We start from the raw sequence: 57671 nt of genomic DNA on the forward strand, positions 1-57671 counted from the left end.
ATGCCTGGCGATAACGTGTCGATCACTGTGAAGCTGATCTCCCCCATCGCCATGGAAGAAGGTCTGCGCTTCGCTATCCGCGAAGGTGGTCGTACTGTGGGCGCCGGTGTGGTTGCCACGATCATTGCATAATTGATTTGTAGGGGTATAGCTCAATTGGCAGAGCGTCGGTCTCCAAAACCGAAGGTTGTAGGTTCGATTCCTACTGCCCCTGCCACCTCTTAATGGTGGAATCAACAAGAGCCCGCCTTTGGCGGGCTTTTGTGTCTTGAAATTGCACATTTTTGTGCATTTGAAACAAAATATGGCCACTACTCAGGTTGAAACAGTCAGCTCTGCTGCTGACAAAGCAAAATTAGCCGCTGTTGCGGCTTTAGTTGTTGCTTCTATTGCTGGCTTTTATCTGTTGAGCAAGCAAGGTGCGCTGGTGCAGTGGGCGACTCTGATTGTCGGCCTGGTGCTGGCTGCTGGCGTGTTTCTGATCTCTGAGCCGGGCAAGCGCTTCATTGGCTTTGCTCGTGATGCTTGGCGTGAGGTGAAGAAGGTGGTCTGGCCCACCCGCAAAGAAACCATGCAGATGACACTGTATGTCTTTGCGTTTGTGGTGGTGATGGCCTTGTTCTTGTGGTTCACCGATAAGACGCTTGAATGGGTCTTGTACGACTTGATTTTGGGCTGGAGGAAGTAATGGCTGATGCCGTCGAAACAGATGTGAATGGTGGAGCAGCGGGACCCGCCAATCCCGATCTGCGCTGGTATATCGTCCATGCCTATTCGGGTATGGAGAAGGCTGTCGAGCGCAATATTGCGGAGCGTATCGCTCGCTCGGACATGCAGTCCAAGTTTGGCCGCATCCTGGTGCCTTCCGAAGAAGTTGTGGAAATGCGCAACGGCACTCGCCGCACCACAGAGCGCCGCCTGTTCCCCGGCTATGTGTTCGTCGAAATGGTGATGGATGACGATACCTGGCACCTGGTGAAGCACACCAGCAAGGTGACCGGTTTCGTCGGCGGTGCCAAGAACCGTCCTGCCCCCATTTCTGAAGAAGAAGTTCGCAAGATCGTCGACCAGATGCAGGAGGGCACCGAGAAGCCTCGCCACAAGGTCGAGTTCATGGTGGGCGAATTGGTTCGTGTCAAGGAAGGTCCGTTCGCAGACTTCAACGGCTCCGTCGAGGAAGTCAACTACGAAAAGAACCGCCTGCGTGTCTCGGTCACCATCTTTGGCCGCGCGACTCCTGTGGAATTGGAATTCTCTCAAGTTGAGAAAACTTGAGATTCGCAATAGAATCTAGGGCTTCGCATTTTTTGACTCGATGCGAAGCTTTTTTGTAGAGTCAGCAACCTCGGGGAGCTGTTTGCAGGCATTGCAAATGGCGCTATACCCGTAAGGAGCTCAACATGGCGAAAAAAATCGTCGGCTTCATCAAGCTGCAAGTGCCAGCTGGTAAGGCCAATCCTTCTCCTCCCATTGGTCCTGCGCTGGGTCAGCGCGGCCTCAACATCATGGAATTCTGCAAGGCGTTCAACGCCCAGACCCAAGGTGTCGAGCCCGGCCTGCCTCTGCCCGTGGTGATCACGGCTTTTGCTGACAAGAGCTTCACGTTCGTCATCAAGACTCCTCCCGCAACCGTTCTGATCAAGAAGGCTGTGAAGCTGGACAAGGGCTCTTCCAATCCTCTGAAGAACAAGGTTGGCAAGATCACACGTGCTCAGCTGGAAGAAATCGCCAAGACCAAGCTGAAGGACATGAACGCCGCTGACGTTGACGCTGCTGTGCGTACGCTGGCTGGTTCTGCCCGTTCGATGGGCGTGATCGTGGAGGGTGTGTAAATGGCCAAGTTGACCAAGAAGCAAAAAGCTCTCCAGGGCAAGGTTGATTCCAACAAGCTGTACTCTTTCGCTGACGCCGTGGCGCTGGTGAAGGAAGCTGCAACTGCCAAGTTCGATGAATCCATCGACGTGGCCGTGCAACTGGGCGTGGATGCCAAGAAGTCGGACCAAGTGGTGCGTGGCGCCGTGGTGCTGCCTCACGGTACCGGCAAGACTGCTCGCGTGGCTGTGTTCGCACAAGGCGCCAAGGCTGAAGAAGCCAAGGCCGCCGGCGCTGACGTGGTCGGTATGGACGACCTGGCTGCTCAAGTCAAGGCCGGCGACATGCCCTTCGACGTGGTGATCGCTGCTCCCGACGCTATGCGCGTTGTGGGTCAGCTGGGTCAGATCCTGGGCCCCCGCGGCCTGATGCCCAACCCCAAGGTTGGCACCGTGACTCCTGACGTCGCTACGGCTGTGAAGAATGCCAAGGCTGGTCAAGTGCAGTTCCGCGTGGACAAGGCTGGTATCGTGCACGGCACGATCGGTCGCCGTTCGTTCGATGCCGACAAGCTGCAGGGCAACCTGGCTGCTCTGATCGACGCACTGAACAAGGCCAAGCCTGCTTCCAGCAAGGGTCTGTACCTGCGCAAGGTGGCTGTTTCGTCGACCATGGGTGTGGGCGTTCGCGTCGATACACAATCCATCTCGGCGTAATTGCTAGAAATCGTCAGATGAGCTTTGCTCATCTGGTGTGGTGGGCTGCGGGAGTTGTTGCTCCTGCAGGTCATCCAAGACCGTTGGTGTGATTTGATCACTTAATCACGAAGGCCAACGCAGATGGCGATCCCGCTGCAGATGGAAATTTTTCCTAAACAGTTGGTCGCTGCAACAAGAGCGTGTATGCAGGGCTTGCCTTGTATATGCATTTGAAGGAGTAGACCTTGAGTCTGAATCGCAGTGAGAAAGAAGCGGTCATTTCCGAAGTGACCAGCCTCGCCGCTAAAGCTCAAACGCTTGTGATCGCGGAATACCGTGGCATCACGGTCGCCGACATGACCAAACTGCGTGCCGATGCTCGCAGCAAGGGTGTGAGCCTGAGCGTGTTGAAGAACACCCTGGCCCGCCGTGCTGTTGCCGGTAGCGCGTTTGACGTGGTGGCTGACCAGATGACTGGTCCCCTGATCTATGGCTTCTCTGAAGACGCAGTGGCTGCCGCTAAGGTGGTGGCCGACTTCGCGAAGACCAACGACAAGTTGGTGATTCGCGGTGGCGCGTTCGGAGGCAAGGCCCTGGACATCGACGGCGTTAAGCAACTGGCAAACATCCCCTCCAAGGAAGTACTGCTCGCACAAGTGTGCGGCTTGCTCATGTCGCCTATCTCGCGTACAGCCGTTGTGCTGGGCGCTCTGGCGGCCAAGAAGGGCGAAGGCTCTGCCGAAGCGGCAACAGAAACAGCCGCAGCCTGAGTGCTCGGCAAAACCAACCAATTTTAGGAAATCAAAATGGCATTCGATAAAGACGCATTCCTGACCGCCCTGGACAGCATGACTGTTCTGGAACTGAACGACCTGGTCAAGGCTATTGAAGAGAAGTTTGGCGTGTCCGCCGCTGCTATGGCTGCTCCCGCTGCTGGCGGCGCTGCTGGTGGCGCTGCTGCTGCTGAAGAAAAGACCGAGTTCAACGTGGTGCTGACCGACGCTGGCGCCAACAAGGTGTCCGTGATTAAGGCTGTGCGCGAAATCACCGGCCTGGGTCTGAAGGAAGCCAAGGATCTGGTCGACGGCGCTCCCAAGACCGTGAAGGAAGCCGCTCCCAAGGCTGACGCTGAAGCCGCTGTGAAGAAGCTGGTTGAAGCCGGTGCCAAGGCTGAACTGAAGTAATTCAGTGAAATCAAGGGCTGGAGACTCGTAAAAGGGTCTCCAGCCTTTGGCGCTTGTGGAGTGCGCTTAAAGAACACACCAGAAAGCAGGTTTCCTAGGGAGTCTGCTTTTTAGTGTCTTCTGACAATCCGACAGCAGAAGATGCCTTGGTTCGGGCGATGTGCAACGCATCGCCGTCAGCCATGGTTGGTAGTGGCCAACCGCCAAGCCCGCAGGAGAACCCTGTGGGGCAGTCGTCGCAGACCCAGGACTCATGTCTTTGCCCGGAGATCTCATGGCCTATTCTTATACCGAACGCAAGCGAATCCGCAAAAGCTTCGGGAGCCGCGATAGCGTGCTCGAAGTGCCTTATCTGCTGCAGATGCAAAAAGATGCCTATACAGCATTCCTGCAGGCAGATGTAGCCCCCAAAAAACGTACCATTGATGGCCTGCAAGCGGCCTTCAATTCCGCCTTCCCCATCGTCTCCCACAATGGTTTTGTGGAGATGAAGTTTGTCGAGTACAACCTCGCCAAGCCCGCTTTCGACGTGCGTGAATGCCAGACTCGTGGTCTGACCTTCGCCTCCGCTGTCCGCGCCAAGGTTCAGTTGATCATCTATGACCGCGAGTCCTCCACGGCTCAGTCCAAGGTGGTCAAGGAAGTGAAGGAACAAGAGGTCTACATGGGCGAAGTGCCCCTGATGACCGACAAGGGTTCGTTCATCATCAACGGTACCGAGCGCGTGATCGTGTCTCAGCTGCACCGTTCGCCTGGCGTGTTCTTCGAGCACGACAAGGGCAAGACCCATAGCTCGGGCAAGCTGCTGTTCTCGGCTCGCATCATTCCTTACCGCGGCTCCTGGCTGGACTTCGAGTTCGACCCCAAGGACCTGCTGTACTTCCGCGTCGACCGTCGCCGCAAGATGCCCGTGTCGATCCTGCTGAAGGCCATCGGCATGACGCCCGAGACCATCCTGGCAACGTTCTTCGTGAACGACAACTTCCGCCTGATGGACAGCGGTGCCCAGATGGAATTCGTGGCCGATCGCCTGAAGGGCGAAGTCGCGCGTTTCGACATCACCGACAAGTCCGGCAAGGTCGTGGTCGCCAAGGACAAGCGCATCACCGCTCGCCACACCCGCGAGCTGGAGCAGTCCGGCACCAAGTTCGTCAGCGTGCCTGAAGACTTCCTGCTGGGTCGTGTGCTGGCCAAGAACATCGTTGATCCCGATACCGGCGAAATCATCGCCAAGGCCAACGAAGAACTGACCGAAGCCCTGCTCAAGAAGCTGCGCAGCGCCGGTGTGCAGGACGTTCAGTGCATCTACACCAACGAACTGGACCAGGGCGCCTACATCTCGCAGACCCTGCGCACCGATGAAACCGTGGACGAGTTCGCTGCCCGCGTTGCCATCTACCGCATGATGCGTCCTGGCGAGCCTCCTACCGAGGACGCCGTGCAGGCCCTGTTCCAGCGCCTGTTCTACAACGCCGACACCTATGATCTGTCGCGCGTGGGCCGTATGAAGTTCAACGCCAAGATCGGCCGCGAAGGCGCGACCGGTCCCATGGTGCTGTCCAACGAAGACATCCTGGCCGTGGTCAAGATCCTGGTGGACCTGCGCAATGGCCGTGGCGAAGTCGACGATATCGACCACCTGGGCAACCGCCGTGTGCGTTGCGTGGGCGAACTGGCCGAAAACCAGTACCGCACCGGTCTGGCTCGTATCGAAAAGGCTGTGAAGGAACGTCTGGGTCAGGCCGAGCAAGAGCCTCTGATGCCCCACGACCTGATCAACTCCAAGCCCATCTCTGCGGCCCTGAAGGAGTTCTTCGGTGCCTCGCAGCTGTCGCAGTTCATGGACCAGACCAACCCTCTGGCAGAAATCACGCACAAGCGTCGTGTTTCCGCCCTGGGCCCAGGCGGTCTGACCCGCGAGCGTGCCGGCTTTGAAGTGCGTGACGTGCACGTGACCCACTACGGTCGCGTCTGCCCTATCGAAACGCCTGAAGGTCCCAACATCGGTCTGATCAACTCGCTGGCTCTGTACGCCCGCCTGAACGAGTACGGTTTCATCGAAACCCCGTACCGTCGCGTGGTGGACGGCAAGGTGACGATGGACATCGACTACCTGTCGGCCATCGAAGAAGGCAAGTACGTGATCGCCCAGGCCAACGCCGATCTGGATGCCGCAGGCAATCTGGTGGGCGAGCTGGTGTCGGCCCGTGAAGCCGGTGAATCGACCCTGGTGTCGGCCGAGCGCGTGCAGTACATGGACGTGTCGCCTGCGCAGATCGTGTCCGTGGCCGCTTCGCTGATTCCCTTCCTGGAACACGACGACGCGAACCGTGCCTTGATGGGCGCCAACATGTCGCGTCAGGCCGTGCCTGTGCTGCGTCCTGAAAAGCCCATGGTCGGTACCGGCATCGAGCGCGTTGCCGCCGTGGACTCCGGCACCGTGGTCACCGCCAAGCGCGGCGGTATCGTGGACTATGTCGACGCCACCCGCATCGTGATCCGTGTGAACGACGACGAAGCCGTGGCCGGTGAAGTCGGCGTGGACATCTACAACCTGATCAAGTATCAGCGTTCCAACCAGAACACCAACATCCACCAGCGCCCCATCGTCAGCCGTGGCGACAAGCTGGCCAAGGGTGATGTGCTGGCGGACGGCGCTTCGACCGACCTGGGCGAAATCGCCATCGGCCAGAACATGCTGATCGCCTTCATGCCCTGGAACGGCTACAACTACGAAGACTCGGTGATGATCAACGAGCGCATCGTGGCTGACGATCGCTACACCTCGATCCACATCGAAGAGCTGGTGGTGATGGCTCGCGACACCAAGCTGGGTGCCGAAGAAATCACACGCGACATCCCCAACCTGTCCGAGCAGCAACTGAACCGCCTGGACGAGTCCGGCATCATCTACGTGGGCGCCGAAGTGCAACCCGGCGACGTGCTGGTGGGCAAGGTCACGCCCAAGGGCGAGACCACGCTGACGCCTGAAGAGAAGCTGCTGCGCGCCATCTTCGGCGAGAAGGCTTCCGACGTGAAGGACACTTCTTTGCGTGTGGATCAGGGCTCGCAAGGCACCGTGATCGACGTGCAGGTGTTCACGCGTGAAGGCATCCAGCGCGACAAGCGCGCCCAGCAGATCATCGACGATGAACTCAAGCGCTTCCGCCTGGACCTGAACGACCAGCTGCGCATTGTGGAAGCCGACGCTTTCGACCGTATCGAGAAGCTGCTGACCGGCCGCGTGGCCAACGGTGGTCCTCAGAAGCTGTCCAAGGGCGCCAAGATCGACAAGGCCTATCTGGACGGTGTGGAGAAGTTCCACTGGTTCGACATTCGTCCTGCCGAAGACGATGTGGCCGCTCAGCTGGAGTCCATCAAGAACTCCATCGAGCAGCAGCGTCACACCTTCGACCTGGCGTTCGAAGAAAAGCGCAAGAAGCTCACCCAGGGCGACGAGCTGCCTGCCGGCGTGCTGAAGATGGTCAAGGTCTACCTGGCCGTCAAGCGTCGTCTGCAGCCCGGTGACAAGATGGCCGGCCGTCACGGTAACAAGGGCGTGGTCTCGAAGATCACTCCTGTGGAAGACATGCCTTTCCTGGCTGATGGCTCCACCGCCGACATCGTGCTGAACCCGCTGGGCGTGCCTTCGCGTATGAACATCGGTCAGGTGCTGGAAGTGCACTTGGGCTGGGCCGGCAAGGGTCTGGGCCAGCGCATCGGCGACATGCTGCAAAAGGAAGCCCGTGCTGCTGAAGTGCGTGCCTTCCTGGAAGAGATCTACAACCGCAGCGGTCGCAAGGAAGAGCTGTCTCAGCTGGACGACGGCGAAGTCATGTCCATGGCCAAGGAACTGACCACGGGCGTGCCATTCGCAACGCCGGTGTTCGACGGTGCTTCCGAAGCCGAAATCAAGGACATGCTGAAGCTGGCCTACCCTGACGACATCGCTGCGGCCAAGGGTCTGACCGAGACACGCACTCAGGCTTATCTGTATGACGGCCGCACCGGCGAGCGCTTCGAGCGTCCGACCACCGTGGGCTATATGCACTACCTGAAGCTGCACCACTTGGTCGACGACAAGATGCACGCCCGCTCCACCGGTCCTTACTCGCTGGTGACGCAACAGCCTCTGGGCGGTAAGGCCCAGTTCGGTGGTCAGCGTTTCGGTGAAATGGAAGTGTGGGCGCTGGAAGCTTACGGCGCCGCCTATGTGCTGCAGGAAATGCTGACTGTGAAGTCCGACGACGTGGTCGGTCGTACCAAGGTGTACGAGTCCATCGTCAAGGGCGAGCACTCGATCGAAGCGGGCATGCCCGAATCGTTCAACGTGCTGGTCAAGGAAATCCGCTCTCTGGGCTTGGACATCGAGCTCGAACGTTCTTAAGCACTATTAAACAGAGAGCTGCAACCGCTTTAAAACAAAGGATTTGCGCTTGGTTCGTTGCTGAAACCAAGGCAAATCCAGCGGTGGCTGCAATGATTTTTGACGAAAAGGAAAGAGTTACATGAAATCGCTACTCGACCTGTTCAAGCAATTTACGCCTGATGAGCATTTCGATGCCATCAAGATCGGCCTGGCCTCGCCCGAGAAGATCCGTTCCTGGTCTTTCGGTGAAGTGAAGAAGCCTGAAACGATCAACTACCGTACTTTCAAGCCCGAGCGTGATGGTCTGTTCTGCGCCAAGATCTTTGGCCCGATCAAGGACTACGAATGCCTGTGCGGCAAGTACAAGCGCCTCAAGCACCGCGGTGTGATCTGCGAGAAGTGCGGCGTTGAAGTCACACAGACCAAGGTGCGTCGCGAACGCATGGGTCACATCGATCTGGCCGCTCCCTGCGCTCACATCTGGTTCCTGAAGTCCCTGCCTTCGCGCCTGGGCCTGGTGCTGGACATGACGCTGCGCGACATCGAGCGCGTGCTGTACTTCGAAGCCTATGTGGTGACCGACCCCGGCATGACTCCGCTGAAGAAGTTCAGCATCATGACCGAGGACGACTACGACGCCAAGCAACTCGAGTACGGCTACGACGAATTCACCGCCAAGATGGGCGCTGAAGGCATCAAGGACCTGCTCGAAGGCATCGACATCGACGTCGAGATCGAGCGCCTGCGCAACGATCTGACCGGCTCCGAAGTCAAGGTCAAGAAGAATGCCAAGCGCCTGAAGCTGCTCGAAGCGTTCAAGAAGTCCGGCATCAAGCCCGAGTGGATGGTGATGGAAGTGCTGCCCGTGCTGCCTCCCGATCTGCGTCCTCTGGTGCCTCTGGACGGTGGCCGTTTCGCCACTTCCGACCTGAACGACCTGTACCGCCGCGTTATTAACCGTAACTCGCGTCTGCGCCGCCTGCTGGAGCTGAAGGCTCCCGAAATCATTGCTCGCAATGAAAAGCGCATGCTGCAGGAAGCGGTTGACTCGCTGCTGGACAACGGCCGTCGCGGCAAGGCCATGACGGGCGCCAACAAGCGTGCCCTGAAGTCCCTGGCCGACATGATCAAGGGTAAGAGCGGTCGTTTCCGTCAGAACTTGCTGGGCAAGCGCGTGGACTACTCCGGTCGTTCCGTGATTACCGTGGGTCCTTACCTCAAGCTGCACCAGTGCGGTCTGCCCAAGCTGATGGCGCTGGAGCTGTTCAAGCCCTTCATCTTCGCGCAGCTCGAGCAGCGCGGCATCGCCACGACCATCAAGGCTGCCAAGAAGGAAGTGGAAGCCGGTACGCCCGTGGTGTGGGACATCCTTGAAGAAGTCATCAAGGAACACCCCATCATGCTCAACCGTGCGCCTACGCTGCACCGTCTGGGTATCCAGGCTTTCGAGCCCATCCTGATCGAAGGCAAGGCCCTGCAACTGCACCCGCTGGTCTGCGCGGCCTTCAACGCCGACTTCGACGGTGACCAGATGGCTGTTCACGTGCCCCTGTCTGTGGAAGCGCAGATGGAAGCCCGCGTGCTGATGCTGGCCTCGAACAACGTGCTGTTCCCCGCTTCGGGCGAACCCTCCATCGTTCCTTCCCAGGACGTGGTGCTGGGTCTGTATCACGCCACGCGTGAAAAGATCAACGGCAAGGGCGAAGGCATGGTGTTTGCCGACCTGATGGAGCTGCAACGCGCTCTGGATGCTGGCGAGACCGAACTGCACGCCAAGATCAGCGTGCGCCTGACCGAGTGGAACAAGAACAAGGAAACTGGCGAATTCGAGCCCGTGACCTCGCTCGTGGAAACCACCGTGGGCCGTGCCCTGTTGTCTGAAATCCTGCCCAAGGGCCTGGCTTTCAGCAACATGAACAAGGCGCTGAAGAAGAAGGAAATCTCCAAGCTGATCAACGCCTCCTTCCGCAAGTGCGGTCTGAAGGCCACGGTCGTGTTTGCCGACAAGCTGCTGCAAAACGGTTTCCGTCTGTCCACGCACGCCGGTATCTCGATCTCCATCGACGACATGCTGGTGCCTCCGCAAAAGGCCGACATCCTGGCCCGCGCAGAGTCCGAAGTGAAGGAGATCGAGCAGCAGTACGTCTCGGGTCTGGTGACCTCGGGCGAGCGCTACAACAAGGTGGTGGACATCTGGGGCAAGGCCGGCGACGACGTGTCCAAGGTGATGATGGACCAGCTCAAGGTCCAGAAGACCACCGACCGTCACGGCAACGAAGTCGATCAGGAATCGTTCAATGCGATTTACATGATGGCCGACTCCGGCGCCCGTGGCTCCGCAGCGCAGATTCGTCAGCTGGCCGGTATGCGTGGTCTGATGGCCAAGCCTGACGGCTCCATCATTGAGACGCCTATCACCGCGAACTTCCGCGAAGGCCTCAACGTGCTGCAGTACTTCATCTCGACCCACGGTGCTCGTAAGGGTCTGGCCGACACGGCGCTGAAGACGGCTAACTCCGGTTACCTGACTCGTCGTCTGGTGGACGTGACGCAGGATCTGGTCGTGAACGAACAGGATTGCGGTACCTCCAACGGCTATCTGATGCGCGCCATCGTCGAAGGTGGTGAAGTGATCGAATCCCTGCGCGACCGTGTGCTGGGCCGTTCGACCGCCGAAGAAGTGCTGCACCCCGAAACCCGTGCCGTGCTGGTGCCTGCCGGTACCTTGCTCAACGAAGACACCATCGAAGAGCTGGAAGCCCAGGGCGTGGACGAAATCAAGGTGCGTACGGCTCTGACCTGCGAAACCCGTTTCGGTCTGTGCGCAACCTGCTACGGTCGCGACCTGGGTCGTGGCGGCCTGATCAACCTCGGCGAAGCCGTGGGTGTGATCGCTGCCCAGTCCATCGGTGAACCCGGCACGCAGCTGACCATGCGTACCTTCCACATCGGTGGTGCCGCTTCGCGCGCTGCCATCGCCTCGAGCGTGGAAGCCAAGTCCAATGGCGTGATCGGCTTCAACAGCACGATGCGCTATGTGTCCAACACCAAGGGCGAGCTGGTGGTGATTTCGCGTTCCGGCGAGATCGTGATCAGCGAAAACGGCCGCGAGCGCGAGCGTCACAAGGTGCCTTATGGCGCCGTGCTGACCATCAAGCCCGACGAAGCCATCAAGGCCGGCAAGATCCTGGCGAACTGGGACCCGCTGACTCGACCCATCATTACCGAATACGCCGGTCAAGTGCGTTTCGAGAATGTGGAAGAAGGTCTGACGGTGGCCAAGCAGGTCGACGAAGTGACCGGTCTGTCCACTCTGGTGGTGATCGACCCCAAGCGTCGTGGCTCTGCCAAGGTGGTGCGTCCCCAGGTCAAGCTGATCGACGCCAACAACCAGGAAGTCAAGATCCCTGGTACCGACCACGCCGTGACGATCGGCTTCCAGGTCGGCGCCCTGATTCAGGTGCGCGACGGCCAGGACGTGGGCCCCGGCGAAGTGCTGGCCCGTATCCCTGTTGAAGGTCAGAAGACCCGCGACATTACCGGTGGTCTGCCCCGTGTGGCCGAACTGTTCGAAGCCCGTACGCCCAAGGACAAGGGTACGCTGGCCGAGATGACCGGTACCGTGTCCTTCGGCAAGGAAACCAAGGGCAAGATCCGCCTGCAGATCACCGATCTGGAAGGCAAGGTCTGGGAAGAGCTGGTGCCCAAGGAGCGCAACATTCTGGTCCACGAAGGCCAGGTGGTGAACAAGGGCGAGTCCATCGTTGACGGTCCTGCCGATCCTCAAGACATCCTGCGTCTGCTGGGTATCGAAGAGCTGTCGCGCTACATCGTGGACGAGGTGCAGGACGTTTACCGCCTGCAGGGTGTGAAGATCAACGACAAGCACATCGAAGTGATCGTGCGTCAGATGCTGCGTCGCGTGATCATCGAGAACTCTGGCGATACCACCTACATCCAGGGTGAACAGGTCGAGCGTTCCGAGGTGCTCAACACCAACGAACAGATGCAGAAGGAAGGCAAGCTGCCTGCCACGTACTCCAACGTGCTGCTGGGTATTACCAAGGCTTCGCTGTCGACCGACTCGTTCATCTCTGCGGCTTCCTTCCAGGAAACCACCCGTGTTCTGACCGAAGCTGCCATCATGGGCAAGCGCGACGAACTGCGTGGCCTGAAGGAAAACGTGATCGTGGGTCGTCTGATCCCCGCCGGCACCGGCCTGGCCTATCACCAGGCTCGCAAGGCCAAGGACGAAATGGACGATGCCGAGCGTCGCGCCATCGCCGAAGCCGAGGAAGCCGAGCTGGCCGGTGTGCTGGCTGATGACGTCGAAGCACCTGCTGGCGACGCCTCTGCCGACTAAGCATGGCTCTGGGCCGCGGCCGGCAACGGCTGCGGTTCGCTGCTGATGCACCGCGCTCCCGCTCTGCCTTGTGCAGACGGGAGCGTTTTTCATTGATCAAGACACGACTTGCGCAAGTTCGGACCCGGCATGCGCTTTTCGATGGAAATGCCCGCTGTGCTTTCTTGTCTGCGTCAGTTTCACAAGTTTTTCAGGTCTGCTCTTCATGACTTCCAAGCCTTCCCAACCCAAGAACGCCGCTGCTGGTGCTGCTGTGCCCAACGCTCCTGCCCTGTGGCAACAGCTGGATGCAGTGGCCAAGGCCTTGCACGGCATCCTGGGTGGCCAGTCCAGCAAGGCTGTGCTGGCACAGGTGCCGCAGCGCTTGCGTCCGGGAGTGCAGGCCTTGCTGTTCCAGGTGCTGCGCAATCTGGGGCGTGCCCAGGCGCTGCAAAAGCAGCTGGCGCCGCGCGCACCGGCGCCCAAGGTCAGTGCCTTGCTGAGCACGGCGCTGGCTCTGGCCTGGGATGAGGCGCAAGCCCCTTATCCGCCCTTCACCCTGGTCAACCAAGCCGTGGAAGCCGCCAAGAATGGTGCGGCACGCGCGCAGTCCGGCTTCATCAATGCCTGCCTGCGCCGTTTTCTGCGCGAGCGCGATGCCCTGGTGAGCGCCACCGACAACGACCCCGTGGCCGTCTGGAATCACCCTGCCTGGTGGATTGCCCGGCTCCAGAAAGACCACCCCCAGGACTGGCAGACCATTCTGGCGGCCAACAATGCCCAGCCGCCCATGACGCTGCGCGTCAACGCCCAGAAGAGCACTGCAGCCCAGTATCAGACTGCGCTGCAGGCGATGAACCTGAAGGCGACAGCTGTCGCCGAGTGTGGTCTGCAGCTGGAACAGGCCGTGCCGGTGCAGGAGCTGCCGCATTTTGAAGAGGGCTGGGCCTCGGTGCAGGACGGTGCGGCGCAGGCCGCGGCCCCGCTGCTGCTGGCCGGCTTGTCCCAGCCCCAGGGGCGCCCGCTGCGCGTGCTGGATGCCTGTGCGGCGCCCGGCGGCAAGACTGCCCATCTGCTTGAGCGCGCCGCGCCCGGCAGCATCGAAGTCACGGCCCTGGAGATCGACCCCGAGCGGGCTCGCCGTATCGATGAAACCCTGTCACGCCTGGGCCTGAAGGCCAAAGTGCTGGTGGCCGATGCGTCCGCGCCCCAGGCGTGGTTTGAGTCGCAATGCGGAGGTCAGCCCTTCGACGCGATCTTGCTCGATGCGCCTTGCACGGCATCGGGCATTGTGCGTCGCCAGCCCGATGTGCGCTGGCTGCGCCGTGAGAGCGATGTGGCCCAGCTGGCAGACATACAGTCCAGACTGCTCGATACCCTGTGGCCGCTGCTGCAGCCCGGTGGCTGCATGGTCTATTGCACCTGCTCGGTCTTCAAGGCTGAGGGCGATGCCCAGATGCAAGCGTTTCTTGCACGCAACACTACGGCGGCCAGCTTGCCTGCTCCGGGTCATTTAATTCCCGGCAAAGCTGCCAAACACGATTCCGTGGCAGACAATCCTCTGGGTGACCACGACGGCTTTTTTTACGCTCTGCTGGAAAAATTGCGCTAACGCTGTAGCGGGGGCCTTGTGGCCTGCGGCCCGCGCAGCTTCGCTGGTGCTGGCGCTGTCCCTGGTTTTCGTGCTGGCCCGGGCCGATACCGTGCAGCCGGATATCAGCTCCATGCAGGTCACGCGTACCGAAGAGGGAGTGTTTCTCTCGGCCAATCTGCAGTTCGAGTTGCCCGCTCAGGTGGAAGATGCCCTGCGCCAGGGCATTCCCATGTATTTCATTGCCGAGGCTCAGGTGCAGCGCGAGCGCTGGTACTGGTCCGATCAGCAATTGGGTGTCGCCACCCGCTATTACCGCATTACGCACCAGCCGCTGACCAGGCGCTGGCGTTTGCATATCTCCAATTCCGCCTTCACCGGCGGCAGCGGCACCGGACTGGCGCTGGGCCAGTCCTATGAGCAACTCGAGGATGCCATCGCAGCCATTCAACGCATTTACCGCTGGAAGATTCTGGAGTCCGGCCAGCTCGGCTCTACCTCGGGCGTCTCGGTGCAACTGCGCTTTCGCGTAGATCTGTCGTCCCTGCCAAGACCTTTGCAGATTGGGGCGCTGGGGCGCTCGGGCTGGAATCTGCAGCTGTCGCGCACGCAGACGCTGGAGGCCGCTCCCTGATGGCTGACATCAAGCTCCCTGATGGCGAAGTCAGCGGTTCCTCCGCCACACGCTGGTCGCGCGCCACGCGCTGGGCTGTGGGCACGGGCGTGGCGCTGATGGTGGTGGTGGGGGTTTTGCTGCTGTTCCTGCTGACCCTGGCAACTAATAACCGGCTGGCCTACGAGCGCAACTACAACTGGCTGTTTGCCGCCAATGTGGTAGTGGCCGGATTGCTGCTGCTGGTGCTGTTCTGGGGCGGTTTGCGCCTGGCTCTGCGGCTCAGGCGCGGGCGTTTTGGCAGCAAGCTGCTGCTCAAGCTGGCGGGCATCTTCACCTTGGTGGGTTTGCTGCCGGGCTTGCTGATCTATGTGGTGTCCTACCAGTTCGTCTCGCGCTCGATAGAGAGCTGGTTTGACGTCAAGGTCGAGGGCGCCTTGTCTGCGGGCGTGAGCCTGGCCAGTGCCACGCTCGATACCGTGGCCAATGACATGGCCAACAACACGCGCACGGCAGGCCTTCAGCTGTCTCAGACTTCGGATGCCGGGGCGGCACTGATGCTGGAGCGAATTCGCGATCAGATCGGTGCCACCGATGTGGTGCTCTGGAATGCATCGGGCAAGGCCATTGCCAGTGCCGGTCAGTCTCAGTTCAGCCTGGCGCCGGAGCGGCCCAACACCCAGCTGCTGCGAAGCTTGAAGGAGCAGGGCGGTCAGCGTGCCGTGGCCAGCATCGAAGGCCTGGATGATGCCGGCGATGTGCCTGCCGATCAGGCTGCGGCCAACGCCAAGGTGCGCACACTGGCGCTGGTGCCCAGCTCGGCCGTGAATCTGTTGGAGGAGGCGCGTTATCTGCAGGCCACGATTCCCCTGCCGCAAGCCCTGGTCAGCAATGCCCTGGCCGTGCAGGAGGCCAATCGCGAGTACCAGGAGCGAGCACTTGCTCGTGGTGGGTTGCAGCGCATGTATATCGGCACTCTGACGCTGGCGCTCTTTCTGGCCGTGTTCGGGGCCGTGGTGCTGGCTGTGGTGCTGGGCAATCAACTGGCCAAGCCGCTGCTGCTGCTGGCCCAGGGCATGCGCGATGTGGCGCGTGGCGATCTGCGCCCCAAGCCTGCGCTGCAGAGCAAGGACGAGATTGGCGGGCTGACGCGCTCCTTTGCCGTCATGACCCAGCAACTGGCCGACGCACGCTCCGACGCCAACCGCAATCTGCTGCAGCTCGATGCGGCGCGCAGCAATCTGCAGACCATTCTGGATAACCTTACCTCGGGCGTTATCGTGCTCGATCGCTCCGGGCGCATCGTCCTCAGCAACCCCGGTGCAACACGCATTCTGCGTGCGCCCATGGCGGTGTTCCAGGGCAAGCGCCTGCGCGATGTCTCGGGCCTGCAGGACTTTGCGCGCGTGGTGCAGGAGCAGTTCGAGATCTTCCTGGGCGATGCTTCGGCCCAGCAGGGGCGGGACCGCTGGCAGCAGGTCTATGAACTGGACGCCGGCAACGGCAACGGCGATGTGGTGCACAACACAACCAGCCTGGTCATGCGTGGTGCGGAGCTGCCCGACGACCAGCGCCTGCTGGTGTTCGATGATATTTCGGAGATCGTCTCGGCCCAGCGTGCACAGGCCTGGGGCGAAGTGGCGCGCCGCGTAGCGCATGAAATCAAGAATCCGCTGACGCCGATTCAGCTGTCTGCCGAGCGTCTGGCCATGAAGCTGACCGACAAGCTGCAGCCTGTGGAGCAGGCACTGCTTGCCAAGTCCGTGAAGACCATCGTCGATCAGGTGGGGGCCATGAAGCGTCTGGTCGATGAGTTTCGCGAGTACGCACGTTTGCCGGCCGCCAATCTGCAAGCGCTGGATCTGAATGCGCTGGTCGCAGAGGTGCTGCAGCTCTATGGCGAGGAGAATGCAGCGGTGCGCGTGGAGGCATCGCTCGACGAAGCCTGTCCGTTGATCCAGGGCGATAGCCAGCAATTGCGTCAGGTCATCCACAATCTTTTGCAAAATGCGCAAGATTCCACGGCGCAAAGAGCGCAGGAAACAGGGCAGACTCCGGGCTCCGTCACCATCGAAACCCGCTGGATGGACACGGCCCAGCGTGTGCGCCTGAGCATCAGCGACAGTGGCACAGGTTTTGCTCCCAATATTCTGCAAAGAGCTTTCGAGCCCTATGTGACCACCAAGTCCCGCGGCACCGGCCTGGGTTTGGCCGTGGTCAAAAAAATCGCCGACGAGCATGGCGCAAGAGTGGACCTGGGTAATCGAGAGGAAGACGGGGTAGTTCAAGGCGCGCGAGTGTCGCTATCATTTGTACCTAACGACCGTGCAGGGGCGGCTTGATCCCGTTCAGCACAAGGCATAGCAACAGGCTTTAGACACATGGCAAACATACTAGTGGTCGACGACGAACTGGGGATCCGGGATTTGTTGTCGGAAATCCTCAACGACGAAGGTCATAGTGTGGACGTGGCAGAGAACGCCACGCAGGCACGCGTTTCCAGGGCGACCAATAACTACGATCTGGTGCTGCTGGACATCTGGATGCCGGACACCGACGGCGTCACCTTGCTCAAGGAATGGGCCACGGCCGGTCAGCTCACCATGCCCGTCATCATGATGAGCGGTCATGCGACCATCGAAACGGCCGTCGAGGCAACGCGCATCGGCGCGCTGTCCTTCCTCGAAAAGCCCATCACCATGCAGAAGCTGCTCAAGGCAGTGGAGCAGGGGCTGGCGCGCAGCACGGCCAGCCAGGGCTCGGAAACCGCATCGCATGCCAGCAACGGCACGGCGCCATCGGCCGTGGTCAGCATCACGGCGCAGGCGGCGGAAGACAATCTGCCCAACTCGCACCAGGGCTTCGATCTCGACCGTCCCCTGCGCGAGGCGCGCGACGGCTTTGAAAAAGCCTATTTCGAATTCCACCTGGCCCGCGAAGGCGGCTCCATGACGCGCGTGGCAGAGAAGACCGGCCTGGAGCGTACCCATCTGTACCGAAAACTGCGTCAGCTGGGCGTGGACCTCGGACGCAATCGCCGCGGATAATTTCCAAAAAAATCGCATTTTTCGATTTGGGGTCGAAAAGTGTGCCTATAATCGTGGCTTCGGCACTCAAGAGTGTTGACGAAGGCCCGGTAGCTCAGTCGGTAGAGCAGAGGATTGAAAATCCTTGTGTCGGCGGTTCGATTCCGTCCCAGGCCACCAGATTCAAAGCCCTGGATCAGCAATGATCCAGGGCTTTTCTGCATCCAGATCTGACCCGTCACCGGCAGCGTTCGCAGACCGGCGAATGCTGCGATCTGGAATGCCCAGGTGGGGCTGGATGCGGAAAAATATGCCTATAATCGTCGCTTCAGCAAATTCAAGTTGCTGAAGCAGCAAAGGCCCGGTAGCTCAGTCGGTAGAGCAGAGGATTGAAAATCCTTGTGTCGGCGGTTCGATTCCGTCCCAGGCCACCAAACATGAAGCCCCAGATCAGCAATGATCTGGGGCTTTTCTCATTGCGCCTCGAGTGTCCGCAAGCTCAGAGTGGCCGTCCGAGCCGCAGGCAGCAAAAAACAGAGCGGCTTGCGCTTGCTTTGGCTCGATTTCAAGATGTTTCAGCTCCAGTTTGCTTTGTAGATATGCGCAACCAGCTTTTCATCTGATAGCGCCTGCATGCTGCCGTTAAGCTTGCAGCTTTCATCGTGCACAGACAGGCACAGGAGCGCGTGTGACAGCAGAACAGCAACCAAGGGCGTCGCAACCGGCAGCGAACTGGCAGCCGGGCCTGATCGCCATCCACGGCAACCAGACCGAGGCGCTGGCCGATACCGTGCTGGCCTGGCTGGCTGCGCATCCCTTGCAGGCGCTGGAGCCCGAGATCGTGCTGGTGCAAAGCAACGGCATGGCCGAGTGGTTCAAGATGCGCATGGCCGAGCAACAGGGCGTGTGCGCCGCAGCACAGGTCGAGTTGCCGGCGCGCTTTGTCTGGCGCAGCTACCGGCAGATTCTGGGCCGGCACGAGGTACCGCGCGAATCGCCGCTGGACAAGACGCCCATGATCTGGCGCCTGATGCGCCTGCTGCCGCAGTGTCTGGGCGAGCCTGCGTTTGCGCCCATTGCCAACTTTCTGCGCCCCGGCGAGCCGCAGCGCCTGCTGCAGCTGGCCGAAAAGCTGGCCGACCTGTTCGACCAGTACCAGATCTACCGCGCCGACTGGCTGGCCGCCTGGGAGCAGGGCGAGGATGTGCTGCGTACGGCTGGCCGCCCCGATGCGCCCGTGCCTGAAGGGCAGCTCTGGCAGCCCCAGCTGTGGCGCAAGGTGCTGGCCGAGCTCGATGAGCAGGAGCGTGCCGCTACCCGCCCGGCCCTGCTGGCACGGATTCTGGACGCACTGCAAAGCGGTCAGCCGCCAGTCACGCCGCTGCCGCGCCGCGTGGTGGTGTTCGGCATGAGCCAGATGCCTCTGTCGCTGATGCAGTTTCTCAGCGGCATTGCCCAGCACAGCCAGGTGCTGATTGCCGTACCCAACCCCTGTCGCTTTCACTGGGCCGATGCCATCGACGGGCGCGAGCTGCTGCGCCAGCAGCGCCGCCGCCATGCCGACAAGGGCGGCAAGGACCTGGCGCAGATTCCCCTGGCCGCCATGCACGCCCATGCCCATCCGCTGCTGGCGGCCTGGGGTCGGCAGAGTCGCGACTATGTGCGCCAGCTCGATGCCTTCGACACCACGGGCGACACCGCCGTGCAATGGGGCTGGCCGCGTGTGGATGTGTATGACGAGGCTGACGCGGGCGAGCTGATCGACGCACCGCTGCTGACCCAGGTGCAGCAGCGCATTCGCGATCTGGTGCCCATGTCGGAGCACCCAGCGGTCGAGATCGCAGCGGCCGACCAGTCCATCGTCTTTCACAAGGCCCATGGCCTGGTGCGCGAGCTCGAAGTGCTGCACGACCAGCTGCTGCATTGGCTGGCCGAGCCTGCCGCTGCGGGCCGCGCAGCGCTGGCGCCGCGCGAGGTGGTGGTCATGCTGCCGTCGATTGAGGAAGCTGCACCCGCCATCCGCGCGGTGTTCGGTCAGTACGGCCGCCACGATGCGCGCCATATTCCGTTTGACATTGCCGACGTGGGCGCGCGCGCCAGCAGCCCGCTGGTGACCGCGCTGCAATGGCTGCTCAAGCTGCCTCAGCAGCGCTGCCGCCTGAGCGAGTTGTGCGACCTGCTCGATGTGCCCGCCGTGGCGGCGCGCGTGGGGCTGGCGGCCGACGATCTGCCCCAGCTCACGCACTGGATGGCCGGCGCAGGCATTCGCTGGGGGCTCAACCATGCGCAGCGCGCCCAGCTGGGCCTGGCAGCCTGCGGTGATCCGAACAGCGCCTGGTTCGGCCTGCGCCGCATGCTGCTGGGCTATGCCAGCGGGCCGGCGCTGCAGGCCCCCTTCGACGAGGCACAGGTTTTTGCCGGCATGGAGCCCTATGACGAAGTGGGCGGCCTGACGGCCGAGCTGGCCGGATCGCTGGCCAGCCTGCTGGGGCGCATGCTGCAGTGGTGGCAAACGGCTGCAACGGCCGCAGCTCCCGAGGTCTGGGCGCAGCGTTTTCGCAGTCTGATGGACGACTTCTTTGTCGCACAGGGCGATGAGGACCAGGCCCTGTGCGCCGCACTCGACACGGCCCTGGTCGGCTGGCAGGCCGCCTGCGAGCAAGCGGGCTTCGATGCCCTGATTCCGCTGGAGGTGGCGCAGGAGGCCTGGTTGCAGGCCCTGTCCGAGCCCGCGCTCAACCAGCGTTTTCGTGCCGGTGGCGTGACCTTCTGCACGCTGATGCCGATGCGTGCGATTCCCTTCGACGTGGTGTGTCTGCTGGGCATGAACGATGGCGACTACCCGCGCCGCGCAACGCGCGTGGACTTCGATCTGATGGCCCTGCCCGGCCAGCAGCGCCCAGGCGATCGCGCGCGCCGCGACGATGACCGTCAGCTGATGCTGGATGCCTTGCTGTCGGCCCGCAGCAAGCTCTATATCAGCTGGGCCGGCCGCCATGTGCGCGACAACAGCGAGCAGCCGCCCTCGGTGCTGGTCTCGCAGCTGCGCGACTATCTGGCACAGGGCTGGCAGGGCGAAGGCAGTGCAGGCCTTTGCGCCAGCGAGCGCGGAGATCTGCTGCTGGCCCAGCGTACCCGCCAGCATCCCTTGCAGCCCTTCAGCCGCCGCTATTTCGAGCAGGCTTCGGGGCTGTCGACCTTCGCACGCGAATGGTATGGCGCGCATGAAGAGCGGGCAGCGCAGGCGCTGCCGGTCGTGGCTGCCTTCGAGCCCGACCCCGAAGTGCCGCTGACGCTGGCGCGCCTGACGGAATTTCTGCGCCATCCCGCACGCAGCTTTTTGCGCAACCGCCTGCAGGTGCGCTTTGAACAGGACGAGGAGCTGCTGGAGGATGACGAGCTTTTCAGCGTCGATGGCCTGACCGCGTACGGCCTGATTCAGCAGCTGCAGCAAGGCGTGCGCACGCAGCTGGCGCATGATGCGGCGCTGGACGTGAGCCTGCAGGTGCAGCGCCAGGTGCAGCGACTGGGGCGTGCCGGCGTGCTTCCGCTGGCAGGTCTTGGCAGGCGCGAGGCCGAGGCCTTGCAGGCCCAGGCCACACCGTCGCTGCTGGCCTGGCAGCAGCAGATGCGGCTATGGCCCCAGGCGGCGCCGCGCGAGCGTTTGCTGCTGCACTCCGGCACGGTCATGCTGGACGACTGGATGGATGGCTTGCAGGAGCGCCAAGAGCAGTCTTCGGATGCGAGCTACAGCCGCTGCTGGTTCGCACTGGAGCCGCGCACGCTGCTGAACAAGAAAGGCGAGCTGCAGGCCCACAAGCTCCTGCCCATTTATGTGCGCAGTCTGGCGCTTTCAAGCACGGGCGTCGACATGCTGATGGGTGTGATCGCACGCGACACCCTGGTCTGGGTGCAGCCGCTGGAGCCGGAAGTGGCCATGCAGCGCTTGCAAGCCTTGATGCAGCTGTGGCTGGTGGGCCAGAACGAGCCCTTGCCGCTGCCTCTCAAAGCCGCCATCGCCGCAGGCCATGACGATCTGAGCGCCGCCACACAGGCCTACGAGGGCGGCTACATGCTGGGCGGCGAATGCGAAGACCCCAGCTGGGCGCGCTGCTACCCCGATTGGGAGGCGCTGACGGCCGATCTGCGCTTTCATACCCTGGCCAAGCAGGTCTATGGTCCGCTGCATGACTGGCTGGCCGCGCAGGTGCAGATCGAGGAACTGCCCCTGATGCAGCGTGCAGACCAGAACGAACAACCAGGAGAGCCGGCATGAGAGCGCCCGCCAACCCCATGAAGCCAGGCAGCCAGGCGCTGCAGCCCCTGCATTTCCCGCTCTGGGGATCGCGCCTGATTGAAGCCAGTGCGGGCACAGGCAAGACCTGGACCATTGCCGCGCTCTATCTGCGGCTGGTGCTGGGCCATGGCGCCGAGAACGGTTTTGCCAGGCCCTTGATGCCGCCAGACATCCTGGTGATGACCTTCACGCGGGCCGCCACGCGCGAGCTGTCGGACCGCATTCGTGCCCGCCTGATCGAGGCCGTGCAATGCTTTCGCGGCGAGGCCGAACCGGCGGTGCACGACAGCTTCCTGCGCGATCTGCGCGATGCCTACGCCGACGGCACAGAGCGCGACACCGCCGCCTGGCGGCTGGACATGGCTGCGCAGTGCATGGACGATGCCGCCATCCACACCATAGACGCCTGGTGCCAGCGCATGCTGCGCGAGCACGCGTTTGACAGCGGCAATCTGTTTGATGAAACGCTGGAGGCCGATGAAAGCCAGCGTCAGACCGAGGCGGCGCAGGATTACTGGCGCCAGCAGTGCTACCCGCTGTCGGGCGAGGTGCTGGAGACGGCGCTGCAGGTCTGGCCCGATGTGCATGCGCTGGTCAAAGACATGCAATCGCTGCTGCGCGAAAACGTGCCCGCTGCGGCTGGTGTCGGGTCGCTGGGCGAATGCATTGCGCAGACACATGCAGAGCGTGCGCAGCGACTGCAAGCGCTGGCCGATGGCTGGGAGGCCAAGGCCGAGCGCATGCTGCGCTGGATTGAGGGTGAACTAGACGGCCGCGCCGCGCTGTGGGACAAGCGAAAGCTGCAGGCTCGCTACTACACAGGCTGGTTTGCGGCGCTGACCGTTTGGGCGCAAGACCCGTTGAACCAGCCTCTTGAGCTCAGCGACTCCGCCCGCAAGCGCCTCAGTCCCGAGGGTATGGCAGAGGCCTTCAAGGGCTCGACCATGGACTTGCTGCTGCCCACTGAATTTTCCGAGCTGGAGCAATTGCTGAAAGCGTTGGCCGAGCTGCCGTCGATCAAGGTGGCGCTGCGTCTGCATGCGGCCGTCCATGTACAGCAGCGCCTGCTGTGGCTCAAACGCCAGGCCGGCACTTTCGGCTTTGCCGATATGTTGCAGCGCCTGGATGCGGCCCTGGCCGGTGATAACGGCCCCGCGCTGCAAGCCGGCATTCTGGCCCAGTACCCGGTGGCGCTGATTGACGAGTTCCAGGACACCTCGCCGCTGCAATACCGGCTGTTCGACCAGATCTACCGCACGGCAGACAACGGCGCGGACAGCGCATTGCTGCTGATCGGCGACCCCAAGCAGTCCATCTACGGCTTTCGTGGTGCGGACATCTACAGCTACCTGCAGGCCAGGCAGGCGACCGAGGGTCGCCACTATGTGCTGGACACCAACTTCCGCTCCACCGAGGCGCTGGTCGATGCGGTCAACCAGTGGTTTGTGCAGGCAGAGGTGCGCGAAGGCGAGGGTGCGTTCATGTTCCGCGCCGGGCAGAGCAATCCACTGCCGTTCGAGAGCGTCAAGGCCAATGGCCGCAAGGAACGGCTGATGCAGGGCAGCCAGGGCATGGCAGCGCTGACCATTGCCTGGGATGGCAGCAGTGATGAGCCGCTGAGCAATGACGACATCCGCCGCCGCGGGGCGGAGTTCTGCGCCAGCCAGATCGTGCAGTGGCTGATGGACGGTGCCACGGGCTTTGCCGAGGACAATCAGCCGCTGCAGCGCCTGCGTCCGGCCGATGTTGCGGTGCTGGTGCGTACGGGCAAGGAGGCCGCTGCCGTGCGCCGCGCGCTGGCGCGGCGCAATGTGGCCTCGGTCTATCTCTCCGATCAGGACTCGGTCTTCGCCAGCGGCGAGGCGCAGGACCTGCTGCTGTGGCTGCGTGCCGTAGCTGCCCCTCTGGACGGACTGGCCGTGCGCGCCGGTCTGGCCACGCCCATGATGGGTCTGTCGTTTGACGAGCTGGCCTGGCTGGCCAGCGATGACGAGGCCTTCGATGCGCGCAGCGAGCTGCTCAAGGAGCTGCACAGCCTCTGGCTGCGCCTGGGCGTGCTGGCCATGCTGCGCCAGACGCTGTACCGCTTTGAATTGCCGGCGCGCTGGCTGCAGGACATGGGCGGCGAGCGCCGTCTGACCAACTATCTGCACCTGGCCGAGCTGCTGCAGGCTGCGAGTGCCCAGCTGGAGGGCGAGCAGGCGCTGATCCGCTGGCTGGCCACGCAGATCGAGAGTCCGGGCGCGGCTGGCGATGCGCAGATCGTGCGGCTGGAATCGGACGCCGATCTGGTCAAGGTCGTCACCGTGCACAAGAGCAAGGGGCTGGAGTATCCACTGGTCTGCCTGCCGTTTGGCGGCAGTTTCCGGCCTGTGGATGGCAAGGCAGCCTATCTTTCGCTGCCCGTGCAGATCGATGGCGCACCCGCACGCGAGCTGGTGCTGGACTACGACGATGCGCAGCTGGCGCAGGCCGACAAGGAGCGCCTGCGCGAGGATCTGCGCCTGCTCTATGTGGCGCTGACCCGTCCGCGCCATGCGCTGTGGATGGGGCTGGCCCCCATGAAGCGTGGCAACAGCAAAAACTGTGCGAACGAACAGGGGGCGGCAGGCTATCTGCTGGCCGGAGATGTTTCGCAGTCCGCAGCCAGCTGGCGTGCCAGCATCCAGGCCCTGAGCGAGCGTTGCACGCAGATCGCCGTCGTGGATCTGCCGGCCGAACTGCCCGTACCCACGCGCTATGTTGCCGCGCAGGCCTTGCCCGCCCTGGCCGCCGCGCCCGTGTACGAGGCGCAGTTCGACCGCCGCTGGGGCATTGGCAGCTTTTCGTCGCTGACCCGCGCCATGGCCGCACCCAGCCTGCCGGTACTGCCGGTGGCCGCACAAAGCCCTGCCGAGGATGAGCGTGCGCTGCAGGCCCAGGAGGCGGGTGAAGCTGAGCTGGACGTGAGCGTCATCAACGACGTCATGACCGCCTTGCCCACCTTGACCAGATTCGCAGCCGGCGCGCGCAGCGATGCTGCGGTGTGGCACCGCTTCATGCGCGGCCCGGTGGTGGGCAATTTCCTGCACGACCAGCTGGAATGGCTGGCCGCAGAGGACTTTGCGCTGCAGCCCGAGGATGATCCCGACAGCAGCGAGCCTCTGGCGGCCCGTCTGCTGCGCCGCTGCGAGCGCGCGGGCCGCAAGGAGCAGGCCGCCGATGTGCTGCAGTGGCTGCGCGCCGTGGTGCACCAGCCGCTGGCGCCGCTCGGTGTCTCGCTGGCCCAGCTGGGCAAAGGCGATGCGCTCTTGCCCGAGATGGAGTTCTGGCTGCCGGCGCGGCGCCTGTCGGCACCGCGCATCGACGCGCTGTGCCGCCGGCATATCCTGCCCGGTCAGCCGCGCCCGGCGCTGCCAGAGCGCGAGCTGCACGGCATGCTGATGGGTTTTGCCGACCTGGTGTTTCACCATGGCGGACGTTACTGGGTGCTGGACTACAAGACCAACCACCTGGGCCAGGATGGCGCTGCCTACGCCCCTCAGGCGCTGGAGCAGGCCATGCTCGAGCACCGCTATGACGTACAGGCGGCGCTGTATCTGCTGGCTCTGCACCGCCTGCTGCAAAGCCGGCTGGGTGCGGCTTACGACCCCCGCGAACAGCTGGGCGGCGCGCTCTATTTCTTCCTGCGCGGTCTTGATGGCGAGGCAGCCGGCATGCATGTGCTGAAGCCGCCGCTGGCGCTGCTGGACGGGCTTGAGGCGCTGCTTGGCGACTGCGAGAAAGAATCGAAGGAGGTGCAGCCATGAAGGGCCGCCGCAAAGCCGATCTGCAGACGCTGGACCTGTTTGCAGCCCCCGCGGATGGTGACTCAATGGCACTGAGCACCACGGACTGGCTGACCGCGCTGGAGCGACTGGCCGATGCGGGTCTGCTGCGCCGCCTGGACAGCGCCCTGGCGGCCTTTGTCGCCGCGCAGGACGCAGAGGCCGGACCTGCACTGCTGGTAGCCTCTGCCGTGCTGGCGCAGATGGAAGGGCGCGGTCACAGCTGTCTGCCCTTGCAGGCGCTGGCTGGCGATCCCAATCAGGTTCTCGCCTGGCCCAAAGAGGCCGAGCGCCTGCAGCAATCGCTATGGGAGCAATTGCCCGGCCGGCTGGCTGACTGGCTGCAGGCCCTGCGTCGCAGCCCCGTGGTGCGTGTCGTGCAGTCGGGAGTGGTGGCGGCAGACCGAGGTCAGCCACTGGTGCTGCTGGACGGCGCTGCGCCCATGCTGTATCTGCGCCGCTACTGGGACTACGAGCGCAGTGTTGCAGCCCATATGGCGCAGCGCACGGCGGCCGATGCGGTGGCGCTTGACGAGCCCAGGGTGCGGGAATGGCTGGGGCGGCTCTTCGGCGCGTCCGCCGTTGCCGCGAATGCGGTGGACTGGCAAAAACTGGCTTGCGCGCTGGCGCTGCGCGGGCGCATGTCCGTCATCACCGGCGGGCCGGGCACGGGCAAGACCTATACGGCCGCCCGACTGCTGGCGCTGCTGTTTGCCACGGCGCCGGATGCCGCCCAGCTGCGCGTTGCGCTGGCTGCGCCAACCGGCAAGGCGGCGGCGCGGCTCAAGCAGTCCATCGACAGCTCGCTGCTGGAGCTCAAGGAGGCAGTGGGCCGCGAGCTGGATCTGGAAGCGCTGGTCAAACGCATGGGGGCAGCACGCACCCTGCATTCGCTGCTGGGTGCCAGGCCCGACACGCGGCGCTTTGCCCACCATGCGGGCAATCCGCTGGATGTGGATGTGCTCATTGTCGATGAGGCCTCCATGATCCACCTCGAGATGATGGCCGCGCTGCTGCAGGCCCTGCCGCCCACGGCGCGCCTGATTTTGCTGGGCGACAAGGATCAGCTCGCCTCGGTGGAGGCCGGTGCCGTGCTGGGCGATCTGTGCCGCGATGCGCAGCGGGGCAATTACACGCCGGACACTGCGGCCTATGCCGAGCGCGTGACGGGCCAGCCCCTGCCAGCGCAGTACCTGGCGCCGGCCCGGGCCTTGCCGCTGGCCCAGCACACCGTCATGTTGCGCGAGAGCCGCCGCTTTGGCGGCCCTATCGGTCAATTGGCACAGGCCGTGAATGCCGGCGATGCACCGGCTGCCATGGCGCTGCTGCGCACGCATACCCAGGCCGGCCAGCAAGCCGAACTCTGGGCGCGCGAAGGCGGTGATGTCGATGCCGTGGTGCGTAGCGCCGTGCAGGGCCGCGGCGGCATGGCCAGCTATGCTGCCTATGCCGAGGTGCTGGCACAACATGGGCAGGGCAAGGGGCGCGGCTTTGCCACCGAGGTCGAGCACCAGCAATGGGTCAGGGACGTGCTGGCCGCCTTTGACCGCTACCGCCTGTTGTGTGCCGTGCGTGACGGCAACTGGGGCGTGGCGGGCCTGAACCGCGCGGTGGAGCAGGCCTTGCAGGCCATGGGGGTCATTCGCAAGGAGGGTGAGTGGTATATGGGCCGTCCGGTGATGATCACCCGCAACGATGCGCAGCTGGGCGTGTTCAATGGCGACATCGGCATGGCTCTGCCCAGCTTTGCCGACCCGGCGCGGCTGCGCGTGTACTTCATGCAGGGCGAGCAGCTGCACCATGTCAGCACGGCGCGCCTGGCCCATGTGGAGACTGCATTTGCCATGACGGTGCACAAGAGCCAGGGCTCGGAGTTCGAGCACACGGCGCTGGTGCTGGCCGCGCAGGGCGGCAATGTGCTCAGCCGCGAGCTGGTCTATACCGGCATCACGCGCGCGCGCAAGGCGTTCTCGCTGTGGACCGAAGTGCCCGGCTTGCTGGTGTCGGCGATGGGCAGTCCCACGCAGCGCAGCAGCGGTTTGCTGGGATTCATGGAGCGTGATCAGTAGCCCAGGGGCGAGGCTCTGTGTTGATAGCGGCGGCCGCAATCCAGGTAGTACTGGAGGCTGATTTCGCTCAACCTATAAAGGTTTCCCATCTGGCCTTGCTCGAAGTGATGAGCCTGTGACACTGGCGCAGTCCAAGCGCGAGACGGCCAGCGAGCGCCGCCCCGCAGCCAGGTTCGTCTTCCCCCTTAGGGAGAAGACGTGAAGCGGCTCAGGGGGGATTAGTGTTCGTAAACCGCTTCCCAGTTGGCAAATCCCTTGACCTCGATCGGGTTGCCGCAAGGGTCGGTGAAGAACATCGTCCACTGCTCGCCGGGCTCGTCCTCAAAGCGCACTTGCGGCTCCAGAATGAAGGCCGTGCCAGCGGCTTTGAGGCGTTCGGCCAGGGCCAGCCAGTCGGGCTTGAGCAGGATCACGCCCAGGTGGGGCATGGGCACCATATGGTTGCCGACCTTGCCGGTGTTGCTCACGGCAAAGGGCTGGCCCAGGTGCAGGGAGATCTGGTGGCCGAAGAAGTCGAAGTCGACCCAGGTATCGGTGCTGCGACCCTCGCGGCAGCCCAGCACGCCGCCATAGAAACGGCGGGCCTGGTCGAGATCGGTCACGTGGTAGGCAAGATGAAAAGCGCTTTGCATGATGGGCCCAAGCGTAGCATTACCGGGCCCGTACCCGGCACGCCTTAGCGCGCAGCCTTGGCCTGCACGCGCGCCATCAGCTCCTCTGTGTTGCTCTTGCGGTCGGCGTTGATCTTCTGCACCGTGGGGCGTTCGCTCATGCGCGCCAGATAGTCGCGCACCGGCAGCTCGGCCAGCAGATCGCTGCCGCCCACGATCTTGCAGGCGCTGCTGACCAGGGGCAGGTGCACGATGGCGCTGCAGTCGGCCAGCGTAAAGCTGTCTCCCGCGATGAACGGGGTATCGAAGCGGGCCAGCTTGGCAAAGGCCGCAATATTCTTTTTGAGCTGCTCCAGCGTCTTGTCGCGCGCGCCGTCACTGATCTTGCCGCCGAAGAAGGCCTGGGGGTAGAGGTTGCGCGCCACCAGCTCCAGGTGCAGATTCAGATAGACGCAGAGTTCGCGGACCTTGGCAGCAGCAAAGGGGTCTGCGGGTAACAGCGGCACCTTGTCGGACAGTGTTTCCACATATTCGATGATGGCGTCGGACTCGCTGATGGCGCCATGCTGGGTGCGCAGATAGGGGACTTTGCCCAGTGGCGATTCCTCGGGGTTGGTGCTGCCCAGCCAGGCCAGCTCCTCGGCGAAGGGAATCTGCTTTTCCATCAAGGCCAGCTTGACCTTGTTGTAGTAGTTGCTGGCCGAAAAACCGCACAAAGTCAGCATGCTTGTCTCCTGATCGGTGGTTGTGAATAGGTATCCGTGGCCAGTCATCGTAGAGGCAAGTGGCGCAAGCCCTGCGTCGCCAACCGGATAGCAGGCCGGCTTCTACAATTGCCCCATGCATTGGCGCGCACATCCTCCTCGGCACCAACCGGCAGCCCTTATGGCGCGCTGGGCGCTGGGTGCGTGGTTTTGCGTGCTGCTGGTCAGCATGCTCACGCCCTGGGCGCGCGCCACGCCGCCTGCCGGCTGGGAGGCGGTGTGCACGGCCAGCGGCAGCACCCATTGGGTGCCCAGCCCCGCCAGCGACGATGCCGCCACCCCGCATGGACTGGATTGCGCGCTGTGCCTGCCGCTGCTGGCGCCGCCGCCGGCGCAGCAGCCAGATCCGGGCAGTCATCGCGCCGTTGTCGATGCCCGGCCCTGGGCCGATGTCGCTCACAGAGCTTTTGTCTCCACCCTGCCGCCCGTACGTGCGCCGCCCTTTGAAACACTGAAAAACATAGCTGAAGGCGCTTGATGGTCAAGCGCTTCAGATCGATTTGAGATTGACATGACTTACGCAAATCAGGCTCAGGCAAGGGCTTCGTTTCAGAAAGACCATCTTTATGCCCCTTGATTGCGTAAGTCCAGACTGAATTTGAATGGAGATGGTTTCATGAATACGCGTCGTTTTACCGTGATGGCCCTGGGTTCGCTGGTCGCTTCGCTGCTGGTTTCGGGGGCCGCCTGGGCCCATGCCGATGCCGCCCATGTCAAGGTCGAGAACGCCTGGGCCCGCGCCAGCGTGGCGGGTCAGCAGGCCTCGGGGGCCTTTATGCGCCTGACGGCCCAGGAGCCGCTCAAGCTCGTGGGCGTGGAAACCACGGCCGCCGCCGTGGCCGAGGTGCACGAGATGAAGATGGAGGGCGATGTGATGCGCATGCGCGCCATCGAGGCACTGGATCTGCCCCAGGGCGTAGCCGTGGATCTCAAGCCCGGCGGCTATCACCTGATGCTGCAGCAGCTCAAGGCCCCGCTGGTCAAGGACAGCCAGGTGCCCGTGACCCTGGTGTTCAAGGATGCCAAGGGCGCAATCTCGCGCCTGAGCCTGCAGCTGCCGGTGCGCGCGACGGCCCCTGCGGCCGCCGGTGCCGGGCACCAGCACATGGGTCATGGTGCGCATCAGCATTGATGACTTGAGCCAGGGGCGCGACCTGCTCCCTTGTTTGCAGCAAACATCGCAAGTGCAGTAAGCTAGTTCCGCGTCCGGTCTCGTCCGGATGCGGATTCTGGTATCCATCCCTGCAGTGGAGAGCACTATGAGCGGCGACGCATCGGCATTTGGTTTTGGCAAGTTCATTCCTGGCTTTGATTTTCTGCAGGGGCTGGCGCAAAGCGCTGGCGCTGCGGCCAATCCCATGGGCCGTGTGCCGCAATGGGTGGCTCCCACCGTCAGCGTGGAAGAGGTTGACAAGCGCATTGCCGAACTGAAAGCCGTGCAGTTCTGGCTGGAGCAAAACAGCCGAGCCCTGGCTGCCACCATCCAGGCGCTGGAAGTGCAGCGCATGACGCTGTCCACGCTCAAGGACATGAATGTCAGCATGAGCGAGCTGGCCAAGTCCTTTCCTTTCCCTGGTGCAGCGCCGGCCGAGCCCGCTGCGACCGGCAATACCGGCTGGCCCATGGGCGCCGCCACGGCCGCGCCAGCCGCCGAGCTTGAACCTGAGCCTGAACCTGAAGCAGAGCCCGCAGCGGCCGAGGCCGCCAGCCAGACCCAGGCAGGCCCCTCTTCTCAGGCCGCCCTGGGCCAGGCCATGCAATGGTGGGGAGCGCTGACCCAGCAGTTCCAGCAGATCGCGGCCAAGGCCATGGCCGAGCCCGTTCCTCCCGAGACGCTGGCGGCCGCCCAGCGCGCGACCGAGATGGCCAGCGGCTTTGCCAAGTCGACCATGGAAAAGGTGATGGCACAGGCAGGCGGTTTTGGCACTGCAGCTGCAGCGAAAACTGCGGCAAAGAGTGCTGCGGCAGCCGAGCCCAGGCCTGCACGCAAGGCGGCGGCCAAGAGCGGTCAACCCAAAACGGCAGCCAGCAAGACCGCAGCCGCCAAAAAAGCTGCCCCCAAGCAGCCTGCTGCCAAAAAGACTGCAGCCAAAACCTCTGCTACCTCGCGCAAGCCCTGAGCAAACCCTTCCCGCTAAGGTGGAAAATCGTGGTTGCAAAGCATCCACGCTCCAGCAAGAACAGGAGGGCTTATGTCACTGTTTCCCGTCGCTCATGCCAGCCATGAAGACTGGCGCGCTGCGACTGAGCAAGTCGTGCTGCAGCTGCGTGGGCAGTTGCTGCGCCAGTCACTGCAGCCGCACCGGCTGGGTCTGGTCTACATCGCGCAGGGGCTGGTGCCCCATGCGCAGCAGTTGTTGGCGCTGCTGGCGCGCGAGTTGCCTCAGGTCACCGACTGGGTGGGCAGCTCCGGCCACGCCGTATTGGCCATGGAACATGAGTATTCCGAAAGCTCCTCGCTGGCGGTCATGTTGCTGGACCTGCCCGCCGCCCACTACCGCGTCTATTCCGGCGTGGCACCGCTGGCGCAAAGCGGCGCCGAAGCCGGATTCGAGGCGCATTCAGCCCTGGTGCACTCCAGCATCGACCAGCCCGATCTCGCTGAGCTGCTGCTGGAGCTGTCCGAGCGCATTAGCACTGGAAATCTGTTCGGTGCGCTCAGCAGCGAGCAGGGCGTGCAGTTTGCCTGCCGCGCCGAAGACCTGCCCCGCTTGCGTGCCCAGGCCAGTGTCGGCATCTTTCATGCCGGCTTTTCGGGGGTGGCCTTCGATGCCGACGTGGCCTGTATCTCCAGGCTGGCCCAGGGCTGTGCGCCCTTGGGCGCGGGACTTGCGATTACCGAGGCCAGGGGCCCGGTGGTGCTGGAGCTGGAAGGCGAGCCCGCCTTGCCCCGGCTGCTGCAGATGCTGGATGTGGAAGCCAGCCCCAGCGCCGGCGGCGGCTGGCAGGCTGCGCTGTCCCAGCTGCGCAAGACCCAGGCGGCGATCGCACCGCTGGGCCGGGGTCTGGAGCGCGGCGCGCTGACCGACGAGGCCCAGGTGCTGCATATCGTGGGGCTGGACCCGGTGCGTCAGGGCATTGCGCTGTCGTCGCCCGTGGAGGCCGAGCACACGGTGATCTTCTGTCAGCGCCAGAGCAGTGCGGCCCGTCATGAGCTGATGCAGATGGGCGCGGCCCTCAAGGATGCGCTACAGCCCGACTTTGCCGATGCCGGCCCCGAAACCATGGCAGAAGCTGCCCAGCCCCAGCATATACGCGGTGCCATCTATGTGAGCAGCAAGGGCCGGGGCAGCGAGCTGTTTGGCGGCGCCGATGCCGAGCTCAAGCTGCTGCGCCATGCGCTGGGGCCGGTGCCTCTGATCGGCCTGGTGGCCGAGGCACAGCTGATGGATGCGCATGTGCATCAGCTGGCCGGCGTGTTGACCGTGTTCACCGGTAAATAGCCTGAAATTTGATAGCTGTTAGCGCTTTATTTAAAAGGATTTCAGCATCAATTGATGCTGAAATCATTGGCTGGAAGGCGCATGCAGCTATCAAAAATATTGGAGGCCCCGAAACTGGCGCAGCCCAACAAAGACATGGCAAGCAAGCGTCGCCGCGCAGCGAAGCTGTCGTCCCCCTCCCGTAGCGCGCAGCGTAGAGAAAGGAGGAGAGGCGGCGGGGCCGCCCCGGCAAAGCCGCTCAGGGGGTGGAATACAGTTCCACGCCCAGATTCAGCATCAGGCGATTGGCCCAGCCAAACAGTGCGGCCGAGTGCAGCATGTCCAGGATTTCCAGATCGGACAGACCTGCATCGCGCAGTGGCTGCAGCTGCTGCGGGCCAAAGCTGCCGGGCGCACGCGTCAGTGTCAGCGAAGCCTGGATGATGGCGCGCTCGCGGGCATTGGTGCCGGCGGTGTCGGGCTCGTCAAACAGCTGGGCCATCACGTCGTTGCGCTTGGCCAACTGCTCGAAGCGCTGAGCGTGCACCGAAGCGCAGTACACGCAGCCGTTGGAGCGAGAGACGGCAGTGGCCGCCACTTCACGCTCGGCGCGGGACAGGCCGCCGGGCGCATACATGATGGCGTTGAAGGCCTGGGAGCGCTCCAGCAGCACCTGGGGCTGGCGGGCCAGCAGCAGGTAGAAGTCCATGCTCTTGGCCTTGGGGTGGCTGACTTCCAGCACATGCTGCTGCTCGGGCGTGGCGGTGTCGGGGTCCAGCACCTGCAGCCAGGCCTTCCAGTCCAGCGTTTCGCTGGTAAAGCCGTTGCGGCGCAGCGGCTCACCGGGCGGCGGCAGGTTGGCGGGGTGTACAAAGGGCGCTGCATCGGCAGGCTGGGCGGCAGGCGCTTCGGTCACGCCGCCCAGCTCGCCCATGGCCTTCACACCCGCCAGCAGGCGGGCCTGATAGGCCACAAAGCCGATCAGCTGGGCCAGCAGCACGGTGTCGTTGAGCGACAGACCTGCGGCCGGGATGGCCAGCAGCGCGGCCTGATCGCTCTGGGCCGGGTTCAGGGCCAGCGTGCGCACAAAGTGCAGCATGGCATCGAGGCGCGCATTGCCGGTCTGGGTGCCGGGCTGATCGAGGATGGCGCGCAGCTCGGGCGTGATGGCGTCGCCCAGGGCCTCGGCGCGGCTGCGGTATTCGGCTTCCAGCACGCTCACGCCGCTGACGCGGGTCTGCTCGGTGGCCAGCACCAGGCGCTCGGCCTGGGTCAGATCGCTGTCCAGCTGATTGCCCAGCAGCAGGTCTTCGCAGGCCTGGGTGGCCAGAGCGACCTTTTCGCGCTCGTGGCGGGTGGTGAATGTGGGTCTGCCTTGCTCGAGGCCGGCCAGTCGGTCTATGGTGTCTGTCATGCGAAGTCTCGTGATTTAGGGTTGCAGCTGCCGGATGCGCGCAGCGCTGTCGGCTGCGGTCCATTCCGTGCCGTCCAGTTCGGGTTCGGCATAGGCCTTGAGCTTGTCGAAGTGCTGCTCGATATCGTTCAGATAGAACAGCGAGGCCAGACCTTGCGCCAGTTTGCGCGCTCCGTCGCTGATGGCGGGAATATCGCCCGACACCGTGCCGTGCGAGAGCGCAGCGGGGTAGCAGAAGCAGTGAATCCGGTCGAGACCGGGTAGCTCGCCCTGGAACTCGAACAGCGGCCCCAGATCGGGCGATGCCGACAGCTCGGCATCCTCATCGCCGGACTCGGGCGTGAAGCGGCTGTTCCACAGCTTCACATGCGGCGCGATGTCGGCAAACTCGGGACGCAGGCTCCAGTCGATGGCAAAGCCCGTGGAGACGATGAGAAAGTCCAGCACGAACACGCCGGCCGAGGTTTGCACCTGCAGCTTGTCGCCTGCTTTCTCCACAGCTTGCACCGCGCAGCCCAGGTTGAAGAAGGCATTGTCATGGCGCGAGACGCGCAGCGTGCTGCCGTGTGGCGGCGGCACCTGCTGGGCGTTGATGTAGTGGCGGATGCGCCATTTCCAGGCATCGGGCAGCAGATACTGGCCGTGGGTCAGACCGGGCACGCCCGAGCCCTTGGACTTGTTGATCAGCGGCAGCTGCTGGCGGCGGATCAGCATGTCTACGCTGGCCGCGCCGTTTTCGAGAGCCGTCGCGGCGCTGTCCATGGCCGAGGCGCCGGCGCCGACCACGCCCACATGTTTGCCGGCCAGCGTGGCGTAGTCCATGGCGTCGGAGGAATGGGCCCAGAATTTCCTGTCCACGCCCCGCATGAAGGCGGGGACCGTGGCGCCGCCCAGACCGTCGCGGCCCGTGGCCAGCACCAGGCGGCGGGTTTGCCAGGTGGCGATCACGCCATTGGCCTTGACGTCGACTTCCACCAAGCCATCGGCCTGCGGGCGCACGGCAACGACTTCATGGCCGTTGCGCACATCGGCGTTGGTCACGCGGCGGTACCAGCGCAGATAGTCCATCCACTGCAGGCGCGGGATCTTGTCCAGCGCCGTCCAGGCATCCAGACCGAACTGGGCGATGAACCAGGCGCGAAAGGACAGGGCTGCAACCCCCATGGCGGGGCCGGTCAGCTCCTTGGGCGAGCGCAAGGTTTCCATGCGCGCCGTGGTGGCCCAGGGGCCTTCGAAGTCCAGCGCGGACCTGTCCAGCAGCACGGGCTTGATGCCGACCTGCTGCAGCGCCATGCTGAGCGCGAGACCGGCCTGGCCGGCGCCGATGACGAGTACGTCATGCACCGGCAGTCCCTTGCGCGTGGAGGGGGGAATCCAGGCCTTGGCAGGCCAGCCCAGAGTGACGAAGTCGTCACGCAGGCGTTCTTCCAGCGTTGCCAGCCCCGATGTGGCGGCTGTCGTAGAAGGTGAAATTGACATAGCTAAAACCCAAAAGCGCCTGAGGCTTGAGCCGCAGACGCATCAAACAAACACCGATAACTTAACACTGCTTGAACTCGAAGCAGGACCAAGTGAGAGACACCGAGGAAGGGCCGCCCCGCACCGAGGGTGTCGTTCCTCTCCCTTGGCGCGCAGCGCGTAGAGAGAGGGGGAAGCGGCAGGGCCGCTCAGGGGGTGTTAGTCAATACTTATCTTGGCATCCTTGACCACCTTGGCCCATTTGATGCGATCTTCATGCACGGTCTTCTTGAACTGCTCGGGTGTCTCTTCGCGGATGGTGTTGCCCTGGGAGACAAAGCGCTCGCGTACCTCGGGCTGCTTGAGCACGTCGTTGACCGCCAGGTTGAGCTTCTTGATGATGACCGGGTCCGTGCCCTTGGGCGCGAAGATGCCGAACCAGATGGAGCTGTTGAAGCCCTTGGTGCCCGGCAGGCCGCTGGCGGCAATGGTGGGCACTTCCTTGACGGCTTCCACGGGCTTGGACGTGGTCACGCCCAGCAGGCGCACCTTGCCGGCCTTGTAGTGGCTCAGCACGGTCTGCACCTGGTTCATGATGCAGCAGGTCTCGCCGCGCAGCACCGAGGTGATGGCTTCCGGGCCGCCCTTGTAGGGCACATGCACCATGTCCAGGCCCAGACGCGAGTTGAACTCGGCGAACGCCATATGGGTGCCTGCGCCATTGCCGGTGGAAGCGTAGTTGTACTTGCCGGGATGGGCCTTGACCTCGTCGACGAACTCCTTGAGGTTCTTGACGTTGATCACATTGGGATTGATGGTCAGCACATTGGCCACGTCCACCAGCGGTGCCACGGGCACAAAGTCGGCCTCCACGTCGAACGGCAGCTTCTTGTACAGCGCGGCATTGCTGCCATGGGTGGCGGCGGTGCCGAAGTAGATGGTGTAGCCATCGGGCTTGGCGCGGGCTACAAACTCGCTGCCGATATTGCCGGCGGCGCCGCTCTTGTAGTCAATGATCACGGGCTGGCCCAGGATCTTGCCCAGCGGCTCCTGCGCCACGCGGCCGATCACATCCACACCCGAGCCGGCGTTGAAGCCCATGATCATGGTGATGGGCTGATGCGGATAGCTGGCGGCACCGGGATCGGCGGCCTGGCTGGCCAGAGGAAACAGGGCGGCGGCCGCCGTTGTGGCAACAAGACCGGAGATGAAACGGGGCAGCAAACGCATGATGGGACTTGTCCAGAAGAACCTTGAATGCTGTGAATTGTGTCCGTAATTTAATGATTTGCTTCTATATGCTTATGCAGCATTAAGCTTGTGGGGTTAATGCAAAAAAGCCCAGATCTCTTGCGAGACATGGGCTGAAATCCGCTGGAAAGTGATGACTCGGAGGGCCAGCGGAGGGAGCGATCAAGGCTTAAAGCGTCAATAGGCGCTTAGCGGCGATAGGGGTTGTGGGGGTTGCGGTCATGGCGGTTGGGCACGCCGTCACCATCCCTGTCCCAGCGGCTGGCGCGGTAGTCCCAGCGGTTGCCGTGCTGCACCCAGGCGGGCTGGCGGTACACATAGCCGGGGCGGTTCTGCACCCAGTGGCCGGCGCGCCAGACATGGCGGTGGCCGCGCGGCTCCCAGTAACCAGGAGCCCAGACATAGCCACGACGCGGAGCGGGCACGGCTTCATAGCGGACGGGGGGCGGTGCGTTGAACTGTACGTTCACATAGGCGCCCTGGCTGGCACCCGCCCAGTAAGCGTTTTGGGCCTGTGCACTACCGGCAAAGCCCAGCAGGGCGAGTGCGCCTGCGGCAGCGACGGTTTGGATGGTGTTGCGGATTGTCAGCATATACGCCTCCTTCATGGGTAGCGGGCTGTCTGTGGGTCCAGGCATCCCTTGGGCTCCATGTTGGATGGCCAGCGTCAACCGTGGGTTGCCGCTGTGCGAAGTCTTGCAATCTTGTGTGTCTGTTTGGTGAAGAATGTATGAAACAGGCGGCTGATGCAGATGCAGCAAGCGCATTTAGCTACATATTTGGGAGTGGCCGTCTACCGGCGCAAGGCCGCAAAGGCGGGCAGCTCCCATTTGCGCATGCCCAGCACCAGGGTGTAGCCCTCGATCTTGTTGGGCCCCAGGCGCTGGTCCTGCAGATGCTGCTGCGAAAAGTCCTGACCGATGCGCTGGATGCGCTCCACGAAGCTGGGGGCCAGGCTGGGGGCGATGGAGCCATGCACCAGCAGCATGGTCTCGTCCTCGCCGGCAAAAGTGCCGCCGAAGTAGTCCAGCACGGCGTTCTCGCGGAAGAAGTCCATCACCGGGCCGTTGGTCTGCCAGCGGAAGGTCTTGGCCAGGCGCAGCTTGTAGCGGTTGCCGGGACGCAGCTCGATGATGCCGATGCGGTCCAGCTGTGCCAGATAGCCGATGCCCTCGGGCTCGCTGATGCGGTAGGTGGCGACGATCTGCTCCAGCGTCCACTGGCTGAGCACGCAGATGGCCGTGAGCAGCAGCTTGCGGTCGGCAACCACGGCAATCTCCTGCTCGCGCGTGATCTGCTGCAGCAGCGGCCGGCTATCGGCCACATTGCGCGCCAGATCGGCAAAGTCCAGGTGCAGGGCGCGGCAGATTTCGTCAATGCGCGACAGCGGCATGTCGCCCTTGGCCAGCATGCGCTTGACGCTGGATTCGGCCATGCCTATGGACTGGGCCAGGTCGGCATAGGTCATCTGCGCGGCCTTGAGTTCTTTCTTGATGGCGGTGACGAGATCGGCGGTCGTGCTCATGGTATCGGTTGGTAGTACTGGCAGTGCAGCGATATGGCGCAAGTTTAGAAGATTGATGCCGCTGCTTCGGCGGATTTCCATACTGCGCGGCATTCACACAAGGAAGCGCCATGCAACTGCATACCTCATCGATCACGACCGTGGAAATGACGAGCCCCGAGACCTCGGGCACGCTGGAGCAGCGCTTTGCCTTGTTCGGGGGTATGGCCTTGCTGTTCACGCTGGCGCTGCTGATGCCCGGCATGGCCCAGCCCGAGCACTATCACGCCTTTGCCAACCAGCGCGGCTGGCTGGGTGTGCCGAATGCCGCCGATGTGTTGAGCAATCTGGGGTTTGTGCTGGCGGGATTGGCGGGCTGGGTCGCGCTGGGGCGTGCCGACTATCAAAAGCTCAACGGCACGGCGCGTGCCCTGTGCGCTCTGTTCTTCACGGGCCTGCTGTGCTCGAGCGCGGGGTCTGCGTACTATCACTGGGCACCGCAGGATTCGAGTCTGGTCTGGGACCGGCTGGGCATGAGCCTGGCTTTCGCCGGCTTGCTGGGCCTGGCGGTGCAGACGCGCATTGACGACATCAGCGCCCGCATCACTGCCGGGGTATTGCTGGTGGCGGCGCCCGTCAGCGTGGCGGTCTGGGCGCAGACCAGCAATGTGCTGCCCTGGGTGCTGGTGCAGGGGGGCGGCATGTTGACTCTCCTGTGGCTGGCCTTTGTGGCGCCGCGTCGTCATGCGCTGCCCGTGGAGCTGGGCTGGGTGATCGGTCTGTACTTCGTGGCCAAGCTGCTGGAGCTGTCGGACGGCGATGTGCTCGATGTGACCGCGTACGCAATCTCCGGCCACAGCCTCAAGCACTGGGTGGCCGCCGCAGCCGCGTGGCCTGTGCTGCGTGCCTTGCTGCAGTGGCGCGAGTCGTAATATTCATAGCGGCTGGCGCATGTTCAACAAGCGTCAGCCGCATAAAACCTACAAAAAAATCCGGGCAAGTTGGCACAATGCCAGCAGCGCCACAGGGAGAGATCCATGAATTCCACGCCGACCGTGCATACGGCCGCCGCTGCACAGCAGCATGCCCACCCCAACCAGTTTGCCCTGCTGGGCCAGCGCCGCTTTGCGCCGTTTTTCTGGACGCAGTTTGCCGGTGCAGGCAATGACAATCTCTTCAAGTTCGCCTTCACGGTGATGGTCACCTATCAGCTCAGCGTCTCGTGGCTGCCGCCTTCCATGGCGGGCCTGGTGATCGGTGCGCTGTTCACCCTGCCTTATCTGCTGTTTTCGGCCACTTCGGGCCAACTGACCGACAAATGGGACAAGACTCGCATGTTCCGCCTGGTCAAGAACCTCGAGATCGCCATCATGCTGATCGCGGCCTGGGGCTTCATTCAGGCCAATGTGCCAGTGCTGCTGCTGTGCGTGTTCCTCATGGGGCTGCACTCCACGCTGTTCGGCCCCGTCAAGTTCGCCTATCTGCCACAGGTGCTCAATGACCGCGAACTCACGGGCGGCAACGGCATGGTGGAGATGGGCACTTTTGTCGCCATCCTGCTGGGTCAGGTCGCAGGCGGTCTTTTGATTGCCGTGCCCGAGGTCGGTCATATGCAGGTGGCCATGGCCTGCGTGGCCGTTGCGGTCGTGGGCCGCATCTGCGCACAGTTCATTCCCCATGCGCCGGCGACCGACCCGGGCCTGGTGATCAACTGGAACCCGTTTACCGAAACCTGGCGCAACCTCCAGCTGGCACGCCAGCAGCCCGTGGTGTTCCGCTCGTTGCTGGGCATCAGCTGGATGTGGTTCTTCGGCGCGGTGTTCCTCTCGCAGTTTCCCAGCTTTGCCAAGGAGGTGCTGCATGGCGACGAGCATGTGGCATCGCTGCTGCTGGTGATCTTCTCGGTGGGCATAGGCATTGGCTCGCTGCTGTGTGAAGTGTTCAGCCGTCGCCAGGTGGAGATCGGCCTGGTGCCGCTGGGCGCGATTGGCATGAGCGTGTTTGCGATTGATCTGTTCTTTGCCACGCGCGCGCTGCCGCCCTCAGAGCTGATGGGCGTGAGTGCCTTTTTTGGAGAGGCCAAACACTGGCGCGTGATGCTGGACCTGGGTCTGCTGGCGCTGTCGGCCGGCATCTACAGCGTGCCCATGTATGCGCTGATCCAGATGCGCAGCCAGCCCACGCACCGTGCGCGCATCATCGCGGCCAACAATATCCTGAACGCGCTGTTCATGATCGCCTCGGCCGTGCTGGCCGGCGCCCTGCTGGCCGCAGGTTGCAGCATTCCCCAGGTGTTTCTGATCACCGGCATCGCCAACGCCATCGTGGCGCTCTATGTGTTCCTGCTGGTGCCCGAATATCTGCTGCGGTTTGTCGCCTGGGTCATCACCCACTTTGTCTACCGCTTCAAGGTGCGTGGCGACGAGCATATTCCGCGCGATGGCGCGGCCGTTCTGGTCTGCAACCATGTGAGCTTTGTCGATGCCATCTTGCTCATGGCGGCCAGCCCGCGCCCCATCCACTTCGTGATGGATCACCGCATCTTTCAGACACCGGTGCTGGGCTGGTTGTTCAAGCTGGCCAAGGCGATTCCGATTGCATCCCACAAGGATGACCCAGCCACCTATGAGGCCGCGTTCGCGCGTGCCGCCGAGGTGCTGCGCGAGGGTGATCTGCTGGCCATCTTCCCCGAGGGCGGCATCACCTCTGACGGCCAGCTGCAGCCGTTCAAGGGCGGCATCATGAAGATTCTCGATCACGCGCGAGACGACGGCCTGCAGGTTTCCGTCATTCCCATGGCGCTGACCAATCTCTGGGGCTCCTACTTCAGCCGCATCGAGTTGCGCGGCGGCAGGAATGTGGCCATGGTCAAACCGCTGCGCCGCGGCCTGTTCAACCGTGTGGGGCTGGAAGTGGGCGAGCCCGTGGCGGCTGCCGCGGTCACTCCGGCCCTGCTGCAGCAGAACGTGGCGGAATTGCTCCGGCGTTAAGGCTGGATGATCAGGGCGCGAGCCGGATATCACCCATGTAGGCAAGTCCTTCGCCATGGGTGTTGTCCGAGTCCGCCGAGACAGTGACACCGATGATGGTGGGCATGGCCTGGGACTCGTCGCCAAAGGCGTGCAGATAGTCGGACGTCAGATTGCGCTGTTCCGTTACCCACTGGCCTTTGTGCGTGCTGCCGCTTTGCAGCACGATATAGCGCATGCGATGCGTGAACGCGTTGTGCATGACCGTGCCTGTGGGTTGCTTGTTGTCCCAGACATAGCACAGCGTCTCGGCTGGAATATCCTCTCCGGTGCTGATTCTGCCCAGACGCAGCTTTGCCCGTTCGCCAAAGCTCAGCTGCGATTTGTCAAAGTCGAAGGACATGCAGAGCTTGAGCGCCGCATCGTCACCGGCTCTGGTTTTGATATCGGCCTTGTCGATCAGCTGATCCACGCGCCAGCGCCACTGCAGTTGCAGATCGGGCGTGGCAGCCTGGTGCAGCGTGTGAACCATATTGCCGTAGGCGTCCTGTGTGCTCACGCGCAGCACATGCCCGCCATCCTGGTCCACCACATTGAATACCGTCGGGTTCTTGTTGGGCAGGGTGGCAAAGTGCCAGGGCCCTCCAAGAGGGCCCGGCGGCATCTGCGAAAAAGCGGGAATGCTGCTGCCCTGCGCCAGTGCAGAGACAGCTAGCGTGGACATGGCCGTGGCGAGCGCTGCAGCAAGCCGGCTTTGCCGGCGTGAAGGTTTGTGCAGGGCGAAGGTCTGAGAGTGAAGCCGCATGGATTGCCTGATGATTTTTGAAAGTTGTGGGCGCGGGAGTGGGGCAAGATGTGCAAGCTGCAATTGGTTTGCGCGCTGGCAACGGGCGGGAAGTATCGCTTTGCGATACTGCGAGACCTGCCGCTTGCTGATTTTGACAAAACACAGGGCCAAAGTTTCGGGCGCATGGATGATTCGTTCGTCGCCGCATGGAAATAGCGGTTCATTTCAACAACCACCGGGAGCCATTTGTGATCAACGCCCTGACCTTTATCCGTCCTCTTCGCAATAGCCTGTGCGCCCTGGGCGCGGCCTTTGCCTTGCTGGGCGGCAGCGCAGTCCACGCCCAGAGCGAAGCCTCTCTGGTGCTGTCGGCCCTGCCTGTGGCATCGGTGGTTGCAGCGGTATCGGGTGGTGCTTCGGAGGAAGTTGTGGCAATACCCCTGTTTCTGTCGGCCGCTGGTGCATCCGTGATCGTTGAGGCCGTGGAGAGCAGTGCCACAGGCGTGACCTATGTGCTCAAGAATGTGGCTGACGGCACTTCGGCCGTGGTCAAGGTCTCTGGCCAGGCCGCGGGTGCCCTGTCGGTCGGTGTGGGCACGGTGGTGCAGACCAGCGCTACGGCGGCCGGTGTGATCCTGTCCACGGCAGGCAAGGTGCTGGCCTTCATCCCCAACGAAATCGGCAAGGCGCTGATGCACAACGAGCGTCTGTAATTCAAGAAGCTGGAGGCTCGCATGATCAAGGAACCGTCAAACGTTGTACAAGCCATGGCGCCCGCTCAACGCACCGGCATGCCCATTCCCGGCCCTGTGGTGCTGGCGCTGGGCGCCGCGCTGATTGCCTGGGCAGGCTCGGCAGAGGCTGGCCGAAGCTGTGAGGACCGTCCGCTGACTGCAGATGTCATGGTCAAGGGGCTGAATCTGGCCGCGCGCACCGCCAAGGCACTGGATGCCGAGTTTCAGAAGAACGGCACCCAGGTCGTGCTGCTGGCTCGGCAAGGACAGGACTTGAGCAAATACGATCTCAAGTACTCGCACTATGGCTGGGCCTACAGAACACCTGCCGGCCCCTGGCGTGTGGCGCACAAGCTCAACGAGTGCGGCACCGCATCCGGCCATATCTACCGTCAGGGCCTGGGCGAGTTCTTCCTTGACGATATGTGGCGCTACGAAGCCGCCATTCAGATCCCGACACCGGCGGTGCAGCAGGCCCTGCTCAAGTTCCTGAGCGCTCCCACGGTGCTGCGCCTGCAAAACGAGCCCTACAGCATGGTCAGCTATGTCTGGAGCAGCAAATACCAGCAGTCGAACCAATGGGCGACCGAGACGCTGGCCGCTGCCATGGAGCCGTCGGCGATTCAGAACCGTGCACAGGCTCAGGCCTGGCTGCAGTCCAAGGGCTATGAGCCCAGCGCGCTCATCATTCGGGCGTTCTCGCGACTGGGCGGACGCATGACGGCCGCCAATATCGCGTTTGACGATCATCCGAATGAAAAGCGCTTTGCCAGCCGCATAGAGACGGTGACGGTGGACTCCGTGACCCAGTGGTTGCAGCGCACGCAACTGGCATCGGCCGTGCGTACCGTGCAGTGAGTTTGAGCCCTGTTAGCTTCAAGGCCTTGCTGAGTATGCGCATGGCGCTACGTTTTTGGAGTAATTGAAAATGAGCAAGTCTCTGCGTTTGCCCGAGAAATGGTTTCGCCGTGGCCTCTGGCTGGTGGCGCTGGTGTTTGCCTTCTTCCTGATAGGCCTGGGCGGGCTGGTGGTGGGTAATCTGCCGCAGCCCGATCGCTCGCTGGAGATCGAGTCCTTTATTCCTGAGGCCGATGTACAGCGTGTGCGGGCCGAAATCGACCAGGCCCAGAAGACAGCCGGCGTGACCCAGAAGGCGCTGGACAGGGCACAGCTCAAGTTCGACGCTGAGCGTGCGCGCTACCAGTCGGCGCGCGACACCTTTGACAACTGGGTGGCGACCCGCCGTGCGACGGAGCGCCCTGAGCAGGATGCAGAACTGGTCGCACGCAGCAAGGCGCTGGATGCGCTCAAGCAGGCCGAGGACATGGCCCGCCAGGAGCGCGAGAAGGAAGCACAGACCCATCTGGAGGCCAATCAGGCCGTCTCCAACGCCGAGGCCGAGATGAGCAGTCTGCGCGAGCAGGCCTATCCCCAATATGAAGCCGCCATGCGAGCCAGTGAACTGCGCGTGTTTCTGTTCCGTCTGGCCATTACCCTGCCTTTGCTGGTGGTGGCGGGCTGGCTGTTCGCGAGGAAGCGCAAGAGTACCTGGTGGCCTTTTGTCTGGGGCTTCATCTTTTTTGCGCTGTTTGCCTTCTTTGTCGAGCTGGTGCCTTATCTGCCTGACTACGGCGGCTATGTGCGCTATATCGTGGGCATCGTGGTGACGGTGCTGCTGGGCCGCTATGCCATTCTTGCGCTCAACCGCTATCTGGAAAAACAGAAGCTGCAGGAGTCTCTGCCCGAAGAGCGGCGCCGTGAAGAGCTGAGCTATGACGTGGCGCTGGAGCGGCTGTCCAAGAATGTGTGCCCGGGCTGCGAGCGCCCCGTGGATCTCAAGAACACCGAGATCGACTTCTGTCCCCATTGCGGCATCGGCCTGTTCGACCATTGCGGAAGCTGCGCCACCCGCAAGAGCGCGTTCTCACGCTTTTGTCATAGCTGTGGCACTGCGGCCGGCAAGATGCTGCCGCGTCCCGATGCGGCGGTGGCAGCCTCGCCCGCCTCCGGGTCCGGCGAGCCCGGATGACCGTGGGCCGGGCGACCGGCTTGTCGGGGGCGGCAGTGGCGTGTCGCGCTCAGCGAAGCTGCGCTGCGACGCGATCGCGCCCGGCGGCCTTGGCCTCATACAAAGCCTGGTCTGCCTGCTGCAGAAGCAGGTCCAGGCTTTGATGCGCTTGCAGGCTGGCAGTATGAGCCAGACCTATGCTGACGGTGGCGCTCATCGTCTTGTCATTCATGGGCACGCGCAGCTCCCGGATGGAGCGGTTGATGCGCTTGGCGATCTCCTGCGCAGCGGTTGCATCCACCTTGGGTAGAGCCACGGCGAATTCCTCGCCTCCCATGCGACCTACGATGTCCTGAGCGCGCAGCACCTGGCTCAGGGTCTGGCTGAAGCTGCGCAGCAATTGGTCGCCTCCCGCATGGCCGAAGCTGTCGTTGATCTGTTTGAAATGGTCGAGATCCAGCATCAGAATGGCGAAGGGCTGGCCATCCTGGCGGCAACGCTCCAGTATTCTTTGCCCCTGCTTCATGAAGGCACCGCGTGCCAGCATATCGGTCAGAAAGTCGTGGTTGACGGCATGACTGAGCTTTTGCATCAGCTCGTTGCGCGCCATATGCGATCCTGCCACCGCAAGTGGGCCCAGCACCAGCATGCATAGCCCCACGCGAAATGACAAAGCCTCCAGAAAATGTGCGGGTGTGAATTCAAGCGTGCCCAGCGAAATGAAAATGATGCTGCTCAGGCAAAGTGTTGCCGTGATCAGCGTCAGACTGAAGATGCGATAGCTCAGCGCGCACCATATGAGAGCCGGCAGCGAGAACGCCAGCGAGCCGGGACCTTTGATCCAGTAGCTGATGGCTTCCAGCGCAATGACAGACAGCAAAGGCAGGATGCGGCGCAAGGGGGAGGACTCGCCCAGATGCCCAGCTGGCTGCTTGCGTGTCGGCCAGGCCAGGACAATGGGCAAAAACATCATGTAGTTCAGCCATTCGCTGCTCAGCCACATGGAAAAGGCCTGCCAGTGCGGCGTCCCGAAAACGGCGCTCAGCACCGGCGCTCCCAGCAGCGCTGCCGTCAGTGCGCCCAGGCCGCTGCCCACAAACAGCAGCAGGGCGGAGGACTGGCGTTGCATGAACAAAGTGGCATGGCGCTGTCTGTGCATCAGCGCCCAGGCCGCGCCCACACCGGCCATATTGGCGATGCTCAGCAGGATTGCCACATCGAGCCGGCTGCCTGTGAGCAGATCAGCTGCGATATAGGCGACCGAAACCGCCAGCACCGAGCTCGGGCGAAGCCAGTCAGGGCGGTGCAGCAAAAGGCCCAGCAGCAGTGCGTTTGCAGGCCAGATCGCCGAGAGAAATCCCATGGGGCGCCCCAGTATGCCCAGCAAGGCGGCCAGAAACACCAGGCTCCCAAGCCCGAGCGCCGCTGCCCATGTCCTGGGGGCAGCGGTCTGCAGCATCGGCGTTGGCTTGGGTGCGGAGGCGTCGGTCATGGGGGAGGGGCCGAGAGCGTTTCGTGGAACTTTCTTCAGTGGCTCTTTGCGAATTCGATATCAATCGCCAAAAATGCCTGTTGTTGCCGTCAGATGTTGTGGTTTTAACAAAAACATACAGAAAAATGATTGCCGAAGCGGTTTTGAGGCACGCAATTGACGATGTTTTTCATTTGACGGACTCCAGGCAAGCCGGATGTCAACCGCCGAATGAAAAAAGCCAGAGACTCGCTCTGGCTTTTTGGTGGTTCTGCTGCGGCAGACGATGGGTGGCTTAGACCCCGCGTGCGCGGTCGGCCTTGAATTGGGCGCGGAACTGGGCAAAAGTGCCTGCGTCCAGTGCGTTGCGGATTTCCTGCATCAGGTTCAGGTAATAGTGCAGGTTGTGGATGGTGGTCAGCATGGGGCCCAGCATTTCGCCGCAGCGGTCCAGGTGGTGCAGATAGGCTCGGCTGAAGCCTTCTCGGCCGCCATCGTCCCAGCTCACGCCGCTCTTGCCCGCGCAGGCATGGCAGGTGCAGGTGGTGTCTATGGGCTGGTGATCCACCTTGTGGCGGGCGTTGCGGATCTTCAGATCGCCGTAGCGCGTAAAGATGGTGCCGTTGCGAGCATTGCGGGTAGGCATCACGCAGTCAAACATGTCCACGCCGTCGGCCACGCCTTGCACCAGGTCTTCGGGCGTACCCACGCCCATCAGGTAACGCGGCTTGTTGGCGGGCAGCAGATGCGGCGTGTGAGCCATGATCTCCAGCATCTCGTCCTTGGGCTCCCCCACAGAGACGCCGCCTACGGCATAGCCGGGGAAATCGATTTCCAGCAGGCCCTGCAGCGATTCCTCGCGCAGATTGGTATACATGCCACCTTGCACGATGCCGAACAAGGCATTGGGGTTGTCCAGGCGCTGGAACTCCTCCTTGGAGCGCTTGGCCCAGCGACGGCTCATCTCCATGGACTTGCGCGCTTCGGCTTCGGTGGTCTTCTTGCCGTTGGTTTCGTAGGGCGTGCACTCGTCGAGCTGCATGACGATGTCCGAATTCAGAATCGTCTGGATCTGCATGCTGACCTCGGGCGACATGAACAGCTTGTCGCCGTTCACGGGGCTCTGGAAATGCACGCCTTCCTCGGTGATCTTGCGCATGGCACCCAGCGACCAGACCTGGAAACCGCCCGAGTCGGTCAGTATGGGCTTGTCCCACTTCTCGAAGTCGTGCAGACCGCCAAAGGACTTCATGATGTCCAGGCCAGGACGCATCCACAGATGGAAGGTGTTGCCCAGGATGATCTGCGCGCCCATTTCTTCAAGGCTGCGCGGCATCACGCCCTTGACGGTGCCATAGGTGCCCACGGGCATGAAGATGGGGGTCTGGACCTTGCCGTGGTTAAGCGTCAAGGTGCCACGGCGCGCGTGGCTGTTCGGGTCGGTCTTGAGAAGGTCAAACTGCAGCATAGCCCGCTATTTTCCCAGATGCCCGCAAGCACTGCTGCAATAGCCGGTGCTTGCCCCAGATTCGCAACCCGTCTTTGCAGCCAGGGCCTACACTGGTGCGCAAGACGAACAGGAGGTTGCCATGCTCAAGATCATGATTGCGGTGGATGGATCGGATGTCGCACTTGAGGCCGTACGCCACGGCATCAAGCTTTTGCAGAGCGGACTGGATGCTCACTTTGTGATAGCTCATGTGCAGAAGGAGGCCACGCTGCTGGAGCTTGCAACCACAGATTCAGACCTGATTGCCAACGCCAGCATCGAAGCCGGCATGGATCTGGTTGCGCCTGCACAGGATCTTCTCAAGGAGGCCGGGGCCTCCTATGAAGTGGAGATCAGCCTGGGCGAAGAGGCCAATACCCTGATTGATATTGCCGAGAGCAATGAGTGCGATCAGATCATCATCGGTGCGACGGGCCAGAGCGGCCTGGGCAGCATCCTGATCGGCTCGGTCTCTCGTGAGGTGGCCAGACACAGTCGGCTGCCGGTGACGATTGTGAAGATGCCCGAAGTGGCCGAGGCGGATGACAGTTCCGCTGAAGAGGCTGAATCCTGATTTGATGGCGCTCTGCGCTTGATCAATAAGAGCTGGCGGAAATTTGAGTGGAAATCAGGCAGCCTGGCGCTGCTGGCCTGACTCACGTCTTTGCCAGCTGCTGCGGCTGCCTGCACGATGGGCTGCAAATTTGCCATGCGGCATGTTTGCCAGACGCGTCAGCATCCAGCGGCAGTAGCCTTGCACGCTCAGGCATTTGTTGATTTCTTCTTCGGGCAGCGGGCCTGAGACCACGACCAGCCGGTTCGCGCCTTCCCAGTCTCCTGCCATGCGCAGACGGCGCTGCGCGCCCATGGCCCAGGAGTGGATGCGGGTGGGGTGACCATGCTGGTGCACGCGGCCTGTGATTCGATCAAACGCGATGGCGACCAGCTCGGTCTTGAGGCGATAGGGGCGCTCTCCCGTGATGGCGTTGGGCGCATCACGCATGTCGTAGAGATAGTAGAACCCGGACTTGAGCCGATATCGCAGATGCAGTAAATCCATGAACCATGCCCCCCAAGCCTGTGTCACGCAGGACTGCGTGCAGGGCATTCTCCATGAAATTGTCACAAAACGGTGTTTTTTCGGGCTCAGGCAGTTTCTGGCGAGCTCAGCACCTGTCTGAGTTTGCCCAGTTGTTCGTACAGATCGCTGGCGTTTTTGCTGCCCAGTGGAGTCAGCAACTGCTCAAGCCATAGCTCATGCGCAGCTGCCATGGCCTTGAACTGCTTTTTGCCCGTACGGGTCAGGCGCACGATCATGGAGCGGCGGTCTTCCTCGTCAGCCACGCGTTCCACCCAGCCTTCGGCCACCAGTTGATCGGTCAGTCCGGTCACATTGCCGCCGGTCACCATCAGATATTCCGACAGGGTCTTCATGCGCAGACCCTTGGGAAAGCGGCTGAGCTGTGCCAGGTAGTCAAAACGAGGCAGGGTCGTGCCGAACTCTGTGCGTAGCTGGCTGCGAATGACCTGCTCGATCTGTGTGCTGCAGGTCAGAAGGCGCAGCCACAGGCGCACGGCCTGATGGTCGGAGTGGGACAGGCCAGCCTCGCGTCCCGGGGCTTCGGGCATGTCGATGGAAAAATCCGGATTGTGTTGGGCCATGGTTGGCATGGTGCGCAAACTAGCGTGCTTTGGGTTCAGGGTTTGGCCGGATTTTAGTGAAAATTTCATGCATTAATAATTTAGATATAAAGTAATTTTTTTGAAAAGCCAGGAACGGATCACAGTCATGAAAATTGTCTGCATAGGCGGTGGCCCCGCCGGCTTGTACTTTGCTTTGCTGATGAAGCAGATGAGCCCTGCACATGAGGTGACGGTGGTGGAGCGCAACAAGCCCTACGACACCTTTGGCTGGGGCGTGGTTTTCTCCGATGCCACTATGGACAATATGCGCGACTGGGACCCGGTGACGGCCGTGCAGATCGAGCAGGCTTTCAATCATTGGGACGATATCGAGTTGCTGTTCAAAGGGCGAAAGATTCGCTCCGGAGGACATGGCTTTGTGGGGATTGGCCGCAAGCATCTGCTCAATATCCTGCAAGCGCGTTGCGAACAGCTGGGTGTGAACCTGGTGTTCGAGACCGATGTGCAAAGCGACGAGGATTATCCGGATGCCGACCTGGTGATTGCCTGCGATGGCGTGAACTCGCGCATTCGCAGCAAATATGCCGACATCTTCAAGCCCGATATCGTCACCCGCCCCAATCGCTATATCTGGCTGGGAACGAACAAGGTCTACGAGGCATTCACCTTTGATTTCGTGCGCACGCCGCATGGCTGGTTTCAGGCGCATATCTACAAGTTCGACGACAAGACCTCAACCTTCATCGTGGAGACCACGGAGGAATGCTGGAAAGCCAGCGGTCTCGACACCGCCGATCAGGAGCAGTCCATTGCCTTCTGTGAAAAGCTGTTCGCGGACAATCTGCAGGGCGAGAAACTGATGACCAATGCCCGCCATCTGCGCGGCTCGGCCTGGATCAACTTTCAGCGCGTGGTCTGCGACCAGTGGTGGTTGAAAAACCGCAAGGGCAGCCATGTGGTGCTGATGGGCGATGCCGTGCATACGGCACATTTCGCCATTGGCTCAGGAACCAAGCTGGCGATCGAGGATGCGATCGAGCTGGCACGCCAGTTCAAGCAGCGGGGTGATGCGGCTGCGCATATTCCCGAGGTGTTGGCGGCCTATCAGGAAGCGCGTCGTGTCGAGACGCTGCGCATTCAGAACGCGGCCTGGAATGCGATGGAGTGGTTCGAGGTCTGCGGCCAGCGCTATTGCGACCAACTGGAGCCCGAGCAGTTCATGTACTCCATGCTCACGCGCAGTCAGCGCATCAGCCATGAGAACCTGCGCATGCGTGATGCGCAGTGGCTTGGCGGCTATGAGAAATGGCTGGCCGAGAGAAACGGCGTCGCGGTCGATGCCAATGCGCCGCCGCCCATGTTCCTGCCCTATACCCTGCGCGGCCTCACGCTGAAGAACCGTATCGTGGTCTCACCCATGGCGCAGTACTCTGCGGTTGATGGCGTGCCTGGTGAGTTTCACCTCGTTCATCTGGGTGCGCGTGCGCTCGGTGGTGCCGGTCTGGTGTTTGCCGAGATGGCCTGTGTCAGCCCCGAGGGGCGCATCACGCCCGGCTGCCCGGGTACTTATAGTGCTGAGCAAAAGCAGGCCTGGAAACGCATCAGCGACTGGATTCACGCCAACACCGATGCCAAGTTCGCCATGCAGATCGGCCATGCGGGTGCAAAGGCCTCGACGCGGCTGGCCTGGGAAGGTACGGATCTGCCGCTGGAGCAGGGCAACTGGCCCATCATGGCAGCGTCTGAGCAGCAATATCTGCAGGGAGTGAGCCAGATTTCCAGGGTCATGACACGCGCCGACATGGATGAGGTGCTGCAGCAGTTTGTGCACGCTGCGCAAATGGCGGCCGACATCGGCGTGGACTGGCTGGAGCTGCACTGTGCGCACGGCTATCTGCTGTCGGGCTTTATCTCGCCGCTGACCAATCAGCGCAGCGATGAATACGGCGGCAGCCTGGAAAACCGTCTGCGCTTCCCGCTGGAAGTGTTCAAGGCCATGCGCGCCGTTTGGCCTCAGGACAAGCCCATGTCCGTGCGCATCTCGGCTCATGACTGGGTGCCGGGCGGCATCACGCCCGAAGATGCGGTACAGATTGCCAAGGCCTTCAAGGCCGCAGGTGCCGATCTGATCGACTGCTCATCGGGGCAGGTCAGCAAGCTTGAAAAGCCGGTGTTTGGTCGCATGTATCAAACCCCGTTTGCAGACCGCATTCGCCAGGAGGCCGGTATTGCGACCATGGCCGTGGGCGCGATCAGCGAGGCCGACCATGCCAACAGCATCATTGCTGCAGGACGTGCCGACCTCTGTGCCGTGGCACGCCCGCATCTGGCCAACCCGGCCTGGACGCTGACCGAGGCCGCCAAGATTGGCTACACGCCTATCGTCTGGCCCAAGCAATACTTCCAGGGCAAGCGCCAGATGGAAGCCCTGTTCGAGCGCGAGAAAGCGCAGCAAGCCGGGGCCAAATGAAACACCCCCTGATTCGCGTCGCGTTTTCCCTCTCGGTCAACGCATGCAGACGCAGCCTGCGCTGCGGGGAGCCACGAGCTGGAGTGCACCAGTTCTGTGGGCCAGTGGTCTGGAGAATTCAATGACAGGCGATCTCAACCATCAACATGCGCTGGTGACGGGCGCGGGCCAGGGCATTGGCGAGGCGATTGCGCGCCAACTGCTGGAGCAGGGCGCTCGCGTCACGGTGCTGGGACGTCGCGCCGAGCCGCTGCAGAAACTGGTGGAAGAGCACCCCGGTCAATGCCAGATGGTGCTGGCCGATGTGTCCGATGAAAAACAGGTGGCAACAGCGTTTGCGAAGGCGGCAGCCGTGCAAGGTGACATCAGCATTCTGGTCAATAACGCCGGCCAGGCCAGCAGCGCGCCCTTCATGAAGATGGATGCCGCGCATTGGCAGCAGATGCTGGCGGTCAACCTGACCGGCACCATGCACTGCATTCAGCAAGTGCTGCCGGCCATGTCCGCTTCGGGCTGGGGACGAATCGTCAATGTGGCCAGCACGGCTGGTTTGGTGGGCTACGCCTATGTCGCGGCCTATGTAGCGGCCAAGCATGGCGTGGTGGGCCTGACACGAGCCCTGGCGCTGGAGTACGCCAAGACCGGGATCACCGTCAACGCCGTCTGCCCCGGCTATACCGAAACCGAGATTGTCAAAACCAGCATTGACCGAGTCGTTGCCAAGACCGGCCGCACTCCAGAGCAGGCAATGGCTGAGTTCGTCAAATCCAACCCCCAAGGCCGCCTGGTACAGCCGCACGAGGTGGCGGACGCCGTGCTGTGGCTATGTGGGCGAGGTGCAGCAAGTATTACCGGGCAAGCCATAGCCGTCGCTGGTGGCGAAGTCATGTGAACCGGATTTTTGGAGACAGACATGAGCGAATACGCAATCGATCCAGCGCTGCAAGCTGGCAATCACAAGCTGCTGGCGGGTTATAAGGCCACGCATTTCCAGTGGCAGGTGACAGATGGTGTGGCCACCATCACCCTCAATCGCCCTGAGCGCAAGAATCCGCTGACGTTTGATTCCTATGCCGAGCTGCGTGACCTGTTTCACCAGCTCAAGTGGGCTCAGGATGTGAAGGCAGTGGTGATGGTCGGCGCCGGCGGCAACTTCTGCTCGGGTGGCGATGTGCATGAAATCATCGGGCCGCTGGTCGCGCTCAAGGCCCCGGAGCTTTTGATGTTCACCCGCATGACGGGCGAGCTGGTCAAGACCATGCGTGCCTGCCCTCAGCCGATCATCGCGGCAATCGATGGCGTATGTGCGGGTGCTGGGGCCATCATGGCCATGGCCTCGGACATGCGCCTGGGCACCGCGCGCAGCAAGACTGCGTTCCTGTTCAACCGCGTGGGGCTGGCTGGCTGCGACATGGGGGCCTGCGCCATGCTGCCTCGCATCATCGGTCAGGGGCGTGCGAGCGAGCTGCTCTATACGGGACGCGGCCTGGGCGGTGAGGAGAGCGAACGCTGGGGCTTCTTCAACCGTCTGTGCGAACCTGAGAGCGTGCTGGCCGAGGCGCAGAAGCTGGCTGGCGATCTGGCTGCCGGTCCCAGCTTTGCCAACGGCATTACCAAGACCATGCTGCACCAGGAATGGGCCATGACGATTGAGCAGGCGATTGAGGCCGAAGCGCAGGCCCAGGCACTGTGCATGCTGACCGAGGATTTCTCGCGTGCCTATCACGCGTTTGTCGCCAAGCAAAAACCGGTCTTTCAAGGAAACTGATATGGCAGACACCAGCTATCTGAAGTGGCCTTTTTTCGAGCCCCATCACGCACGCCTTGCGCAGTCGCTGGATGCCTGGGCCAGGCAGAGCATTGCGCATGCGCATGGCCCCGATGTGGATGCTGAATGCCGCAAACTGGTCAAGGCCCTGGGCGAGGCAGGCTGGCTGCGGCATGCGGTTGCTGGGACGGCCTATGGCGGTGCGGGGGAGCAGATCGACACAAGAGCCATCTGCCTGATCCGGGAGACTCTGGCGCGCCACAGCGGACTGGCCGACTTTGCGTTTGCCATGCAGGGTCTGGGCTCGGGGGCGATTTCTCTGGCGGGCAGCGATGAGCAGAAAACACGCTATCTGAGCCTGGTGGCCAGGGGCGAGGCAATCTCAGCTTTTGCGCTGTCCGAGCCCGACGCCGGCTCGGACGTGGCGGCCATGGCCTGCGAGGCCAGGCTGGAAGGTGATCACTATGTCATCAACGGCGAGAAGACCTGGATCTCCAACGGAGGCATTGCCGACTTCTATGTCGTTTTCGTGCGTACGGGCGAGGCTGCGGGTTCGCGTGGTTTGTCGGCCCTGATTGTGGAGGCTGGCACCCCGGGTTTTGAGATTGTCGAGCGTATCAACGTCATCGCTCCGCACCCGCTGGCGCGTTTGAAGTTCTCGAACTGCCGCGTGCCTGCCGCCCAGCGCGTGGGCGAGGCCGGCGAGGGCTTCAAGGTGGCGATGCGCACGCTCGATGTGTTCCGCACCTCGGTGGCCGCCGCATCGCTGGGCTTTGCGCGTCGAGCCATGGATGAGGCCTTGCAGCGCGCGACCAGCCGCAAGATGTTCGGCGGCGTGCTGGCTGATTTTCAGCTCACTCAGGCCAAGCTTGCGCAGATGGCCACGCAGATCGACAGCGCGGCGCTGCTGACCTATCGCGCAGCCTGGTTGCGCGACCAGGGCGAGAACGTTACAAGGGAAGCCGCCATGGCCAAGATGACGGCGACCGAAAACGCCCAGCAGGTGATCGATGCCGCCGTGCAGATCTGGGGCGGCCTGGGCGTGGTCAGCGAGCAACCCGTGGAGCGCCTTTACCGGGAGATTCGCGCCTTGCGGATCTACGAAGGCGCGACCGAGGTGCAGCAGCTCATCATCGGGCGTGACCTCATCAAAAACCATGGCTGAAAGCGCTCACCAATAAAGAACATCAGCCTGTTTTGGCCAAAAGGAGTGTGAGTCATGTCGTACACCGCGCATATCGATACCTTTGCTGCCGACAACCTGCCACCACCCGAGCAGCAGCCCGAGTTCATTTTCGAGCTGCCCGAGCTGCGGTTCCCCGAGCGCCTTAACTGTGCCGTGGAGCTGCTGGATAGACATGTGAGCGAGGGGCGCGGCGACCGTCTGTGCATTCAGGCCGAAGGCCTGCGCTGGAGCTATGCAGATCTGCAGCTCAAGGCCAATCGCATCGCCAATGTGCTGACGCAGGAGCTGGGGCTGAAGCCCGGCAATCGCGTGTTGCTGTGCGCACCCAACAATCCCATGATGGTGGCATGCTGGTTTGGCGTTATCAAGGCCGGGGGCATTGCCGTGGCCGCCATGCCGCTGCTGCGGGCCAAGGAGCTGTCCACCATCATCGACATAGCGCAAATCAGCCATGCGCTGTGCGATGCTGCGTTGCGCACCGAGGTACAGGGTGCACAGGAAAAAACCAGCACGCTCAAGGCCGTGCGCTATTTCAACAGTGTGGAAGCCGATGCACTGGAGCGCATGATGGAGCATGCGGGCGATGACTTCCAGGCCGTGGCAACCGCAGCCACCGATACCTGTTTGCTGGGCTTCACCTCGGGCACCACGGGCGTGCCCAAGGCCACCATGCATTTTCATCGTGATGTGATGGCGGTCTGCGCCTGCTGGCCCGTGCATACGCTGCGTGCCAATGCCGACGATGTGTTCATAGGCAGCCCGCCGCTGGCATTCACTTTCGGGCTGGGAGGGCAGGTGCTGTTCCCTATGTCCATCGGAGCCAGCATGGCCTTGCTGGAGAAAGCCGGCCCCGTGCAACTGGTTGATGGCATTGAGCGATTTGGTGCCAGTGTGGTGTTCACGGCGCCCACGTCCTACCGTGTGATGGCCCAGCAGGGCGAACGCATCCGCCGCACCCGGTTGCGCAAATGTGTGTCGGCAGGCGAGGCCTTGACCGCCTCCACACGAGCGCTGTGGAAGGACGCGACTGGTATTGAAATCATTGACGGTATCGGTTCTACCGAGATGCTGCACATCTTCATCTCGCACCGCGAAGAGGAGGCTCGTCCCGGTGCCACAGGCAAGGCCGTGCCCGGCTATCGTGCCAAGGTTGTGGATGATGCGGGGCTTGAGGTGCCGCCCGGCACCGTGGGCAGACTGGCCGTGCAGGGACCCACGGGATGCCGCTATCTCAACGACAACCGTCAGGCCAAGTATGTGAGCCGGGGCTGGAATCTGACGGGTGATGCCTATCTGATGGATGTCGATGGCTATTTCGTTTATCAGGCACGCACCGACGACATGATCATCTCGGCCGGATACAACATCGCGGCGCCTGAAGTCGAGGAGGCCCTGATGCAGCACGGTTCTGTGGCTGAATGCGCGGTGATTGGCGTGGCCGACAGCGAGCGAGGCCAGATCGTCAAGGCTTTTGTGGTGCTGCGTGCCGGCCATGTGGCCAGCGATGCCATGGTCATGGAGCTGCAGGATTTTGTGAAGAGCCAGGTCGCGCCCTACAAATATCCACGGGCCGTACAGTTCGTCGATCAACTGCCGCGCACGGCCACGGGCAAGCTGCAGCGCTTTCGCCTGCATCAAACCTGATTGCCATGTTTTTAAAGCTGCATGCGCATGCTTGAAAAGCGCTGCAGGCAGATTTTGCTGAAGGAATTGTTTGGGTATGAATGCAGTGGCAATGGCTTCAAAACGCTTTGTGACGCAGGTGCCGATTCGTTTTGCGCACTGCGATCCGGCAGGCATCATCTTCTTTCCCCAATATCTGGTGCTGTTCAACGGGCTGGTCGAAGACTGGTTCAACAATGCACTGGGCCTGAGCTATGCGGACATGCTGCACAAGGACCGGGTGGGTCTGCCCATCGTGCACCTGGAATGCGACTTTCGCGCCATCACCCGCATGGGTGAAACCGTGAGTCTGGGCCTGTCGGTTGCCAAGCTGGGCAATCGTTCGCTGACGCTCGATGTGGATTGCACAGGTCCTGACGGCCAGCTGCGCGTGACGGCGCAGAAAGTGCTGGTCTTCACCAATCTTCAAACCCATCAGGCGATTACCGCGCCACAAGCAATTCGCCGCGCCATCGAACGCTGGCTGAGTTCATCCAATCCAACAGAAAACAGGAGTTGAACATGCAAGTACTGCTACCGCCGGGCTGGCCCCGGCCCAAGGGATATGCGAATGGCGTGGCCGTCAGCGGCCGCCAGATCTATGTGGCCGGCATGATTGGCTGGGACGCGGAGGGCCGGTTTCATACCGACGACCTCGCGGCGCAGGCCAGGCAGGCTCTGCACAATATCGTCGAGGTGCTGCAGGCCGGCGGAGCCAGGCCTGACCATATCGTGCGCATGACCTGGTATATCACCGACAAGAAGGAATATCTGGCGAAGCAGGCCGAGATCGGCAAGGCCTATCGAGAGCTGATTGGTTCATTCAACGTGGCCATGACGGCCGTGCAGGTGGCGGCCTTGATCGAGGACCGGGCCAAGGTGGAGATCGAGGTGACGGCAGTCGTGCCAGACTGATTGGCAATCTGCGCACGCACAGCCGCTGGGCCTTGGGCGCAGCGGTTTTTTTACGGCTGCTGCTTTGCAGTTTTACCGTTGTGCTGCGCGGTTTGCATTGGGGCGGCGGAGGCTGAGCTATCCTCGCGCCCAAGGGGCTGCCCTCCAGCCGTTGCAAACCCGCTGTTTTGTGAGATGCCATGAAGCCGATATTTGACCCGTACCGACGCCATGTTCTTCAAGGCATGCGTGCCGCAGCATTGCTGACGGGGGGCGCAATGCTGCTAAGTGCCTGTGGCAAGAAGACACCCAAGGCCGCTGCCGTTCCTGCCGGAGCTACCGTGTTGGCGCTTGGAGA

The 57671-nt window shown here is 62.5% G+C and carries 46 protein-coding genes, 3 tRNA genes and 1 pseudogene (1 of these 50 running past the window's edge); 38 read left to right on the forward strand and 12 right to left on the reverse strand.

Going from position 1 to position 57671, the window contains the following annotated elements:
- The 20 genes and pseudogenes from tuf to recD all read left to right on the forward strand — a co-directional run.
- Positions 1-132, forward strand: a pseudogene (gene tuf, locus DFO48_RS21180) (elongation factor Tu); the annotation flags it as partial.
- Positions 133-141: 9 nt separating this feature from the next.
- Positions 142-217, forward strand: a tRNA-Trp gene (locus tag DFO48_RS21185).
- Between the two features lie 87 nt (positions 218-304).
- The gene (gene secE, locus DFO48_RS21190) at positions 305-688 is read left to right on the forward strand and encodes a preprotein translocase subunit SecE (RefSeq protein ID WP_034349432.1); all 384 of its coding nucleotides are present in this window, start codon (positions 305-307) and stop codon (positions 686-688) included.
- Positions 688-1275, forward strand: a complete 588-nt coding sequence (gene nusG, locus DFO48_RS21195; protein WP_003078116.1) for a transcription termination/antitermination protein NusG — start codon at positions 688-690, stop codon at positions 1273-1275. The genes secE and nusG overlap by 1 nt, the downstream gene beginning before the upstream one ends.
- A 125-nt stretch (positions 1276-1400) precedes the next feature.
- Complete coding sequence (gene rplK / locus DFO48_RS21200) at positions 1401-1832, forward strand: 50S ribosomal protein L11 (protein WP_003059339.1); 432 nt, start codon at positions 1401-1403, stop codon at positions 1830-1832.
- Entirely contained in the window at positions 1833-2528 is a 696-nt protein-coding gene (rplA, locus tag DFO48_RS21205) for a 50S ribosomal protein L1 (RefSeq protein ID WP_003065693.1), read from the forward strand.
- A gap of 227 nt (positions 2529-2755) precedes the next feature.
- Positions 2756-3280, forward strand: coding sequence for a 50S ribosomal protein L10 (rplJ, locus tag DFO48_RS21210; RefSeq protein WP_003078111.1), 525 nt, complete (start codon positions 2756-2758; stop codon positions 3278-3280).
- Between the two features lie 36 nt (positions 3281-3316).
- Positions 3317-3694 carry a 50S ribosomal protein L7/L12 gene (rplL, locus tag DFO48_RS21215; protein ID WP_003065690.1) on the forward strand — a complete coding sequence of 126 codons (378 nt, stop codon included), beginning with the start codon at positions 3317-3319 and terminating at the stop codon, positions 3692-3694.
- A 274-nt stretch (positions 3695-3968) separates the two neighbouring features.
- Positions 3969-8081 carry a DNA-directed RNA polymerase subunit beta gene (gene rpoB, locus DFO48_RS21220; RefSeq protein WP_003059330.1) on the forward strand — a complete coding sequence of 1371 codons (4113 nt, stop codon included), beginning with the start codon at positions 3969-3971 and terminating at the stop codon, positions 8079-8081.
- 121 nt (positions 8082-8202) lie between these two features.
- On the forward strand, positions 8203-12426 hold the full coding sequence (gene rpoC, locus DFO48_RS21225; protein ID WP_003065685.1) for a DNA-directed RNA polymerase subunit beta': 4224 nt from the start codon (positions 8203-8205) through the stop codon (positions 12424-12426).
- A 205-nt stretch (positions 12427-12631) separates the two neighbouring features.
- A complete protein-coding gene (gene rsmB, locus DFO48_RS21230; protein ID WP_114864682.1) occupies positions 12632-14017 on the forward strand; it encodes a 16S rRNA (cytosine(967)-C(5))-methyltransferase RsmB in 1386 nt (461 codons plus the stop codon).
- Positions 14018-14060: 43 nt separating this feature from the next.
- On the forward strand, positions 14061-14630 hold the full coding sequence (locus DFO48_RS21235; protein WP_034349459.1) for a DUF4390 domain-containing protein: 570 nt from the start codon (positions 14061-14063) through the stop codon (positions 14628-14630).
- The gene (locus DFO48_RS21240; protein ID WP_114864683.1) at positions 14630-16951 is read left to right on the forward strand and encodes an ATP-binding protein; all 2322 of its coding nucleotides are present in this window, start codon (positions 14630-14632) and stop codon (positions 16949-16951) included. Before DFO48_RS21235 ends, DFO48_RS21240 begins: the two co-directional genes overlap by 1 nt.
- 39 nt (positions 16952-16990) lie before the next feature.
- Positions 16991-17656, forward strand: a complete 666-nt coding sequence (locus tag DFO48_RS21245) for a response regulator (RefSeq protein ID WP_034374524.1) — start codon at positions 16991-16993, stop codon at positions 17654-17656.
- An 83-nt stretch (positions 17657-17739) separates the two neighbouring features.
- A tRNA-Phe gene (locus DFO48_RS21250) sits at positions 17740-17815 on the forward strand.
- A 178-nt stretch (positions 17816-17993) separates the two neighbouring features.
- A tRNA-Phe gene (locus tag DFO48_RS21255) sits at positions 17994-18069 on the forward strand.
- A gap of 3 nt (positions 18070-18072) precedes the next feature.
- The gene (locus tag DFO48_RS25230) at positions 18073-18258 is read left to right on the forward strand and encodes a hypothetical protein (protein WP_147282766.1); all 186 of its coding nucleotides are present in this window, start codon (positions 18073-18075) and stop codon (positions 18256-18258) included.
- Between the two features lie 65 nt (positions 18259-18323).
- Positions 18324-21911, forward strand: coding sequence for an exodeoxyribonuclease V subunit gamma (gene recC / locus DFO48_RS21260; RefSeq protein WP_114864684.1), 3588 nt, complete (start codon positions 18324-18326; stop codon positions 21909-21911).
- On the forward strand, positions 21908-25720 hold the full coding sequence (gene recB, locus DFO48_RS21265; protein WP_114864685.1) for an exodeoxyribonuclease V subunit beta: 3813 nt from the start codon (positions 21908-21910) through the stop codon (positions 25718-25720). The genes recC and recB overlap by 4 nt, the downstream gene beginning before the upstream one ends.
- Entirely contained in the window at positions 25717-27807 is a 2091-nt protein-coding gene (recD, locus tag DFO48_RS21270) for an exodeoxyribonuclease V subunit alpha (RefSeq protein WP_114864686.1), read from the forward strand. Before recB ends, recD begins: the two co-directional genes overlap by 4 nt.
- Before the next feature lie 218 nt (positions 27808-28025).
- Here the strand turns inward: recD and DFO48_RS21275 are convergent, their stop codons facing one another.
- Both DFO48_RS21275 and DFO48_RS21280 read right to left on the reverse strand, forming a co-directional pair.
- Positions 28026-28439 carry a VOC family protein gene (locus DFO48_RS21275; RefSeq protein ID WP_003078095.1) on the reverse strand — a complete coding sequence of 138 codons (414 nt, stop codon included), beginning with the start codon at positions 28437-28439 and terminating at the stop codon, positions 28026-28028.
- Positions 28440-28483: 44 nt separating this feature from the next.
- A complete protein-coding gene (locus tag DFO48_RS21280) occupies positions 28484-29143 on the reverse strand; it encodes a glutathione S-transferase (protein WP_003078093.1) in 660 nt (219 codons plus the stop codon).
- Between the two features lie 160 nt (positions 29144-29303).
- On the opposite strand from DFO48_RS21280, the gene DFO48_RS21285 reads away from it, so the two are divergent.
- The 4 genes from DFO48_RS21285 to DFO48_RS21300 all read left to right on the forward strand — a co-directional run bounded on the left by DFO48_RS21285 (position 29304) and on the right by DFO48_RS21300 (position 32625).
- On the forward strand, positions 29304-29660 hold the full coding sequence (locus DFO48_RS21285; protein ID WP_233506483.1) for a DUF2946 family protein: 357 nt from the start codon (positions 29304-29306) through the stop codon (positions 29658-29660).
- Positions 29661-29798: 138 nt separating this feature from the next.
- Positions 29799-30314, forward strand: a complete 516-nt coding sequence (locus DFO48_RS21290) for a copper chaperone PCu(A)C (RefSeq protein WP_003078088.1) — start codon at positions 29799-29801, stop codon at positions 30312-30314.
- A gap of 127 nt (positions 30315-30441) precedes the next feature.
- A complete protein-coding gene (locus tag DFO48_RS21295; RefSeq protein ID WP_114864687.1) occupies positions 30442-31302 on the forward strand; it encodes a PhaM family polyhydroxyalkanoate granule multifunctional regulatory protein in 861 nt (286 codons plus the stop codon).
- A gap of 72 nt (positions 31303-31374) precedes the next feature.
- On the forward strand, positions 31375-32625 hold the full coding sequence (locus DFO48_RS21300) for an FIST N-terminal domain-containing protein (protein ID WP_003078085.1): 1251 nt from the start codon (positions 31375-31377) through the stop codon (positions 32623-32625).
- Between the two features lie 238 nt (positions 32626-32863).
- On the opposite strand, the gene DFO48_RS21305 is transcribed toward DFO48_RS21300, so the two are convergent.
- From DFO48_RS21305 to DFO48_RS21325, 5 genes are all read right to left on the reverse strand, one after another.
- Complete coding sequence (locus DFO48_RS21305; protein ID WP_114864688.1) at positions 32864-34018, reverse strand: peroxidase-related enzyme; 1155 nt, start codon at positions 34016-34018, stop codon at positions 32864-32866.
- Between the two features lie 15 nt (positions 34019-34033).
- Positions 34034-35497 (reverse strand): NAD(P)-binding domain-containing protein, encoded by a 1464-nt coding sequence (locus tag DFO48_RS21310; RefSeq protein WP_114864689.1) that lies wholly within the window; start codon positions 35495-35497, stop codon positions 34034-34036.
- Between the two features lie 198 nt (positions 35498-35695).
- Positions 35696-36706, reverse strand: coding sequence for a tripartite tricarboxylate transporter substrate binding protein (locus DFO48_RS21315; RefSeq protein WP_114864690.1), 1011 nt, complete (start codon positions 36704-36706; stop codon positions 35696-35698).
- A 209-nt stretch (positions 36707-36915) separates the two neighbouring features.
- Positions 36916-37320 (reverse strand): YXWGXW repeat-containing protein, encoded by a 405-nt coding sequence (locus tag DFO48_RS21320; RefSeq protein WP_114864691.1) that lies wholly within the window; start codon positions 37318-37320, stop codon positions 36916-36918.
- Between the two features lie 200 nt (positions 37321-37520).
- On the reverse strand, positions 37521-38252 hold the full coding sequence (locus tag DFO48_RS21325; protein ID WP_003078074.1) for a helix-turn-helix transcriptional regulator: 732 nt from the start codon (positions 38250-38252) through the stop codon (positions 37521-37523).
- A gap of 110 nt (positions 38253-38362) precedes the next feature.
- Here DFO48_RS21325 and DFO48_RS21330 point away from each other — a divergent pair, with 110 nt between their 5' ends.
- Positions 38363-39163, forward strand: coding sequence for a hypothetical protein (locus DFO48_RS21330; RefSeq protein ID WP_114864692.1), 801 nt, complete (start codon positions 38363-38365; stop codon positions 39161-39163).
- Positions 39164-39268: 105 nt separating this feature from the next.
- Positions 39269-41221: an MFS transporter gene (locus DFO48_RS21335; RefSeq protein ID WP_003078070.1), complete on the forward strand. Its 1953-nt coding sequence runs from the start codon at positions 39269-39271 to the stop codon at positions 41219-41221.
- Positions 41222-41231: 10 nt separating this feature from the next.
- On the opposite strand, the gene DFO48_RS21340 is transcribed toward DFO48_RS21335, so the two are convergent.
- A complete protein-coding gene (locus tag DFO48_RS21340) occupies positions 41232-41924 on the reverse strand; it encodes a DUF3047 domain-containing protein (protein ID WP_199407037.1) in 693 nt (230 codons plus the stop codon).
- 269 nt (positions 41925-42193) lie between these two features.
- On the opposite strand from DFO48_RS21340, the gene DFO48_RS21345 reads away from it, so the two are divergent.
- The 3 genes from DFO48_RS21345 to DFO48_RS21355 all read left to right on the forward strand — a co-directional run bounded on the left by DFO48_RS21345 (position 42194) and on the right by DFO48_RS21355 (position 44750).
- On the forward strand, positions 42194-42700 hold the full coding sequence (locus DFO48_RS21345) for a hypothetical protein (RefSeq protein WP_114864694.1): 507 nt from the start codon (positions 42194-42196) through the stop codon (positions 42698-42700).
- Positions 42701-42721: 21 nt separating this feature from the next.
- Positions 42722-43579 carry a DUF2145 domain-containing protein gene (locus DFO48_RS21350; RefSeq protein ID WP_114864695.1) on the forward strand — a complete coding sequence of 286 codons (858 nt, stop codon included), beginning with the start codon at positions 42722-42724 and terminating at the stop codon, positions 43577-43579.
- 70 nt (positions 43580-43649) lie between these two features.
- Positions 43650-44750 carry a serine endopeptidase gene (locus DFO48_RS21355; RefSeq protein ID WP_114864696.1) on the forward strand — a complete coding sequence of 367 codons (1101 nt, stop codon included), beginning with the start codon at positions 43650-43652 and terminating at the stop codon, positions 44748-44750.
- 49 nt (positions 44751-44799) lie between these two features.
- On the opposite strand, the gene DFO48_RS21360 is transcribed toward DFO48_RS21355, so the two are convergent.
- Both DFO48_RS21360 and tgt read right to left on the reverse strand, forming a co-directional pair.
- A complete protein-coding gene (locus tag DFO48_RS21360; protein ID WP_034349418.1) occupies positions 44800-46221 on the reverse strand; it encodes a GGDEF domain-containing protein in 1422 nt (473 codons plus the stop codon).
- A gap of 274 nt (positions 46222-46495) precedes the next feature.
- Positions 46496-47668, reverse strand: a complete 1173-nt coding sequence (tgt, locus tag DFO48_RS21365) for a tRNA guanosine(34) transglycosylase Tgt (RefSeq protein ID WP_003078058.1) — start codon at positions 47666-47668, stop codon at positions 46496-46498.
- Between the two features lie 121 nt (positions 47669-47789).
- Between tgt and DFO48_RS21370 the strand changes: the two genes are divergently transcribed.
- Positions 47790-48263 carry a universal stress protein gene (locus DFO48_RS21370; protein ID WP_003078056.1) on the forward strand — a complete coding sequence of 158 codons (474 nt, stop codon included), beginning with the start codon at positions 47790-47792 and terminating at the stop codon, positions 48261-48263.
- A 54-nt stretch (positions 48264-48317) separates the two neighbouring features.
- On the opposite strand, the gene DFO48_RS21375 is transcribed toward DFO48_RS21370, so the two are convergent.
- Together DFO48_RS21375 and DFO48_RS21380 are read right to left on the reverse strand one after the other, a co-directional pair.
- A complete protein-coding gene (locus tag DFO48_RS21375) occupies positions 48318-48797 on the reverse strand; it encodes a hypothetical protein (RefSeq protein ID WP_003078055.1) in 480 nt (159 codons plus the stop codon).
- Between the two features lie 38 nt (positions 48798-48835).
- Positions 48836-49360 (reverse strand): MarR family winged helix-turn-helix transcriptional regulator, encoded by a 525-nt coding sequence (locus DFO48_RS21380; protein WP_370449603.1) that lies wholly within the window; start codon positions 49358-49360, stop codon positions 48836-48838.
- Between the two features lie 118 nt (positions 49361-49478).
- On the opposite strand from DFO48_RS21380, the gene DFO48_RS21385 reads away from it, so the two are divergent.
- From DFO48_RS21385 to DFO48_RS21420, 8 genes are all read left to right on the forward strand, one after another.
- Positions 49479-51803 carry a bifunctional salicylyl-CoA 5-hydroxylase/oxidoreductase gene (locus DFO48_RS21385; RefSeq protein ID WP_114864698.1) on the forward strand — a complete coding sequence of 775 codons (2325 nt, stop codon included), beginning with the start codon at positions 49479-49481 and terminating at the stop codon, positions 51801-51803.
- A gap of 121 nt (positions 51804-51924) precedes the next feature.
- The gene (locus DFO48_RS21390) at positions 51925-52695 is read left to right on the forward strand and encodes an SDR family NAD(P)-dependent oxidoreductase (RefSeq protein WP_114864699.1); all 771 of its coding nucleotides are present in this window, start codon (positions 51925-51927) and stop codon (positions 52693-52695) included.
- Positions 52696-52716: 21 nt separating this feature from the next.
- Positions 52717-53571, forward strand: coding sequence for an enoyl-CoA hydratase family protein (locus DFO48_RS21395; RefSeq protein ID WP_114864700.1), 855 nt, complete (start codon positions 52717-52719; stop codon positions 53569-53571).
- A 1-nt stretch (position 53572) separates the two neighbouring features.
- Positions 53573-54736 carry an acyl-CoA dehydrogenase family protein gene (locus DFO48_RS21400; protein WP_114864701.1) on the forward strand — a complete coding sequence of 388 codons (1164 nt, stop codon included), beginning with the start codon at positions 53573-53575 and terminating at the stop codon, positions 54734-54736.
- 54 nt (positions 54737-54790) lie between these two features.
- Positions 54791-56401 carry a benzoate-CoA ligase family protein gene (locus DFO48_RS21405; protein WP_114864702.1) on the forward strand — a complete coding sequence of 537 codons (1611 nt, stop codon included), beginning with the start codon at positions 54791-54793 and terminating at the stop codon, positions 56399-56401.
- 76 nt (positions 56402-56477) lie between these two features.
- The gene (locus DFO48_RS21410) at positions 56478-56939 is read left to right on the forward strand and encodes a thioesterase family protein (RefSeq protein ID WP_114864703.1); all 462 of its coding nucleotides are present in this window, start codon (positions 56478-56480) and stop codon (positions 56937-56939) included.
- 2 nt (positions 56940-56941) lie between these two features.
- Positions 56942-57334 carry a RidA family protein gene (locus tag DFO48_RS21415; protein WP_114864704.1) on the forward strand — a complete coding sequence of 131 codons (393 nt, stop codon included), beginning with the start codon at positions 56942-56944 and terminating at the stop codon, positions 57332-57334.
- 179 nt (positions 57335-57513) lie between these two features.
- Positions 57514-57671 carry the beginning of a GDSL-type esterase/lipase family protein gene (locus DFO48_RS21420; RefSeq protein ID WP_042438234.1) on the forward strand. 514 nt of this gene lie beyond the right edge of the window, so the window shows 158 of its 672 coding nt (coding positions 1-158); the start codon lies at positions 57514-57516; its stop codon lies beyond the right edge, outside the window.

The organism is Comamonas sp. AG1104 (assembly GCF_003350425.1).
Taxonomy (GTDB): Bacteria; Pseudomonadota; Gammaproteobacteria; order Burkholderiales; family Burkholderiaceae_C; genus Comamonas; species Comamonas testosteroni.

What these genes read in the sequence shown, in the direction of transcription:
- rplK (WP_003059339.1), top strand. Translation starts at nt 1,401, where the DNA reads ATGGCGAAAAAAATCGTCGGCTTCATCAAGCTGCAAGTGCCAGCTGGT.
- rsmB (WP_114864682.1), top strand. Translation starts at nt 12,632, where the DNA reads ATGACTTCCAAGCCTTCCCAACCCAAGAACGCCGCTGCTGGTGCTGCT.
- recD (WP_114864686.1), top strand. Translation starts at nt 25,717, where the DNA reads ATGAAGGGCCGCCGCAAAGCCGATCTGCAGACGCTGGACCTGTTTGCA.
- DFO48_RS21375 (WP_003078055.1), bottom strand. Translation starts at nt 48,797, where the DNA reads ATGCCCTGCACGCAGTCCTGCGTGACACAGGCTTGGGGGGCATGGTTC.
- DFO48_RS21290 (WP_003078088.1), top strand. Translation starts at nt 29,799, where the DNA reads ATGAATACGCGTCGTTTTACCGTGATGGCCCTGGGTTCGCTGGTCGCT.
- DFO48_RS21300 (WP_003078085.1), top strand. Translation starts at nt 31,375, where the DNA reads ATGTCACTGTTTCCCGTCGCTCATGCCAGCCATGAAGACTGGCGCGCT.
- nusG (WP_003078116.1), top strand. Translation starts at nt 688, where the DNA reads ATGGCTGATGCCGTCGAAACAGATGTGAATGGTGGAGCAGCGGGACCC.
- DFO48_RS21330 (WP_114864692.1), top strand. Translation starts at nt 38,363, where the DNA reads ATGCAACTGCATACCTCATCGATCACGACCGTGGAAATGACGAGCCCC.
- DFO48_RS21285 (WP_233506483.1), top strand. Translation starts at nt 29,304, where the DNA reads ATGGCGCGCTGGGCGCTGGGTGCGTGGTTTTGCGTGCTGCTGGTCAGC.
- DFO48_RS21405 (WP_114864702.1), top strand. Translation starts at nt 54,791, where the DNA reads ATGTCGTACACCGCGCATATCGATACCTTTGCTGCCGACAACCTGCCA.
- DFO48_RS21295 (WP_114864687.1), top strand. Translation starts at nt 30,442, where the DNA reads ATGAGCGGCGACGCATCGGCATTTGGTTTTGGCAAGTTCATTCCTGGC.
- rpoC (WP_003065685.1), top strand. Translation starts at nt 8,203, where the DNA reads ATGAAATCGCTACTCGACCTGTTCAAGCAATTTACGCCTGATGAGCAT.
- DFO48_RS21380 (WP_370449603.1), bottom strand. Translation starts at nt 49,360, where the DNA reads ATGCCAACCATGGCCCAACACAATCCGGATTTTTCCATCGACATGCCC.
- DFO48_RS21335 (WP_003078070.1), top strand. Translation starts at nt 39,269, where the DNA reads ATGAATTCCACGCCGACCGTGCATACGGCCGCCGCTGCACAGCAGCAT.
- DFO48_RS21400 (WP_114864701.1), top strand. Translation starts at nt 53,573, where the DNA reads ATGGCAGACACCAGCTATCTGAAGTGGCCTTTTTTCGAGCCCCATCAC.
- DFO48_RS21340 (WP_199407037.1), bottom strand. Translation starts at nt 41,924, where the DNA reads ATGTCCACGCTAGCTGTCTCTGCACTGGCGCAGGGCAGCAGCATTCCC.
- DFO48_RS21410 (WP_114864703.1), top strand. Translation starts at nt 56,478, where the DNA reads ATGAATGCAGTGGCAATGGCTTCAAAACGCTTTGTGACGCAGGTGCCG.
- DFO48_RS21305 (WP_114864688.1), bottom strand. Translation starts at nt 34,018, where the DNA reads ATGACAGACACCATAGACCGACTGGCCGGCCTCGAGCAAGGCAGACCC.
- rplA (WP_003065693.1), top strand. Translation starts at nt 1,833, where the DNA reads ATGGCCAAGTTGACCAAGAAGCAAAAAGCTCTCCAGGGCAAGGTTGAT.
- rpoB (WP_003059330.1), top strand. Translation starts at nt 3,969, where the DNA reads ATGGCCTATTCTTATACCGAACGCAAGCGAATCCGCAAAAGCTTCGGG.
- DFO48_RS25230 (WP_147282766.1), top strand. Translation starts at nt 18,073, where the DNA reads ATGAAGCCCCAGATCAGCAATGATCTGGGGCTTTTCTCATTGCGCCTC.
- DFO48_RS21360 (WP_034349418.1), bottom strand. Translation starts at nt 46,221, where the DNA reads ATGACCGACGCCTCCGCACCCAAGCCAACGCCGATGCTGCAGACCGCT.
- DFO48_RS21240 (WP_114864683.1), top strand. Translation starts at nt 14,630, where the DNA reads ATGGCTGACATCAAGCTCCCTGATGGCGAAGTCAGCGGTTCCTCCGCC.
- DFO48_RS21275 (WP_003078095.1), bottom strand. Translation starts at nt 28,439, where the DNA reads ATGCAAAGCGCTTTTCATCTTGCCTACCACGTGACCGATCTCGACCAG.
- DFO48_RS21415 (WP_114864704.1), top strand. Translation starts at nt 56,942, where the DNA reads ATGCAAGTACTGCTACCGCCGGGCTGGCCCCGGCCCAAGGGATATGCG.
- DFO48_RS21350 (WP_114864695.1), top strand. Translation starts at nt 42,722, where the DNA reads ATGATCAAGGAACCGTCAAACGTTGTACAAGCCATGGCGCCCGCTCAA.
- DFO48_RS21395 (WP_114864700.1), top strand. Translation starts at nt 52,717, where the DNA reads ATGAGCGAATACGCAATCGATCCAGCGCTGCAAGCTGGCAATCACAAG.
- DFO48_RS21325 (WP_003078074.1), bottom strand. Translation starts at nt 38,252, where the DNA reads ATGAGCACGACCGCCGATCTCGTCACCGCCATCAAGAAAGAACTCAAG.
- DFO48_RS21245 (WP_034374524.1), top strand. Translation starts at nt 16,991, where the DNA reads ATGGCAAACATACTAGTGGTCGACGACGAACTGGGGATCCGGGATTTG.
- DFO48_RS21320 (WP_114864691.1), bottom strand. Translation starts at nt 37,320, where the DNA reads ATGCTGACAATCCGCAACACCATCCAAACCGTCGCTGCCGCAGGCGCA.
- DFO48_RS21390 (WP_114864699.1), top strand. Translation starts at nt 51,925, where the DNA reads ATGACAGGCGATCTCAACCATCAACATGCGCTGGTGACGGGCGCGGGC.
- rplL (WP_003065690.1), top strand. Translation starts at nt 3,317, where the DNA reads ATGGCATTCGATAAAGACGCATTCCTGACCGCCCTGGACAGCATGACT.
- DFO48_RS21315 (WP_114864690.1), bottom strand. Translation starts at nt 36,706, where the DNA reads ATGCGTTTGCTGCCCCGTTTCATCTCCGGTCTTGTTGCCACAACGGCG.
- DFO48_RS21355 (WP_114864696.1), top strand. Translation starts at nt 43,650, where the DNA reads ATGAGCAAGTCTCTGCGTTTGCCCGAGAAATGGTTTCGCCGTGGCCTC.
- secE (WP_034349432.1), top strand. Translation starts at nt 305, where the DNA reads ATGGCCACTACTCAGGTTGAAACAGTCAGCTCTGCTGCTGACAAAGCA.
- DFO48_RS21310 (WP_114864689.1), bottom strand. Translation starts at nt 35,497, where the DNA reads ATGTCAATTTCACCTTCTACGACAGCCGCCACATCGGGGCTGGCAACG.
- DFO48_RS21280 (WP_003078093.1), bottom strand. Translation starts at nt 29,143, where the DNA reads ATGCTGACTTTGTGCGGTTTTTCGGCCAGCAACTACTACAACAAGGTC.
- tgt (WP_003078058.1), bottom strand. Translation starts at nt 47,668, where the DNA reads ATGCTGCAGTTTGACCTTCTCAAGACCGACCCGAACAGCCACGCGCGC.
- recB (WP_114864685.1), top strand. Translation starts at nt 21,908, where the DNA reads ATGAGAGCGCCCGCCAACCCCATGAAGCCAGGCAGCCAGGCGCTGCAG.
- DFO48_RS21345 (WP_114864694.1), top strand. Translation starts at nt 42,194, where the DNA reads ATGGAAATAGCGGTTCATTTCAACAACCACCGGGAGCCATTTGTGATC.
- DFO48_RS21370 (WP_003078056.1), top strand. Translation starts at nt 47,790, where the DNA reads ATGCTCAAGATCATGATTGCGGTGGATGGATCGGATGTCGCACTTGAG.
- DFO48_RS21385 (WP_114864698.1), top strand. Translation starts at nt 49,479, where the DNA reads ATGAAAATTGTCTGCATAGGCGGTGGCCCCGCCGGCTTGTACTTTGCT.